The sequence below is a fragment of the Mesorhizobium sp. U510 genome, from assembly GCF_059180695.1.
This window is the reverse complement of record NZ_CP180532.1, coordinates 4,407,459-4,462,553: the sequence shown is the minus strand read 5'-3', so window position 1 is coordinate 4,462,553 and position 55,095 is coordinate 4,407,459. Positions and strand designations below refer to the sequence as shown.

The window sequence follows — 55,095 nt, the reverse complement described above, 5'->3', positions numbered from 1 at the left end:
GCCATCTGGATTTTCCAGATTTCGCCGAGGAGCGGGCGGCCATTGTCGCCCGCGCCAAAGCGGCCGGAATTGGCCGCATGGTGACGATCTCGACCCGGGTGAAGCGGTTTCAGCAAATACTTGAAATCGCGGAAACTTTCGACGAAGTCTACTGCTCTGTCGGTACCCATCCGCACAATGCGGCGGAGGAGTTGGACGTGACGTCGGCGGAGCTGATCCGCCTGTCGGCACACCCAAAAGTGGTGGCAATCGGCGAAGCGGGGTTGGATTATTTCTACGACAAGGCGCCGCGCGATGCGCAGGCGCAGGGCTTTCGCAATCACATTGCCGCCGCTCGCCAGACCGGCCTGCCTCTCGTCATCCATTCGCGCGATGCCGATGACGACATGGCAGCCATTCTCGAGGACGAAACAGGAAAGGGCGCCTTCCCCTTCATCCTGCATTGTTTCTCCTCCGGACGCCGGCTGGCCGAGGTGGGCGTCTCGCTCGGCGGCTATGTGTCGTTCTCGGGCATCCTGACCTTCAAGAACTCAGCCGAACTGCGCGCTATCGCCGCCGATGTGCCGCATGACCGGCTGCTCGTCGAAACCGACGCACCCTATCTGGCGCCGATCCCGTTTCGCGGCAAGCGCAATGAGCCGGCCTATGTCGCGCACACCGCCAAGGTGCTGGCGGAGACGATTGGTGTCAGCGAAGCTGAAATCGCGGATCTGACGACGAACAATTTCTTCCGCCTGTTCGGCAAGATGCCGCGACCTGCCGAACTGAGCGCCTGAACGATGACCGACCGGCTGCGCCTCACCATTCTCGGCTGCGGCTCGTCGCCAGGTACGCCGCGCATCACCGGCGACTGGGGCAATTGCGACCCGAGCAATCCGAGGAACCGGCGCATGCGCACGGCAGCGCTGGTCGAACGGATTGCGGCCGACGGCGGCCGTACCACCGTAGTCATCGACACCGGGCCGGATTTCCGCGAACAGATGTTGCTTGCGTCGGTCAAACGCATCGACGCGGTCGTCTACACGCACCCACATGCCGACCATATCCACGGCATCGACGATCTGCGCGGCTATGTGCTCGAGCAGCGTCACCTGATCGACATCCATGCCGATCAGCCGACGATGCTGCGCTTGCGGCAGGCGTTCGGCTATTGCTTCGAGACGCCGCCGGGCAGTTCCTATCCGCCGATCGTGCGGGCACATATTATCGACCACACAAAGCCTGTGATGATCGAAGGTGAGGGGGGTGCCCTCGCCCTCGAACCGCTGCCGCAAATTCATGGAGACATCATCTCGCTCGGCTTCCGCATCGGCGGCCTGGCCTATTGCCCTGATATCAGCGACTTTCCCGACGCCACGGCCGAGCGGCTGCGCGGCCTGGAAATGCTGGTCATCGACGCGCTGCAATACAATCCCCATCCCAGCCATCTGTCGCTAGGCCAAGCGCTCGGCTGGATCGAGAGGCTCACACCGAGGAATGCCGTGCTGACCCACATGCACGTGCCGCTCGACTATGCTACGGTCAAGGGCGAAGTGCCGGCCAACGTCACCCCGGCCTATGACGGCATGGTGATCGAAATTCCCGATGAATCAGCGTGATACGAACGGGCTCTCATGAAGGTGTTCTGCTCTTTGGGGCGAATATCAGCAGCGTTCCAATCCGTTCATAGCCCATGCGGGGATAAAGCAGTCACGACGGAAACAGCAAAACCCGGCCGCGCATGTTGCTGCACGGTCGTATCAGCTTCCTCGGCGGCGACGTAACGTCGGCTGTTAGCTCAAGGCAACACGCCTCGATCGAGCCAAACCTATGAAAATCAGCGGCAATTCCCAGATGCTGGCCAACGCATAAGTTCCATAATCTATCTTATGCAACTTTTGTATGCGCACGCTTCGTCCACGCGCGGCCCCGGATAGCCTGCGAGATTCAGCCGAATGGAGTCTGTTGCGGCCGAGACGAAACGAGGAAATGGCGGCTGCCCTACAGCGCGAGCTTTCTTCGTCGCCCTCGAGCCTGTCGTGCACCGACGACAAAGCCCTTTTGCGCGCACAGACGCACAGCGCCCGCAAGCGCTGCATCCGCTTCCTCCGGGAGGCCGGCGATGTGGAGAACCTCTCCAAGACCGTCGAGGACGAACGACTGGAGGAACAGAAAGTCCGTCGGCTCCGCGATTGCGACAGCCTCCCGGGCCATACGGAGAGCTCCCTCCACATCGCCCTCACGGACCGAGATCTTTGACCGAACGCATCGCAGCAGGCCTTGCGAGTACGTGTCGTCACTGCCGGCGATCCCCTCGCCCAACCGAACGAACGCCTCGGCCTCCTCGTACCGGCCTTGGACATAGATGGCCTGGGCGAGGATGCCGGCAATCGTAGGCAACCATGCGAACTCGCCCGTGCGTTGAAGGGTCCTTACGCCCCAGCGAAGCTCCCGCTCGGCGGCTGCCGCGTCGCCCGCCCAGAGCTCGGCCAGGGCGCTCATCTCAGTAAGAGGTCCCGCGCTCCACACGGTCAGTGCGACTTCCTCGACCATTGACCTCGCCTGCGCTATCAACTGCCGCGCCTCATCGAATCGGCCGCGCATCGCCTCGAGATTCCCCCAGCTGAAGAGCGCCGCCGACATCGCCTTGCGATCACCCTGCGCCCTGGCGAGCACGTCCTTACACCGGCCGATCGCCGCCTTGACCGGCATACGGCCCGCCCACACGACAAGCGGCACCCATGAGAGCGACTCGAGCCATTCTCTGTCGTTGCCGGCTGCAAACGCATGCGCCGCCGCGCTCTCCCACGCCTCTTCAGAGGCGCCGAAATTGCATTTCGTCAGATGAAACAGGCCAAGCAAGGACCAACCCTTGGCCAAGCCGTGCTCGTCGTTCTCCTGCTCGAACATCGACATGGCCTGCCGTGCCTCTCGGTACGCCTCGTCCGCCCACCCCTCGGGCTCTGACAGAAAGCGCACCCACAGATCGAGAATGAGCGCATGCGCTTGCAGTCGACGATCGGCGGAGGCGGTCGCAGCCTCACGCATCTGGGCGATGGCGCCACGCGTGCGCTCGAGGTCGCCGGTCTCCAGCAGTGCAAATGCGAGCTCCGGCAAGAGTGCGAGTCGCCCAGGATCGTCGCGAGGGCCGAGCGAGATGGCGCGCGACAGCATGTTGACCGCAGCGGGCATGTCGCCCCGCGCAAAGGCGCGCTGCCCGGCAGAAGCCAGCGGCACGCTCGCACGTCGTGCCAGAGACTCGACGCGCTCGTTCGATAGACCGAGCTCCGCGAGAGATCTGTAGGCCCGCTCGAGGTGGTAGCCGACGATCTCTTCGTACTCTCGGGCCCGCTCGCGCATCCTTGCCTCTAGCCACGAAGCGAAACGCTCATGCATGTGGGCTCGTACGCCCTTCGGAATGCCATTGTAGGCCGCGTCCCCGACAAGACTGTGAGTGAAGCGAAAGGCATCTTCCTCCTCCAGATCCGAGCGATCCGGGTGGATCAGCTGCTTTCTCGCCAGAGACTGAAGCTGGCCGCCGACGCGAGGCCGCTGCTCTTCTGGCGACATCTCCTCGACGGCCCCCCACCAGAAGATGCGCCCGATCACGGATGCTCGTTCGATCACAGAGCGCTCCTCGGCGCCGAGCCGGTCCAGGCGCGCGTTGATAAGGGCGTTGATCGTCGGTGGAATCGTCAGCCTCGATAGGTGGTCAGCCGCCGTCCACGTTCCGTCGACGGCAATAAGCAAGCCGTCGTCGATCAGCATCCGCAGCGTCTCCTCCACGAAGAGAGGGTTTCCCTCAGCGGCATCGGCGATCCGCGCGCGGGCATCGTTCGCGAGCTCCGCTCCTCCGAGCAAGTTCCGGATCAAGCTGTCTGTATGAGCATCACTCAGCGAGCGCAGGGTGATGAGAGACGCGTTCGCCTTTGAGGTCATCCAGCCGGCGCGGACCTCGAGCAGTTCAGGGCGAGCGAGGCAGAGGAAGAACGCCGGTACGCCGCCCAACGAATCGGCGAGATATTCGAGGAGATCGAGGAACGTCGGCTCGGCCCAGTGAATGTCGTCAAACACAACGACCAATGGCCGATGCGTCGCCAGCTTGCCGAACAGCTTGCGCACCGCCCAGAACGTCTCTTGAACACCAGGCGTCGCGCGGGTGAGGCCCATGAGTGCCGACAGGCGTTCGACGACCAGCGCGGCATCGGGGCCTTCCAGCAGCTTGCCGATCTTTGCGCGAGCATCGTCGGGCGAGTGACTATCCGTGATGCCAGCCGCGGCCTTTAGCACCTCGATGATGGGCCAAAAGGTAATCCCCTCGCCGTATGGCAGGCATCGCCCCCCCACGACCATCGTTGTCCTTTCGAGTCGGGGAAGAAATTCACGCGTCAGCCGGGACTTGCCGATTCCCGCCGGGCCCATCACCGTTACGACTTCGCATAATCGAGATTTGACCGTCCTTTCGAACATCTCGCCGATTGCGGCGACTTCTTTGTCGCGACCGATAAGAGGGGATTCGAGACCACGGGCAGCGAGGGCCGCGGGTGCGACATCCACGAGGTTCCAGGCGGCCACGGGCTCTGACTTCCCCTTCACGCGAAGCGGCTCGATCGGCGATGTCATCGCGACATCGCGGACCAGCCGATACGTCGCGTCTCCGATCAGGACCTGCCCTGGCCCGGCAGCTTGTTCGAGCCGAGCAGCAATGTTGACCGCGTCTCCGACCGCGAAAGTTTCGCCCTGGCTGGGATCCCCGGCGATCACCTCACCCGTGGTCATACCTATGCGGATCACGATCCTGATTCCCCAACGCGCCTCGAACTCATCGTTCAGCCGGTGAAGCGCACGAAGCATTGCAACTGCGGCTCGAACCGCACGCACCGCGTCGTCCTCATGCAGAAGTGGGATGCCGAACACCGCCATGATCGCATCCCCGATGAACTTCTCGGTTGTCCCTCCGTGACCACGAATTACCGCGCCCATCTCCCGAAAGTACTGGGTCATGAGATTGCGAAGCGACTCGGGATCGAGCTCGTCTCCCAACGCCGTCGAGTCGACAATATCAGCGAAGAGGACCGTGACCACCTTGCGCGTATCGGCGGCACCGGAAGCTCGTTGGGTTAGCGGCGATTCACAGGACGCACAGAACTGCAATTCGGCTGCATTGGCAGATCCGCATGTCGAACAGATCAAGCTCCCAAGAGCATATCTCATTAGCCTATGGACTGTACGGCCAGGCCTTACGGAGGGCAAGTCCGCTCTCTTGACAGACCCGTCTTAGTCTAGGATATTTTAGGATGGTCTAAGATAACTGGAGGGTGGGGCGATGGCAGCAGAATTGCCACCACACGTCAAAAAGTATCTCGACGACATGGAGGTCTCGGCGGATGCCCTTCCACAGGACGCCTGGGAGACGTTTGCCAGCCTTTCGGGGGGCGAGATACTCCTCCTAAGGAAGCTGCGGAAGGACCTGGAGAAAGCAGATGTCGACGTCGTCATCAAGGTTCATTAGCCGCGCTTCTTAACCACCGGGATGCTTCTTAACCACCGGGATGCCGGCATGAGCGGGATCGAGATTGGGGCCGCTACTACGCCGAGCATTCGCCTCCGGCGGAAGATCGATCTTGCGGTTCAACCGTACGCACAGTCATGCCGCACCCTTGTGACGCACCCGAGGCTTGCTGACTTTTGGCCACAGTTCCTGCTCACTCAGCACCAAATCATCCGCGCAACGGTGCCCTTGACCGAAGCAGCAGCGGAGCGGGCGGACAAAATGGCGGCTGCTGACCCTGCCGCATCCGGCCTGGCCAGATATCTGGAGGAGCACGTCAAGGAGGAGTTGGGGCATGATGACTTGCTGCTCGATGACCTTGAACTGCTGGGTGTGAAGCGGGCGACGGCGCTGAGCCGCATACCATCTCCCACGGTCGCGAGCCTGGTGGGAGCGCAGTACTACTGGATCCATCACCATCACCCTATCGCGTTCCTTGGTTTCGTCGCGTTGATGGAGGGACACCCGCCGACACCCAAGCTGATCCAGACGCTGATCTCCGCGACGGGGTTTCCGCATGCGGCTTTCCAGACACTCACCGAGCACGGTGAGCTTGATCCCGGACACCGCGATCGGCTCTACCGCACGATCGACGCCCTGCCCCTGACGGCCGAGCACGAAACCCTCATGGGTATCTCCGCCATGCATAGCGCCACGCTTCTCCCACCCACGATCGAGGAGATCCTCGAACAGGGGTAGCGAGGCGGCAATTTGGAAATCAAAATGGCCTCCGGCAACGCGAACGATGGAAATGATCTGCCGCGGCTTGCACGGATTGACCCACGCCTATTCGATCTTCTTTTCAGCGGCTGCAAGGTCGAACGCTACGCGGCAGGCCAGCATCTCTTCGTTCAGGAAGATCCATCCGATCGCATTTACGGGGTGATGAGCGGGACGGTGGAGATATCGATCTATTCGCAGGGCGGCCAGAGGCTGGTGGCCAATATCGAGCTTGCGCACAGCCTGGTCGGAGAGGTTGGCGCGCTCGACGGGCGCCCGCGCACCGCAACCGCCATCTGTCTGACCGCTTGCGATCTAGCCTCGCTCAGCCGGACGCAACTCTTCGATCGCATTGAAAAAAACCCATCTCTGGCACGGGCCATGATTGAGCTGTTGTGCACACGGCTGCGTTGGATCAGCAGCGAACTTGGGGATCACGCTTTCTTCGGCATCGAGGCGAGGCTGGCAAAGCGACTGGTCTTCTTGGCTGGCGTAATGGCGGATGGGTCAGGCTGGATACCGATTTCCCAGTCTGAATTGGCGGAATTCCTGGGCGCCACGCGAGAGTCCGTCAACAAGACGCTTAACAGTTGGCGCAACCGCTCGATCATCGCAATCAAGCGTGGTGGCCTGCGAATAACCAACGTCGGCGCCCTTCGTCATCTGGCCGAGTCACAGAACGACAACTGATGTTCGCCACTTCGCAAGGGCGGAATGAGAGCCGCCAAATCGGATCCTGACAGTCCGTAGGAATGTCACTCCCCGCTCGAGGCGGGAGAGCGGTAGCTCTAGCCACCGCTCTCCACTTGTATCTCAGTTGCGGCAATTGGGGCTGACAGGGTCATACTGGTGCGGGCTAACCCCCATGCAATTGGAGTTCGAAACGCCACCAGCCAACCCGATCGATCCTGTCTGGAACCCATACACCGCTTCTCCTGAAGCCAATGGATGTTGGCCCTTGACCTGTCCCGGGCCCTCGAAGTCACCATTGTCGGCACGAAGGCTGTGCACGAATGTCGAGTCGATCGCGAACGCGGGCGCGGCAAGCATGAGCAATGCTGATGCAACTGTAATGATCTTATACATTTTGATCTCCTTTGTTTGGTTCCACCACAAATTACGACTAGAACGAAAAGTTACCTATCTGCGAAGACCGTCCTGCTCGTTTGATCTTATATTTCTGCTGCAAGATCTTTTCGCAAGGGCGGGTAACTTTCTGTTCTGACATATCCTGTACGCCGCGCACGAATTTGTATGTGAAGGAGTTCACAAGAGGCTGCCAGTATGACGTAGGTCGTTTTTCGGGGCAGTAGTCTGCCCGCCTGTCGAGAAGCGTCTGGAACAGATCCAGCGCGAGATCGACGGCACGACAATCGACTAAATCGCAAAAAACTCAGGGGATGATCGAAGGCGCCGTGCTAGGCGACCTGCTTTGCGGCAGTCGGTGTTACGCGGTAACTTCCCCGGTCCGTGCCATCAAGGACCACCAAGAAAATGTCGCCATCATTCCTCGCCCTTCCCGATCGCCTCGCGGATGGCCGTACGCCTCGTGCGGTGATCTTCGGCGCCGGGCACGGCAGCACCTATCCCGGCAAGGACAGCAGTGGCCATGCGTTGGCGGCCGACGCCATCCGTGCGGCCAGCCAGGATGACGCCCCGCTTGTCGGGCACTGGGATTTCGATCTTGGCGGCCCGTTGTTCGACGGCAAGCCGGTCTGCTGCATCGATGCCGGCGACATCTCGACAATCCTGCACGACAATGCCGAAAACAGGGCCCGGATCGAGGCGAGGACGCGCGAGGTCCTGGCCTTGCCGGCCGTTCCGATCCTGCTCGGCGGTGACGATTTCGTCGTCATTCCGTTCCTTGCCGGCTTTGCCGATCACGGACCGATCTGGATCCTGCAGATCGATGCCCATATCGACTGGCGCGACGAGGTGCATGGAGAACGCCACGGCTATTCCAGCCCGATGCGAAGGGCAAGCGAGATGCCGCATGTCGCGGGCATGGTGCAGGTTGGCCTGCGCAGCGTCGGCAGTGCGCGCCTTGCTGAAGTCGAAGCGGCGCAGCACTACGGCAGCCGTTTCGTGACCGCGCGCGAGGTTCATGCACAAGGCGTGGAGGCGGCGCTCAGGCATATTCCGGAAGGCGCACGGGTGGTCGTCACCTTCGACTGCGACAGCCTTGATCCCGGCATCATGCCGGGCGTGGCGGCGCGTACGCCCGGCGGCCTCACCTACACGCAGGCGATCGACCTGATCGCGGGCCTTGGCAAGAGGACCAGGATCGCGGGATTCGACCTTGTCGAGCTCTATCCGCCGGCCGACATTGACGGCCTGTCGGCCCAGACCGCCGCGCGCCTTCTGGTCAACGTGATCGGCACCATCGCCCGGCAGGTTTGAAACCCATCGCAAAACTTTCCCGTCAGGTGGCGCCAACCGCTGAAATGCGCCGATGCACGCCGTCCAGGCTTTCCGCCAGCGCATCGAAGACGTTGCGGGCCGTGAGTTCCTTCAGGACCTGCTCGTTGATGCCGCCACGGGTCGCATAGTCCTGCGCCAGATGCGTGAAGTCCGCCTCAGGCGCCGTCTCCGGAGCGTGCCCGAGCGCCGTGAAGAGCGCGGCGATATAGTCACGCCCCTTGGTGTCCGGCACATCATGCGCTTTCAGCCAGCGATGGATCGTATCGAGGTACTTGAAATAGGTGGCATAGGTCGCGGTCACGACGCTCAACGCGTCGAACTCGCTGGAACTCTCGACCTCGATCACCTTCCCCAGTCCGCCGAACAACGCGGTCACGTCCGGATCAGGCGGATAAATGATCGTCGCCCCCAGCCGCCGGGCGATCATCGGCATGGGCAGCGCTTTGGTCACGCGGCTCGCCGGTGCGGTCAGGCCGGCTATCTCCTCGTGCGACAACGTGGCGATCAGGGTGATGAGGTGATGGTCGCGCCGAAATTTCAATTCAGGCAGCACCTGATGGGCATCTTGCGGCCGGACAGCCAGCATGACGCTATCGCAGTCGTCGAGCACCTCCTGATTGTCGGCGGCAACGCGTGTATTCGGATAGCGGGAAGCGAGCTTCGCCGCGATCTCTTCGTTGCGCGGCGACAACACCACCGACACCGGATCGCCATCGAGGGATTTGAGCCCGATGACAATGGCTGAAGTCAGCGCACCTGTGCCGATGAAGCCGAGTTTCATTGGGTGCTCCCAGGCGTTGATTCTGCGGTTGGCCGTCGGTCGGTCACCGCCGGCCCGGCTCCAGGCCGATCTGGTAGCTCAGCGAACGCTTCGCCCCCGGTTCGATCAGCATCACGCCGGGCTTGTCAGTGAATTCGCCATCGAAATCGGTCGGGCTCGCTATGCCATGCCAGGGTTCGATGCACAGGAAGGGCGCGCCGCCGGGCTTGGACCAGATGCCGAGATCCTCGACTCCCTGCCATGACATTTCGATCGCCGGACCGCGCTCGGCCGCATAGCGCACGCTGGTGCTCGCTGGCCGGTCCAGGATGACGGCGTCGTCATCGAACAGCCGTTCGGACAGCGCAAGCGTCCTGCCATCGATGGGCGTCGGCCGCGGTTCCGAGAGCAGCAGGCCGTCTTTCAGGCGACGAACCGGCGCCGGCTCGTCGTCGGAAAAGGTCAGCCGATAGGCCTCCTTGGGCAATTCCGGCAGCAACGGCCAGTTGAATGCAGGATGCGCGCCGATCGAAGCCGGTAACGGCTCGTCACCGGTGTTGGTGATCTTGAAGGCCACACTAAGCTGCTGGCGATCCAGCGTGTAGGTCACTGCAAGGCGAAAGGCGAAGGGGTAGTGCGCGCGGGTGTCAGCGTCGTCGGTAAGCACCAGCGTGCAGGAGTGGGGTCCCCTCTCCTCCCAGGTGAACGGTTTGTCGCGGGCGAAGCCGTGCTGCGTCATCGGATAGGCCTGGCCGCGATGGCGCAGCCGATCGCCCGTCAGCCGGCCGACTATGGGGAACAGCACCGGCGAATGGCGCCGCCACTCCGGCCCGGCTTGCCACAGAAACTCAAATCCCCGCCCATCCTGCAGCGAAAGCAGTTCGGCGCCTTGCTCTGCAATAACGGCCGAGATGCCGTCGCCATGAAGCGTTTGGCTGTCCTGTGCCACATGTCCTCGCGCGTCGGTGTTGAAGGCCGCTGCGGCGGCAGACTAACAAAAGCTCCTGGGGACTCAAGGCATAGACGGGTCTTGCAGGAACGAATTGTGGCCGGAGGATTTCTCCTCCGGCCACCTCTCCGCATCAAGGGCGAGAACCCCGCCCTTGCCCACAGCGGACAGTCGTTACTCCCGCTCGCCCGTGAAGTTCAGCAGCAATTGGAAGATGTTGATGAAGTTCAGGTAGAGCGAGAAAGCACCGAAAACAGCCAGCTTCTGGCGCGATTCCGCGTCGAAATTCTCGGCATATTGTTCCTTGATCGTCTGCGTGTCCCAGGCGGTTAGCCCGATGAAGACGGCGATACCGATCACCGAAATGGCGAACTGCAGCGCGGTCGAGCCGAGGAAGATGTTGACGATGCTGGCGATCACCACGCCGATCAGGCCCATGATCAGGAAAGACGAGAACTGGGTCAGGTCGCGCCTGGTCGTATAGCCGTAGAGACTGGTGGCGCCGAACATGGTGGCGGCGATGAAGAAGGTGCGCGCGATGCTGGTGCCGGTGAAGACCAGGAACACGGAGGCGAGCGACAGGCCCATCACCGCGCAGAAGGCCCAGAACATTGCCTGAGCGCTGGCCGCCGACATGGTCTGCATCTTGAACGAAAACAGCATGACGAAGGCGAGCGGCGCCAGCATCACCACCCATTTCAGCGGGCTGGAGAAGATCGGCACGTAGAGCGCCGGCGTCGACGACACCAGGAAGGCGACCAGGCCGGTGACCACCAGGCCGAGGCCCATATAGTTGTAGACGCGCAGCATGTGCTGACGCAGGCCCTCGTCAAAGACGGCTCCGGCCTGGGCGCCGGTGCCGACGCGATATCCCAGATTGGGCGTGTTCATTTGCAGTCTCCTTTGTGGATCGGTCAGTAAAGCGTGGGTCGATCAGTAAAGCGTTTTGGCGAGCGTCTCGGCGGCGCGGTCGAGGTCATGAACCCCGCTTCTCGCGACCACCGCATAGGCGACCTCGCCGATCTGGAAATAGGCCGAGGAAATGTCGCCCGACGGCGCGACGGTCGGCTTGACCACGTCGAAGGTTCCCGGCCGGATCGCAAACAGCGACACCAGGCCCATATCCTTGGTGTCGACAGCCACCTCGACGCTCGGGCCGAAGCGCGACGGATAGATCTGCACGTCGCGCACCTTCCAGTCCTTTGGCAGCGACGGCATGACGATCGCGGTCGCAGCACGGATCTCGCCGGCACTGTAATTGGGCGCTTCCGGCTGCGAGGGCATGGTCTCGCGCACCAGCGTCGTCCTGTGTGCCCGCACGGCCTCGTCGACATAGGCGGGCGGCTGCGGCGACGCGACGACCTTGGTCACCGACATCGGCCCGATGATGCCGTTTGCCAGCCAGCCGGCGGCAACGAAGGCAGCAACCGCAGCGGCGCGCTGCAGCACGCCGAAGATGCGGCCACGGACAAGCCCCCTCTCCAGCCGCCGCGCCGCGTCAGCGGTCGCCGGCCGGGCCATGCCCTTGGAGCCGGCAAGCGCCACGCGCAGCTCATCGCGGGTCCGCAGATCCGACATGACGCGCGCGGCGGCCTCCGGGCGAGTCGACAGGAAGGCTTCGACCTCGATGCGGCGGGTGACATCCAGCTGGTCGTCGACATAAGCGTCGAGGTCGGCGTCGGTCACCGGGTCGACAAGAGCGCTCATGGCTCACCTCCCACGATCTTGAGATGATTTTTTCCGCGCACCGGGGCGGCGTCTTCCATCTGGCGAAGGGCGGCGCGCGCCCTGCCGATGCGCGACATCAGCGTGCCCAGCGGCACGCCGGTGGCACTGGCCGCCTGCTGGTAGGAAAGCCCTTCGATGGCGACCAGATGCAGCGCCGAGCGCTGCTCTTCCGGCAGGTTGAAAAAGGCGTCCCGCACCTGCGCCAGGCGCACCGAATGTTCCTGCGGCGCCGGCGTGGCGGCATCGGCGAGGTATCCAGCCTGTTCGATGCGCACGGCTTCCGAGCGGCGCGAACGCATGCGGTCGATGAACGCGTTGTGGACGATGGACAGCAGCCAGGCCCGCAGGTTTCCGCCGGAGCGGAAGGTGCCGCGCCGCTCATAGGCGCGCACCAGCGCGTCATGCACGAGATCCTCGGCATCCGCGCTGTCGCGCGTCAGCGACTGCGCATAGCGCCGCAGCGATCCGAGCTGTCCTATGATGTCAAAGCGTGGCATCGACCGTTTCATGCCCTGTTTACGGAGCATGTGGGGATTTTAATCCCAGCCGCGCCTTTTTTCTTATGCCCGGTGGTTTCGCCGGGGGATCGCGTTTGCGATCCCCTCGCCCTGCCTGGCTCTCAAGGGCGAAGCGTTGTTGCGGATTTGGGCGCGGCTACACCGCAGGCGCGCAACACCCATCTGCGGCCGTCGCTGCGAAAATCGGTGATGCTCAGCGGCTCGATATCGATCTTCCAACAGGCCGCAAGCGGAGCACCCAGGACATGCACGATCGCGGTGCGGATGACGCTGGCATGGGTCAGCGCGATTGTGTGGCCAGGCTTGGCCATCAACCGGTCCATCAACTCGGAAGCCCGGCGGGCAACGTCAGCCAGCGACTCGCCACCACGCGGCGCTGTGTTGGGGGCTGATAGCCAGGCAGCGATGCCCTCGGGCTGCTCCGCGTGCAGGTCCTCAAAACGCATACCGGCCCAGCTTCCATAGCCCTGATCCGCCAGGAGCGGTTCGACCGATGCGTCCAGCGATAGCGCCTCGGCGGTCTGGCGGGCGCGAAGCGCGGGCGCTGTCCACACGCGGTCGGCGCGGCGCAGCGTCCCGCGCATCGCCTTCGCCAGCGCCAGCGAGCGCGGCTCCAGCGGCTCATCGAGCGGAAACGACCCCTGCCGGGTCGCGGCCGTGGCGCCGTTGCAGATCATCGTCAGCCGTACGAGCATGAGGCAGTCATTCCTTGAGCCGCTTTCGAAGCGACGCATACGCTGCAATTAGAATAGCTGCTATCGTTTCGAAAGGCCGCGCCCCTGGGTGCCGCCCTCCGTTTTGCGCAATTAAACCGCTGGCGAAGTGCGCTCTATTTGCGTATCACTCCGCCGCGCCAACGGAACCATAGCGATGTTCGAAGAACTGCAGCCAGCTCCCGCCGACAAGATCCTGGCCCTGATCGGCCTCTATCGCGCCGATCCGCGACCCAACAAAGTCGACCTCGGGGTCGGCGTCTACAAGGATCGCGACGGCAAGACGCCGGTGATGCGCGCCGTTCGTGAGGCTGAAAAGCGGCTGCTGAACAGCCAGGACACCAAGACCTATCTCGGGCTCGCCGGCGACACCGGGTTCAACGCGGTGATGGCCAAGCTCGCCTTCGGGCCGGGCGCGGACATGACGCGCATCCGGGCGGCACAGGCGCCTGGCGGCTCCGGTGCGCTTCGCCTGGTGGCGGAGCTGCTCAAGCGGACCCGTTCGGACGCCACGATCTGGCTGTCGGACCCGACCTGGCCGAACCATATGCCGGTGATGCGCGCCGCCGGCCTGCAGATCCGCGAATACCCCTATTTCGATGCGACCTCTGGTGCTGTTCGTTTCGACGACATGCTGGCGGCGTTGCTGACGGCCAAGAACGGCGACGTGGTGCTGCTGCATGGCTGCTGCCACAACCCGACTGGCGCCAACCTCGACGCGGCGCAGTGGCAGGCCGTCACCGATCTGGTCGTCGAACGCGGCCTGCTGCCATTCGTCGACATCGCCTACCAGGGCTTTGGCGACGGCCTCGAGGCCGACGCTCTTGGCCTGCGCCTGTTGGCGGCGAAAGTACCGGAGATGGTCGTTGCCTCGAGCTGCTCGAAGAATTTCGCCGTCTACCGCGACCGTGTCGGCGCGGCCATGATCCTGGCCAGGGACAGCGCGCAGGCCGACGTGGCGATGAGCCAGATGCTGTCGGCGGCACGTGCAATGTATTCGATGCCGCCGGACCATGGTGCCGCGGCGGTGCGCATCGTGCTGGAAGACGCAAGCCTGCGCGCCGACTGGGAAGCCGAACTGGAAGAGATGCGCCTACGCATGCTCAGGCTTCGCGTGGCTTTCGCCGAGGCGCTGCGCCGGCAGTCCAACTCCGACCGCTTCGACTTCGTCGCCAGCCATCGCGGCATGTTCTCGCGGCTTGGTCTCACGGAAGCGCAGGTCGAGCGGTTGCGTGCCGAGTACGGCGTCTACATGGTCGGCGATAGCCGCATCAATGTCGCCGGTTTGCCAGAGGACGGCATGGACGACCTCGCCAAGGCGATCATCTCCGTGCTCGACTGAGGCGGCTCAGCTGTGGACAAGGCCCCCTCGCAGGCTGACAGCGTTGGCCGCGCGTCGGGTCGCAGGATAGCATCCGCCGCATGACGCCATCCAAAGACATTTCGCGCCTGATCGAGATCATGGCGGCGCTGCGTGCGCCGAAGACCGGCTGCCCCTGGGACATCGAGCAGGATTTCTCGACCATCGCGCCCTATACGATCGAGGAAGCCTACGAGGTGGCGGACGCCATCGCGCGCGGTGACCTCGGTGATCTGCGCGATGAACTCGGCGACCTCCTGCTGCAGGTCGTCTACCACGCGCAAATGGCCGAGGAAGCGGGTGAATTCGCCTTCCCGGATGTCGTCCAGGCCATCACCACCAAGATGATCCGGCGCCACCCGCATGTCTTCGGCGACGAGGAAGCCCGCGGCGCCGGCATGGCCAAGGGCATGTGGGAGAAGATCAAGGCGCAGGAGAAGGCGGAGAAGCGGCAAGCGCGTGTCGCGCGCGGCCTCGACCCCGAAGACAATGGCAAGGGATTTCTGGACAGTGTTCCGGTCGCCCTGCCCGCTTTGACACGGGCGCTGAAACTTCAGGAGAAGGCTGCCCGCGTCGGCTTCGACTGGAGCGAGGCAGCCCCCATCCTCGACAAGATCGAGGAGGAGATCGGCGAATTGCGCGAGGCTCTGGCGAAGGGCGAGACGGCCTCGATCAAGGACGAGTTCGGCGACATGCTGTTCGCCGTCGTCAATCTCGGCCGTCATCTCAAGCTCGATTCGGAAGCCGCGTTGAGCGGCACCAACGAAAAATTCCGGTCACGCTTCCACTATGTCGAGCAGGCCCTGGAGAAGTCCGGCAACACGCTGGAGAAGGCCACCCTGGACGAGATGGAAGCGCTCTGGCAGGAAGCGAAGAGCGCGACGTAGGGCCCTATAGGCCGGCAATCAGGACGGAAAAGCGTTATACACTTTTCCTGCAATTTCTCCGTCCTAGCCGTTGTTTTTACGGCGCAATCGGCTTTCAATCTCTTCGCGGGCGCTTTGCGTGGCCTTGAGCGAGATGGTGGCGCTGCCGTCTTCATTGTCGGTGCGCGAAACGATATCGCCATTGCGATACAGCCAATCGACAAGGCCGAACTGCGCCGGCTCGATCGTCACCGTAAGGTCTTCGAGCTCGCCAGCCATGCGCGTTTCGATAACCGCCTTCAGCGCATCGATGCCCTCGCCGGTCACCGCCGATATGGCGATCGGCGGACCCTTGCTACCGTCGGAGGCATCGGCGAGCAGCCGGCTCCTGTTGCCTTCGTCCAACAGGTCGACCTTGTTCCAGACTTCGATCACACGCTTGGTGTCACTGGCGTCGACACCGAGGTCGGCCAGGATGCGCTCGACATCCTCGGCCTGTGCAGCCGTGTCGGGATCGGAAATGTCGCGCAGATGGATGACGAGATCGGCTTCGACCACCTCTTCCAGCGTCGCGCGAAAAGCCGCGATCAAATGCGTCGGCAGGTCGGAGATGAAACCGACCGTGTCCGACAGGATGATCGGCGTGCCATGCGGCAGGCGCACGCGACGCAGCGTCGGGTCGAGCGTGGCGAACAGCATGTCCTGCGCCAACACGTCCGCGCCGGTCAGCCGGTTGAACAGGGTCGACTTGCCGGCATTGGTGTAGCCGACGATCGCCACCACCGGGAACGGCACCTTCTTGCGCTTGGCGCGGTGCAGGTCGCGGGTGCGACGCACCGTTTCCAGCTCGTGCTTCAGCTTGATGATCTTTTCCTGCAACTGCCGCCGGTCGGATTCGATCTGGGTTTCGCCGGGGCCGCCGAGGAAGCCGGCGCCACCGCGCTGGCGTTCAAGGTGGGTCCAGCTGCGAACCAGGCGGCCCTTCTGGTAGTTGAGATGGGCAAGCTCGACCTGCAGCGTGCCTTCCTTGGTGCGGGCGCGCTCGCCAAAGATTTCTAGGATCAGCCCGGTTCGGTCCAGAACCTTGGCATGCAGTTCCTTCTCGAGATTGCGTTGCTGCACCGGGGTCAGCGGATGGTCGACGATGACCAGCTCGGCGTCGTTTTCCTTGACGATCTCGGCGAACTCTTCAACCTTGCCGCTGCCGAGCAAGGTCGCTGGACGCGGATCGTTGACCGTCACGACAGCCGTATGGACAGGGTCGAGATTGATGGCGCGCGCAAGGCCGACCGCCTCGTCATGGCGAGCGTCGGCCGAGCGCGTCAACCGAGGGCGGTTGGTGTCGTCGTCGCCGCGCGGCTGGCGGGTAAGCACGGGCACAATGACGACAGCCCGGGTCGGCCCCTTGGCTTCCGTCCCGGGATGATGCGCTGGTTTTCCGCGAACCGTGCCGTCCGCGTCCTTCTCACGTGCCAATCAGGCGCCCTGGCTTTCCTCGCCATCGAACATCTGAACCGGCTGGCTCGGCATGATCGTGGAAATGGCGTGCTTGTAGACGAGCTGAGAGTGACCGTCGCGGCGCAGCAGCACACAGAAATTGTCGAACGAAGTAACCACACCGGTCAGCTTCACGCCGTTGATGAGGAAGATGGTGAGCGGGTTCTTGCTCTTGCGAACTGAATTCAGGAACAGGTCCTGAAGGTTTTGCGATCGTTCCGCCATTGTTCTTGTCTTTCGCCGATCCCCTTCGGTTTGCAAGCCAATGCGCCAAATTGTCGGGCACATGTCAAGCGCGCAAACACCGTCTTGTCGTCAGTAACGACAAGCAGAACGAGATATATTGATGTTCATTCCACCTGTGCGGTTATCAGGCTGGACTTTTTTCCGCAATGTCAAAAAAGGCCTGCCGTAACGAAAGTGTCACTGAGCCGGGGTGCCCATTGGCCACAGGATCGCCGTCAATGGCCACGACCGGCATGGCAATCGTCGTAGCCGAACTGATGAACGCCTCGCGCGCCGCCTTGGCCTCGGCGACGGAAAAACCGCGCTCTTCGATCTTCAGGCCGAGCTTTGCCGCAACTTCGAACATGGTCGTGCGGGTGATGCCGCGCAGGATGCCGTGATCCGCTGGCCTCGTAACCAGGACGCCGTCCTTGGTGACGATCCAGGCGTTCGACGAGCCGCCTTCCTTGACGTTGCCGTCGGTGTCGACGAACCATGCCTCCTGAGCACCGGCCTCCTTGGCTTTTTGCTTGGCCAATACATTGGGCAGCAGTCCGACGGTCTTGATATCGACCCGGTCCCAGCGGTTTTCTGGCACGGTGATGACCGCGATACCGGTCTCTGCTCGCTTTGCTCCAGCCGCCGGATCGGCCTTTCTGGCAGTGACCACCAAAGACGGCTTGGTGTCCGCCGACGGGAAAACAAACTCGCGGCTGGCGACACCGCGCGTTACCTGCACATAGACCAGCCCATTGACGACATGGTTGCGGTTGACCACTTCGCGCAGGATCAGCGGCAGCACGTTACGCGCCACCGGCCACGCGATCGACAATTCGGTCAGCGAGCGGTTGAGCCGGGCAAGATGGCGCGGCATGTCGACGATGAAGCCGCGTGCCACCTCGCAGACCTCATAGACGCCATCGGCGAACTGATAGCCGCGATCCTCGATATGCACGGAAGCGTCCGCGTGGGCGACGTAGCGCCCGTTGACATAGGCAATGCGCGGCATTGGCGACCCCTGGAAAATTCTCGGGCTTTCTTATGCGATTCCGCCGCCGCCGTAACCGGCAAATGCTTGGACCACGCGCGGTTCAGCACAGCTCCCGCGCGTCAGACGCCCAGCGACTTCAGTTTGCGGTGCAGAGCCGAGCGCTCCATCCCGATGAACTCGGCGGTCTTGGAGATGTTGCCGCCAAAGCGGTTGATCTGGGCGATCAGATAGTCCTTCTCGAACTGTTCACGCGCTTCGCGCAGCGGCAGCGCCATGATGTGCTGGTCGGACTGATTCGGCGTTCGCGGCATGACATCGCCAATCTCGGATGGCAGAAGGTCCGCGGTGATCGGCGCATCGACGTCGTCGCCGCGCGCCAGGATCATCAGGCGTTCGACATTGTTGCGCAGCTGGCGCACGTTGCCCGGCCAATTGTGCGCCTGCAGCACGGCAAGCGCATCGTCGCCGATACGGCGCGGCTTGATGCCGGCCTGGCGGGCGATCTGCTTCATGAAATTGTCGACGAGATAGGGAATATCCTCGCGCCGCTCGGCCAGCCCCGGCACCATCACCGGAACCACCGCCAGGCGATGGTAGAGATCCTCGCGGAAACGCCCGTCGGCAATCATGGCTTCCAGGTTCTGCGAGGTCGAGGAGATGATGCGGACATCGACCTTGACCCGCTTGGTGCCCCCTACACGCTCGAACTGCTGCTCGACCAGCACGCGCAGGATCTTGTTCTGCGTCTCGCGCGGCATGTCGGCCACTTCGTCGATGTAGAGGATGCCGCGATGGGCCTCCTCCAGCGCGCCGACCTTGCGCTCGACACCGTTCGATTCGGTGCCGAACAGTTCGATCTCCATGCGCTCGGGCGTGATGTTGGCAGCGCTCAGCGTCACGAACGGCGCGCCCTTGCGGGCCGACAGCGTATGAATGGCGCGCGCCGCCAGTTCCTTGCCTGATCCGGACGGGCCGATGATCATGACACGGCTGTTGGTCGGTGCGACGCGCTCGATGGTCTGGCGCAGCTGGCTCATGGCCGACGACATGCCGATCAGGTCGAAGGTCTCGCCGCTGCGCTGCTTGAGGTCGGAAACCTCGCGTCGCAACTTCGAGGTTTCCAGCGCACGCTCGGCGATGAGTATCAGCCTGTCGGCCTTGAACGGCTTCTCGATGAAGTCATAGGCGCCACGGCGGATGGCCGAGACCGCCGTTTCGATGTTGCCGTGGCCGGAGATCATCACCACGGGCAAAGTGGGATGCATGGTCTTGATCTCGTCGAGTAGCGCCAGGCCGTCCAAGCGAGAGCCCTGCAGCCAGATGTCGAGGAAAATCAACCTCGGCGCCCGGTCGGCAATGGCCGCCAACGCGCTGTCGGCGTCAAATGCCGTACGGGTTTCGTGACCTTCGTCGCTCAGTATGCCTGCGACGAGCTCGCGGATGTCTTCCTCGTCATCGACGATGAGAATATCAGACGCCATTATCGACCTTTTCAGTTTCTCTCTCGTGTTCCGACTTGCCTTCGCGCAACGGCGTGACGGCCGCGGGCGGCAGTATGATGCTGATCATCGCCCCGCGGCCGCCATGGAAATCCGCAGGCGCATCATGAAGTTCCAGCCTGCCGCCATGGTCCTCCACGATCTTCTTGACGATAGCGAGACCAAGGCCGGTGCCCTTCTCGCGCGTGGTCATATAGGGCTCGAGCAACCGTTGGCGATTCTCCCGCGGCAGGCCTTTGCCATTGTCGATGACGTCGATTCGAATCGCGCCATTCTGACGACCGGCTTGAATCCGGATTATGCCGTGCGAACCGTCCTTTTGTTCCAGTCCGTCGATCGCCTCGGCGGCGTTCTTGATCACATTGCCGAAAGCTTGCGCCAAAAGGCGGCTGTCGAACGTGCCCTTGAGCGGTTCGTTACCGAAAATCCGCTCGAAGGTGATGTCGGCGCGGCTGACCTCGACCAGGAAGGACGCCTCACGCAGCGATTCGCGCAGATCGATGGCCTTCATCTCGGGCTTGGGCATGCGCGCGAAGGCAGAGAATTCGTCGACCATGCGGCCGATGTCCTCGACCTGCCGGATGATGGTGTCGGTGCATTGGTCGAAAACCTCACGGTCCTCGGTGATGACCTTGCCATAGCGGCGCTTGATGCGCTCGGCCGAAAGCTGGATCGGCGTCAGCGGGTTCTTGATCTCGTGGGCGATGCGGCGCGCCACATCGGCCCAGGCGGAAGAACGCTGCGCCTGGACCAGATCGGTGATGTCGTCGACGGTCACGACGTAGGATTTCTCCTCCGAGCCGTCATCGCCCGCCTCGACGGTGATCTGCACGTTGAATGTGCGCTCCGTGCCGGCGCGGAAAAACGTCACCTGCTCTCGGTAGACGGGCTTGCCCGACTGGCGGCCGATCTCGAAGACACGGCCAACATGCGGCAGAATGGCGGAAAGGTTCTGCCCGAGTGCAGCACTGGCGGAGATGGCCAGCATCGATTCGGCCGAACGGTTGACGATGGTGACGATGCCGTAGGGATCGACGCCGATGACACCGGCGGTAACACCGGCAAGCACGGCTTCGGAAAAGCGCCGCCGTTCGTCGATCAGGTCCTTTGCCGACAGGATCTCGTTGCGTTGCGATTTCAGCTCCAGCAGCATCTTGTTGAAGGTGTCACCCAGCGAGGCGACGTCGCCGTCGGAAGGCCTGACCGGAACCGCGACGTCTAGATTGCCTGTCGCCACCTCGTCGGCAGCGCCAATGAGCTGGCGAATCGGCCGCACGAGACGGTCGGCGACCGCGATGCCGGTCCAGATCGCCGACAGGATGATGATCAGGGTCAGCGACAGATAGGGCAGTGCGAAGGCCACTTGCGAGGTGCGCCTGTTGTCTTCGAGATTGCGATACTCGTCGGTGTTGGATCTGACGATCTGCCTCGCCTTGATCACCTCGGGATCGACAAGGCGGATGGTGTAGAGGTAGAGGCCCTCGATCTCGCGCAGCTTGACGATGGCGCCCATGATGTTGCGGGTGCGCGGCTCTATCAGCACCGGTTTGCCATCGGTGGCGCTGCTGACTGCGCCTTCCGGCGGTTCCGGCATGGCGAAATCGGCATCGGTCTGCGCGCTCATGACGAACGAACCGTCGGGCTTGATCAGCGCCGCATGGGCCAGCGACCGGCCCACCGCCTCCTTGTTCAAGAGGTCGAGAAAGCCTGTGCGATCAAGGCCGTAGAGTGTTCGCGACGCGTCGAGATCATAGGCCATCGACAGCGTCGTGCCCTGCAAGTTGCGGGCATTTTCCTGGACATAGGCATCGGCGATCGACAGCGAGGAATTGACGATCGTCTTGGTGCGGATCTCGAACCAGCGATCAAGGCCGATATCGAGCGTGATCGAGGCGATGATGGCCACCATGATGGCGGGAATGGCGGCAACCAGCGCGAACATGGCGACGATACGCACATGCAGGCGCGAAGCCGCCTTGCCGTGCCGGCGCGCCATGACGATGCGATGCACTTCGCGCCCGACCAGCGCCATCAGGAACAGCACGAAAGCGGCGTTGAGCGCGATCAGCGCCCAGGTCGTCCTGGCGTCAGGCGCGATCGGCGTCGCGCCGACCAGGATGGTGAACGAAATGGCCGCCATGACCAGCGCGCCGACAACCGCCACCACGCCGGGCAATGCCAGCAAGCGGCGACCGTCGCGCGCGCCGGGTTCGCTGAATAGCGGTTGGTTGAGTACAGGTGCCTGCGGAGCCATGTCGCCGTCTGGGAGCCAATGATTGCGTCCGATCTATGCAATGCATTGTGGCGATTATGCAACAAGTGTGACAATGGCGGAAATCTTTCGCCGCTCAGTCCCCTGAAAAGAGTGCGTCAGATCAGCGTTCAGCCGGCCGCGACGATTTGTAGACGTTGACGCCCAGTTCGCGAATCTTCTTGCGCAGCGTGTTGCGGTTGAGCCCCAGCAGCTCCGCGGCCTTGATCTGGTTGCCGCGGGTTGCCGTCATCGAGGCCAGGACCAGCGGATATTCGACTTCGGACAGGATGCGCTGGTAAAGCCCGGCGGGCGGCAATTCGCCGGCAAACGAGGCGAAATAGCGCTGCAGGAAATGCTCGACCGCCTGGCCGATGGAGAGGTCGTCCGGAATGAGGTTGCCGCCGCCGGGCACCACGGGGCGCTCTCCGGTCTTCAGCTCCGCCTCGATGATTTCGGCGGAGATCTCATCCTGTGAATAGAGCGCGGCCAGCCGGCGAACCAGGTTTTCCAGTTCGCGCACATTGCCCGGCCACGGGTAGCGTTTCATCAGTTCGATGCCGCCGGCCGAAATACGCTTGGTCTGCAGCCCTTCCATCTCGCCGAGCTTGAAGAAGTGGCGCACGAGATCGGGCACGTCCTCGGAGCGCTCACGCAGCGCCGGCAGCCTCAGCGGAACGACGTTAAGACGATAGAACAGATCCTCGCGGAACAGTCCCTGGTTGATCAAGGTGCGCAGATCCTTATTGGTGGCGGCGACGATGCGCACATCCGTTTTGATCGGCGTGCGGCCGCCGACCGTCGTGTATTCGCCCTGCTGCAGGACGCGCAGCAGGCGCGTCTGCGCCTCCATCGGCATGTCGCCGATCTCATCGAGGAACAGCGTGCCGCCCTCTGCCTGCTCGAAGCGGCCGGTGGAGCGGTTCTGGGCACCGGTGAAGGCCCCCTTCTCGTGACCGAACAGCTCCGATTCGATCAGGTCGCGCGGAATCGCCGCCATATTGATGGCAACGAACGGTCCGCCGCGACGGCGGCCATATTCATGCAGCGCGCGCGCCACCAGTTCCTTGCCGGTGCCGGATTCGCCCGAGATCATCACCGTCAGGTCGGTCTGCATCATGCGCGCCAGCATGCGGTAGATGTCCTGCATGGCCGCCGAGCGGCCGACCAGCGGCATCGTTTCGGGCTGTTCATCGGGCCGCGCATCGATCTTCGGCCGGCGGGGCTCCGACAGCGCCCGGTTGACGATGTTGAGCAGTTCGGTCAGGTCGAACGGTTTCGGCAGATATTCATAGGCGCCGGTCTCGGATGCACGGATTGCGGTCATGAACGTGTTCTGGGCGCTCATGACGATGACGGGCAGCTCCGGCCGCGCCTTCTTGATGCGCGGCAGCATGTCGAAAGCGTTCTCGTCCGGCATCACCACGTCGGTGATGACAAGGTCGCCCTCGCCCGCCGCCACCCAGCGCCACAAGGTCGAGGCGTTGGACGTGACGCGCACCTCGTGGCCGACGCGCGAGAGAGCCTGGTTGAGCACGGTGCGGATCGCCGCATCGTCATCGGCGACGAGAATATTGCCGCGAACGGTCATTTGCGGTCTCCTTCACCGTCTTCTTCAGCGCCGAACGGCGTTTCCTTCCAGGCCGGCATCAGGATGCGAAAGGTGGTCCCGCGCGGGGTCGATTCGCATTCGATGATGCCGCCATGCTCGCCGACGATCTTGGCGACCAGCGCCAACCCCAGCCCCGAGCCGTTCGGCTTGGTGGTGATGAAGGGATCGAACAGGATCGGCAGGATATCCTCCGAGACACCGGAGCCATTGTCGCGCACGCAGAACTCGAGCGGCAGCGACACGCGGTCCTGCGTGCCTGGAACCGAAACGCGGATGCCCGGCCGGAATGCGGTCGACAGCACGATCTCGCCATGCGGGTCGCTGCCAATTGCCTCGGCGGCGTTCTTGACCAGGTTCAGGAACACCTGGATCAGCTGGTCGCGATTGGCGAATACCGGAGGCAATGATGGATCATAGTCCTCCAATATCCTGATTTTCTTCGCAAAACCGTTCTTTGCGATCGCCTTCACATGGTCAAGTACGACATGGATGTTGACGGGGTAGCGATCGATCGGCCGCTCGTCGGAAAACACCTCCATGCGATCGACCAGCGAGACGATGCGGTCCGTCTCGTCGGTGATCAGCCGGGTCAGTGCGCGGTCTTCGTCGGAGGCGGACAGTTCGAGCAGTTGGGCTGCGCCGCGGATGCCGGAGAGCGGGTTCTTGATCTCGTGGGCGAGCATCGCGGCAAGGCCTGTCACAGAGCGTGCGGCACCGCGATGCGTCATCTGCCGGTCGATCTTGTCGGCCATCGACCGTTCCTGGAACATGACCACGACGGAGCCCGGGAATTCCGACACTGGTGCGACATAGAGATCGACGACCTTCTCGATGCCGAGGCGTGGCGACGACACATCGACCCGATACTCGTTGACCGGAGCCCGGCGCTCGCGCACCTGATCGACCAGGGTCAGCAGCGGGCTGCCGAAGGGGACGAGCTTGGACAGCGTGTTGCGCGCCAGCATGGTCGCGCTGGAGCGAAAGAAGTCCTCGGCATCGGCATTGGCGAAGGTGATGAACCCGTCCTCGCTGATCATGATCACCGGGCGGCGGATGGTGTTGAGGACGATCTGGGCGGCATCCGCCATTTCAGTTCCCTGGCCAGCGGTGGCGTTCATGCGGCGCTCCGCAGGCTCAAGGGTTGCGGATCGCGCGAAAACACATTGCGCAGCAAGGCAATGACGCGGGCCGGATCGAACGTCGTCAGGATGGCCTTTCGGTGGTCGTCGGCGACGCCAACAGCATGGCGATCGAGATACCAGCCCAGATGTTTGCGCGCCTGGCGCAAACCGCTCTCGACGCCATAAAGCGCCAGCATGTCCTCGTAGTGGCCAACGATATAGTCGGCCAGAGCCGCGGCAGTCTGCGGCACGTTGGCCGCCGTTTGGCCCGCCGCCGCTGCCGCGATGCCACCGGCGATCCAGGGCGCGCCGTAATGCGCGCGCCCGACCATCACCGCATCAGCGCACGATTGGTCGAGAATGGCGGCAGCCTCGGCCGGGGAACAGACATCGCCATTGGCAACGACCGGAATGGACACAACTTCCTTGACGCGAGCGATGGCGCGCCAGTCGGCCTTGCCCTGGTAGAACTGGCAGCGCGTGCGGCCATGCACCGTCACCATCTTGACGCCCGCCTGCTCGGCCCGGCGCGCGAGGATTGGCGCATTGAGCGCGCCTTCGTCCCAGCCGAGCCGCATCTTGACCGTCACCGGCACCTTGACCGCGCCGACCACGGCCTCGATCAGCGACAGCGCATGGTCGAGATCCAGCATCAATGCCGAGCCGGCATAACCACCGGTGACCTTCTTGGCCGGACAGCCCATGTTGATGTCGATGATGTCAGCGCCCTCGCCCGCGGCGATCCGCGCGCCTTCGGCCATGTATGCCGCTTCGCGGCCGGCTAGCTGCACCATATGGACGGGCAGGCCCGAATGACGTATGCGCAGATCGAAGCCGGCTCTTCCCCTGGCGAGTTCGCCGCTTGCCACCATTTCGGATACAACCAGGCCCGCGCCATGCGCATGGGCGCGCCGCCGGAAAGGCTCGTCGGTGATGCCCGACATCGGCGCGAGGAATACGCGATTGCGGATTTCCACGCCGCCGACGTTCAAAGGCGCGGCCAATCTGGTTGAGTTAACCATGCACAAAAACCAAGCACGTCCATTCGTTGCACATTCTCTAGCCATATCAGCCGCAATGTGCAACGCGGAATGACGTCACATTGAGGCGCAATTGGGAAAATTCCGGACCCTTAGGGATTTGCCGTGACCAAGGCGCCGCGCGTCCTTCATGGCGTGTGAAGGAGGCTTTGGAGTTCATATTTGACGCACGATCTTTTCGGAAAACCAATTACACTTTTGGGGATCGTGCGCTAAGCCAATCGCCATGACTGACGGAAGTGAAAACTCGAGCGCGACAGGTGAGGTTGCGGTGGTGATCGTCGCCGCCGGCCGCGGCGCTCGTGCCGGGCAGGCCAACGGACCCAAGCAGTACCAGAATATTGGCGGCCGCGCTGTCATTGCGCACACGCTGGAGATGTTTCTGGCCCATCCGCGAACCGGCCGGATCGTCGTCGCCATCCACGCCGACGACCACGAATTGTTCCGGCAAGCGGCGGGCAGCCAGGCTCAGCGCGTCACTGCCATCATTGGCGGACCGACAAGGCAGGAGTCCGTTCGGCTCGGGCTGCTTGCGCTGAAGGACCACGCGCCGGGCCAGGTTCTGATTCACGACGCCGTCCGCCCGTTCGTCGATGCGGAGTTGATTGATCGCACCATCGCCGCCATCGGCGAGAACGAGGGGGCGTTGCCCGCCCTGCCCGTCGCGGACACGCTGAAGCGCGAGTCGGCCGCCGGCGTGGTCGCGGAAACCGTTTCCCGCAGCGGGCTGCACGCGGCGCAAACGCCGCAAGGTTTTCCCTACGGGCCGATCCTTGCCGCACACGACAAGGCCTATCAACTAGGCAGGCTGGACTTCACCGATGACGCGGCCATCGCCGAATGGGCGCAGATTCCAGTCAAGCTCGTTCCGGGCTCGCCGGACAATGTCAAACTCACCTGGGCACGGGACATCGCCATGGCGCACCAGCGGCTTTCCAGCGAACGCACACATTTCCCCGACATCCGCACCGGCAACGGCTACGACGTCCACGCCTTTGAGCCCGGCGATCACGTTACACTGTGCGGCGTCGCGATTCCGCATGACAAGAAACTATCCGGACATTCCGATGCCGATGTCGGGCTGCACGCCTTGACCGACGCGCTGCTGGCGACCTGCGGCGCCGGCGACATCGGCACGCATTTTCCGCCGTCCGAGCCGCAGTGGAAAGGTGCAGCGTCGCGGATCTTCGTCGAACACGCGGCGAAAGTGGTGCGCGAGCGCGGCGGACGCATCGCCAATGCCGACATCACGCTGATCTGCGAGGCGCCGCGCGTCGGCCCACATCGCGAGGCGATGACGGCGGCCCTGTCGCAAATGCTGGGGATTTCCGCCGACCGCATCTCGATCAAGGCGACAACCAACGAAAAACTCGGCTTTGTCGGTCGCGAAGAAGGCATTGCGGCGATCGCCACTGCCAGCGTGGTGTTTCCCGGCGAGGTGCCGGAATGAGCAACGCCGAACTCGCAAACTCCCTGCTGCTGGCCTGCCAGCAACGTGGCATCATGCTGGCGACGGCGGAAAGCTGCACCGGCGGCATGATCATCGCCGCGCTCACCGACATTGCAGGCTCCTCGGCGGTGGTCGACCGCGGCTTCATCAGCTATTCCAACGAAGCCAAGATGGACATGCTCGGCGTTTCCGCCGAAACGCTCGACGCGCATGGAGCTGTTTCGCGCGAAACGGTCCTGGAGATGGCGGCCGGCGCGCTGGCGCATTCGCGCGCGAGCCTTTCTCTTGCCGTTACCGGCATTGCCGGCCCAAGCGGAGGTTCGGCCGACAAGCCGGTCGGTCTCGTCTGGTTCGGCCTTGCCCTGGCCGGCCAGCCGGTTGTCGCCGAGCGCCAGCTGTTTGGCCAGAAGGGCCGCGAATTCATCCGCCACGAGACGGTGAGACATGCGCTGCAACTCGGCCTGCGCGCGCTTGGATAAGGCATGGACTCACTACGATAGCGTCATGCCGGCGCAACCCCATAGATGACGTCGGCACGCTTTTCGAAAGCCTCGGCGAACATGCGGAAGGCGCGGTCGAACATCGTGCCCATCAGCGCGCCCAGAATGCGGCTCTTGAATTCATAGTCGATGAAGAAGCGGACGGCGCAGCCGGCGCCATCGGGCTCGAAACGCCAGACATTGCTCAGATATTTGAACGGGCCATCGATATATTTCACGTCGATGGCGTTCTCGTCGGGCTTCAAAAGCACCTGCGTCGTGAAGGTCTCGCGGATCGCCTTGTAGCCGATGCTCATGTCGGCCAGGAGAACGGTACGTCCGTCACGCTCCTTGCGCGAGCGCACCGTCAGCGCTTCGCAAAGCGGCAGGAATTGCGGATAGGCCTCGACATCGGCTACCAGCGCAAACATCTGTTGCGGCGTATGGGCGACGCGGCGGGTGGCTTCGAATTTCGGCATTCAACCAGCGCTAGACCGACTTCTGAAGCTGTGCTTCCCGCGCCGCGCGCAGCCGGGCGAAATCGTCGCCGGCATGGTGCGATGAGCGCGTCAGCGGGCTCGATGCCACCAGCAGGAAACCCTTGGTCCGGCCGATCGTCTCGAAGGACTGGAACTCTTCGGGCGTGACGAAGCGGATCACCGGATGGTGCTTCTTCGACGGCTGCAGATACTGGCCGATGGTCATGAAGTCGACATTGGCCGTGCGCAGATCGTCCATCAGCTGCAGGATTTCATTTCGCTCCTCGCCCAGGCCGACCATGATGCCGGACTTGGTAAAGATCGACGGGTCGAGTTCCTTGACCCGCTGCAACAGCCGGATCGAGTGGAAATAGCGAGCGCCCGGCCGAACCTTCAGATAGTTTGACGGCACGGTTTCGAGATTGTGGTTGAAGACGTCGGGCTTGGCCGCCACCACGATCTCCAGGGCGCCGTCCTTGCGCAGGAAATCCGGCGTCAGGATTTCGATCGTGGTCGACGGCGTTGCCGCGCGGATTGCGCGAATGACATCGGCAAAGTGCTGCGCACCGCCATCGGCAAGATCGTCGCGGTCGACGGAGGTGATGACGACGTGGCTCAGCCCCATCTGCTTGACGGCATGCGCGACGCGCGCCGGCTCATCGGGATCTAGCGCGGTCGGGATGCCGGTGGCGACATTGCAGAAAGCGCAGGCGCGCGTGCAGATCTCGCCCATGATCATGAAGGTGGCGTGCTTCTTTTCCCAACACTCGCCGATGTTGGGGCAACCAGCCTCTTCGCAGACCGTCACCAGCTTGTGCGATTTCACGATCTCGCGCGTCTCGGCATAGCCCTTGGAGACCGGCGCCTTGACGCGAATCCAGTCGGGCTTGCGCAACACCTCCTGGTCGGGCTTGTGCGCCTTCTCGGGGTGCCGCAGCCGTGGTGCGTTGGCGATCGTGTCGAGGACAGTAACCATCTGAACCCTGGCTTTTCTCGCGACCGCCCGTCGGCGATCGTCACTTTATCGTCATCTAGGACTTTTCAGCACAAAGAAAAAGGCTGCAGCGGCGCATGCCGCTACAACCGTTTTCGCATAGCCGGGAACGGTACCGACTAGCGGCGCACCAGGCGACCGACCCAGATCAGCAGGCAGGCACCGATGAAGCCGGTGATCAGATAGGCGGTCCAGCCGACGCCGAACGGGCCGAAATTGAGGGCCTGCAGGATGGCGTTCAACACGACCGCGCCAACGATACCCATGATAATGTTCATGAAAATGCCGGTGTTGCTCTTCATGACCATTTCGGCGAACCAGCCTGCCAGGCCGCCGATGATGATGGCTGCGATCCAGCCCACGCCGTTCAAGTGCATATGCCTTCTCCTTGCGCGCGTAAAAATGCATGCGGAAACGAACTGCCTTGCCGCCGAGTTCCGGCGGCTTTCGCGGCTGAGTCTCCTGCTGCGAATCTATCATGCGTTCAAGGCGCGGCCATAGGCGTCGAGCACGCTCTCCTTCATCATCTCCGACAGCGTCGGATGTGGGAAGATGGTGTGCATCAGCTCTTCCTCGGTCGTCTCCAAGTTCATCGCCACGACAAAGCCCTGGATCAGTTCGGTCACCTCGGCGCCGACCATGTGGGCGCCGAGCAGCTGACCGGTCTTCTTGTCGAAGATGGTCTTGATGAAGCCCTGGTCCTCGCCAAGCGCGATCGCCTTGCCGTTGGCGGCGAACTGGAAGCGGCCGACGCGGATATCCTTGCCTTCGGCCTTGGCCTTGGCTTCCGTCAGGCCGACGGAGGCGACCTGCGGATTGCAGTAGGTGCAGCCAGGAATCTTGAGCTTGTCGATGGCATGCACGCCGGGGAAATTGGCGATCTTCTCGACGCACACGACGCCCTCATGCTCGGCCTTGTGGGCAAGCATGGGCGGGCCGGCGACATCGCCGATGGCGTAGATGCCCGGCACATTGGTCTTGCCGTAACCGTCGACGACGACGCAGCCGCGATCCGTCTTCACGCCGAGCGCTTCAAGGCCGAGATTCTCGATATTGCCCTGGACACCAACGGCCGAGATCATGCGGTCGGCGGTAATCTTATCGACCTTGCCGTCCTTCATCTCGATATGCGCGGTGACCGAGTTGGCGCCCTTCTCGACCTTGGTCACCTTGGCTTCGAGAATGATCTTCATGCCTTGCTTCTCGAACTGTTTTTGCGCGAATTTCGAGACCTCGGCGTCCTCGACCGGCATCACCGCCGGCAACAGTTCGACCACCGTCACCTCGGCGCCCATAGTGCGATAGAACGAGGCGAATTCGATGCCGATGGCGCCCGAGCCCATCACCAGCAGCGATTTCGGCATCTCCTTCGGCACCATGGCCTCGAAATAGGTCCAGATGAGCTTGCCGTCCGGCTCGATGCCGGGCAGCGCGCGCGGGCGGGCGCCGGTCGCCAGGATGATGTGCTTGGCTGTGTAGGTGCCCTCGCCCTTGACGCCCTTCGGCACAGGCGGCTGTGGCTCCATCGGCTTCTTGGCCGTCTTGGAGACGATGACCTCACCCGGCTTCGACAGCTTGGCTTCGCCCCAGATGACGTCGACCTTGTTCTTCTTCATCAGGAAGGCAACGCCGCCATTGAGCCGCAGCGAGACTTTGCGCGAGCGGTCGACGACGGCCGACGTGTCGACGCTAACCTTGCCGTCGAGCTTCAGGCCATAGTCCTTCAGATGATCGGAATAGTGCATGATCTCGGCCGAACGCAGCAGTGCCTTGGTCGGTATGCAGCCCCAGTTGAGGCAGATGCCGCCGAGATGTTCGCGCTCGACGATGGCCGTCTTGAAGCCGAGCTGGGCGGAACGTACCGCCGTGACATAGCCGCCGGGGCCGGAGCCGATGATGATGACGTCGTAGTTCTCAGCCACGGATTTTCTCCTTCAGTCACAATTCCAGCATGACGCGCACGACCGATGTCAGCGCCTTGCCGATGTTTCGCGTGTTTTCGGCATCGAGATGGACGCCGTCGAGCGGTGTGGTTTGCGCCACCGTGCCGGCGTCGAAGAAGCCGCAGCCGACTTCGTCGGCGAGCGCCGCATATTGTGGGGCGAGCTGCTTCGACGCCTCATCGCCGCCGGCAAACATTTCCCTGAAGTCGGCATTTTCGGTGCGGCTTACAACGGGCGGCGAGACAAGGAGTATCTGTGGCGCCGGCCAGTCGAACGGATAGTCATGACCACGCACGATGTCGATCAACCGTTGGATGCCTTGCTTGGCCGCGACCGGATTGCCGTGAATCCAAGGCTTCATGTCGTTGGCACCGAGCATGATGACGATCAGATCGATCGGTGCATGCGTCGTCAGCACCGTCGGCAACAGCCGCGCACCGTTGCGATCGGCACCTGCCAGATGATCGTCGAAGGCCGTGGTGCGGCCATTCAGGCCATCGGCGATGACCTGGACGCCACCGCCTAGACACGCCTGCAGAACGCTTGGCCAGCGGTCCTGCAGCGCATGGCGCCCGCCTTCGGCGTTGTAACCCCAGGTCAGCGAGTCGCCGTAGCAAAGCACCGTCTTCATGCGTTCACCTGCGCATTCATCAATCCGCGTCCCACCCGCCAGCGTACGAACAGCCAGTGAACCAGCACCGTGGTCAGGTTTGGCAAGACCAGGCCGGCGACGATTGGGAGGTCACTTCCCCACTGGCGCTTGTCGACCGGCTGCGAGAACGTCCAGCCGATCAGGCCGAGCCCGACAAGCACGAACAGGACAATGGTGCAAAGGGCCAGCCAGTCGATGATCGCGGGTGCATTCGAAAAGAACTGCGCGACGAAAAACACGATCGCCACGACGATGGTGACAAGCGCGGACGCCATGAACACCAGAATGTATTCTTCCTGCGCATCGGTTGCGTTGGCCAGTCCGAGCGCGACCAAACCGCCGGCAAACCAGGAAATGAAAAAGGCGAAAAGGCTGGTGAAGAATTTCCGCACGAGCCTTTTCCTTTCCTAGACCAGCATGCCCATCGGGTTCTCGATCAGCCGCTTTAAGGCGACCAGAAGTTCGGCGCCGAGCGCTCCGTCCACGGCGCGATGGTCGGTCGACAAGGTCACCGACATCACGGTGGCGATTTTGATCTCGCCATTCTTGACCACAGCCCGCTCCTCACCCGCGCCGACCGCCAGGATCGTCGCATGCGGCGGGTTGATGACGGCGGCGAAGTCCTTGATGCCGAACATGCCAAGGTTGGATACGGCCGTGGTGCCGCCCTGATACTCCTCCGGCTTCAGCTTGCGGCTGCGCGCGCGGCTGGCCAGGTCCTTCATCTCGTTGGAGATGGTCGACAGCGTCTTTTCGTCCGCATGCCGAATGATCGGCGTGATCAGGCCACCGGGGATCGAGACGGCAACGCCGACATCGGCATGCTTGTGCTTGACCATGGCGCTTTCGGTCCACGAGGCATTGGCATCCGGCACAGCCATCAAGGCCATCGCCATCGCCTTGATGACCATGTCGTTGACCGACAGCTTGTAGGCGGGAGCCTCGCCCTTGTCGGTTTTCTTCATCGGGGCGGCGGCATTGATCTGCGTGCGCAGCGCCAGCAATGCGTCGAGTTCGCAGTCGAGCGTCAGATAGAAATGCGGGATGGTGGACTTGGCCTCGACCAGCCGCCGCGCAATCGTCTTGCGCATATTGTCGTGCGGGACGAGCTCGTAGGAGCCTTGCTCGAACAACTTCAGCACTTGGTCGTCCGACATCGGCTTCACAGCCGGAGCAGCGGCCGCAGGCGCGCCGGCAGGAGCCTTGGCGGCGGGAGCTGCCTTGGCGCCGCCGCCAGCAATCGCGGCATCGACATCGGCCTTCACCACGCGGCCATGCGGGCCGGTACCGGTCACAGCCGACACATCTACACCGGCCTCCTTGGCGATACGGCGCGCGAGCGGCGATGCAAAGGTGCGCTCGCCAGTCGCATGGCCATTGGCGACCGGAGCCGGCTCTGCCTTCGAAGCGGCTGCGGCAGCAGGTTCAGCCTTTGGTGCCTCAGCCTTGGGAGCGTCCGCTTTCGGCGCTTCGGCTTTCGCCGGTGCTGCACCGCCACCACTTTTTGCGGCGGCGCCCGCATCCTCGCCCTCGGCCGCAAGCACGGCGATCAGCGCATTGACCTTGACGCCTTCGGTGCCGGCGGGAACGACGAGCTTGGCCACCGTGCCCTCGTCGACGGCCTCGACCTCCATCGTCGCCTTGTCGGTCTCGATCTCGGCGATGACATCGCCCGGCGAAACCTTATCGCCCTCCTTGACCAGCCACTTCGACAGATTGCCCTCTTCCATCGTGGGCGAGAGCGCCGGCATGGTGATGTTGATTGGCATTTTGTCCTCCCGGCCGGTTCAGCGATACGTGACGGCTTTGACCGCCTCGATGACCTCGCCGACATTCGGCAAAGCCAGCTTTTCGAGGTTGGCCGCATAAGGCATCGGCACATCCTTGCCGGCAATGGTGATGACCGGCGCGTCGAGGAAATCGAAGGCGCGCTGCGACACCTGGTTGGCGATATGGTCGCCGACCGAGCTTTGCGGGAAGCCTTCCTCGACCACGATCAGCCGGTTGGTCTTCTTGACCGAAGCGATGATGGTGTCGAGGTCGAGCGGACGGACGGTTCGCAGATCGATGATCTCGGCATCGATGCCCATGCCGCGCAATTCGGCTTCCGCCTTGACCGCATAGGTCATGCCGATGCCGAAGGAGACGATGGTGACGTCCTTGCCTTGCTTGTGGATGCGGGCCTTGCCGATCGGCAGCACGAAATCATCAAGCTTCGGCACATCGAAGGACTGGCCGTAGAGGATTTCGTTCTCGAGAAAGATGACCGGATTCGGGTCGCGGATCGCGGCCTTGAGCAGGCCCTTGGCGTCCGCAGCAGTATACGGCATCACGACCTTCAGGCCAGGAATGTGACTGTACCACGCGGCGTAGCACTGCGAGTGCTGAGCGGCAACGCGGGCGGCAGCCCCGTTCGGTCCGCGGAACACGATCGGCGCGCCCATCTGGCCGCCGGACATGTAAAGCGTCTTGGCGGCCGAATTGATGATCTGGTCGATCGCCTGCATGGCGAAGTTGAAGGTCATGAACTCGACGATCGGCTTCAGCCCGGCCATCGCCGCACCGACGCCGACGCCGGCAAACCCATGCTCGGTGATCGGCGTGTCGACGACGCGACGCGGCCCGAACTCCTGCAGCAACCCTTGGGTGATCTTGTAGGCGCCCTGATATTCGGCAACCTCCTCGCCCATGACGAAGACATCGCCGTCGCGGCGCATTTCCTCGGCCATGGCATCGCGCAGCGCCTCGCGTACCGTGGTCGAGACCATTTCGGTGCCCGCGGGGATATCCGGGTCTGCGGCAACCTCGGTCTTCGGCGCCGCCGCTACTGGTGCGGAGGCCTCGCCCTTGGCCGCAACTGGCGCCGGTGCAGCCGTTTCAGCCTTGGCGGGCTCTTCGCCGATGCCTTCGCCGGCCTTGTCGGTGTCTTCGCCTTCAACCGCGAGCACGGCAATCACCGCGTTGACCTTGACGCCTTCGGTGCCGGCGGGCACCACGATCTTGGCAAGCGTGCCTTCATCGACGGCTTCGACTTCCATCGTCGCCTTGTCGGTCTCGATCTCGGCGATGACGTCGCCGGCTACGACCTTGTCACCCTCGTTCTTCAACCACTTGGAAAGATTGCCCTCTTCCATGGTCGGCGAGAGAGCGGGCATGAGAATTTCGATCGGCATGTCCTGGCTCTCCCCTTACAATACGATATCGGTCCAGAGCTCGGACGGATCCGGCTCCGCATCGTTCTGGGCAAATTCGGCGGCGTCGGCGACGATGTCGCGAACCTCCTTGTCGATGGTCTTGAGTTCGTCCTCCGTCGCCCACTTCTTCTCGATCAACCGCGCCTTGACCTGTTCGATCGGGTCATGCTCGGAGCGCATCTTCTGCACTTCTTCCTTCGAGCGGTATTTCGCCGGGTCGGACATCGAGTGGCCGCGATAGCGGTAGGTCTGCATTTCGAGAATGATCGGCCCGTTGCCGGCGCGGCACCATTCGGTCGCCTGATCGCCGGCGGATTTGACCGCACGCACATCCATGCCGTCGACCTGGATGCCGGGAATCTTGAACGAGGCGCCGCGATGCGAAAAATTGGTTTCGGCCGACGAGCGCGACACCGAGGTGCCCATCGCGTAGCGGTTGTTTTCAATGATGTAGATCACCGGCAGCTTCCACAGCGAGGCCATGTTGAAGCTTTCATAGACCTGGCCCTGGTTGGCGGCGCCGTCGCCGAAATAGGTCAGCGAAACGTTGTTGTTGTCGCGGTAGCGGTTGGCGAACGCCAGGCCCGTGCCAAGCGACACCTGCGCGCCGACAATGCCGTGGCCGCCGTAAAAATGCTTTTCCTTGGAGAACATGTGCATGGAGCCGCCCTTGCCCCGCGACAGGCCGCCACGTCGTCCGGTCAGCTCGGCCATGACACCGCGCGGCGAAAGCTCCATGGCCAGCATGTGGCCGTGGTCGCGATAGGCTGTGATCATCTGGTCGCCATCGATCAGCGCCATCTTCATGCCGGTGACGACAGCTTCCTGGCCGATATAGAGATGGCAGAAGCCACCGATGAAGCCCATGCCGTAAAGCTGGCCGGCCTTTTCCTCGAAGCGGCGGATGAGCAGCATGTGCCGATAGGCGGCAAGCTCTTCTTCCTTGGTGAATTCAGCGGGCTTGGGCGCGGAAAGCCCTGATTTACCTTCGGATTTCGATTTGGCAGGCGCTTTTCTGGCTGCGGTGGCCATGCATCACTCCCTGTTGGCGTCTCTTTGCGGACATTAGGGCAGGATGAACTCCGCCCTGGGGAGATCAGCTCTCCCCACCGATTTATGCAAGGCTAACACGCGTCAGAGCGTTGCGCCATGACGAATTTGCATAGCTGGCATGCGCCTAAGCGATTAAAATCATTGAAAATATTGTCGATTAACTGAAATTCAGTTATTTCGACGAGGCCGGCAACATGATGGTGATTTCATCGGCCTGGGACAGATTGAGCGCCCTGCGCGCCTGCTCGTCAAGCATGTCCTTCTCCAGCGTGCCGTCATGCATGAGCCGAACGCGCCGTTCGAGTTCCATCCGGCGCGCCTTGATCGCATCGAGCTGAGCCTGCAGCGCAACCGTCTGGGCTTCCAACTGATATTTCGAATTGATGCCGAACTCGCCGTGATAGGCATGGAAGCCGAAATAGGCCAGGAACACCACGCAAAGCGAAGGGATGATCAGCCGACCGGTGTTTCTCTGCTTGTGCTGACGCGTCCACATGCCCGATTCCCCATGGTCGCAAACTCAAACGACCCGCAACCTTTTTCGCCTGATTGTGCTTAACGGACGGTTACGGAGACCGACCCGCGACAAGCCAAATGAGAAAGGGCGGGAATGATCCCGCCCTTCGTGCAGTATCCGAGCTCAATGTTTCGGATCAGCCCTTGATCACCGACTTGCCGGCGTAACGCGCCTGCTTGCCAAGCTCTTCCTCGATGCGGATCAGCTGGTTGTATTTGGCCATGCGGTCGGAGCGCGACAGCGAACCGGTCTTGATCTGCCCGCAATTGGTGGCGACGGCGAGATCGGCGATGGTCGAATCCTCGGTTTCGCCCGAGCGGTGCGACATGACAGCGGTGTAGCCGGCCTTGTGCGCGGTCTCGACGGCATCGAGCGTTTCAGTCAGCGAGCCGATCTGGTTGACCTTGACCAGGATCGAATTGGCAACGCCCATGCGGATGCCGTCGCGCAGGCGCGCTGTGTTGGTGACGAAAAGGTCGTCGCCGACCAGCTGCGTCTTCTTGCCGATCAGGTCGGTCAGGTATTTCCAGCCTTCCCAATCGTCCTCGGCCAAGCCGTCCTCGATCGAGATGATCGGATAGTCGGCGGCGAGCTTGGCGAGGTACTTGGCCTGGGCCTTGGGATCGCGCGTCTTCTTCTCGCCTTCATAGACGTAGTTGCCGTCCTTGAAGAACTCGGTGGCGGCGCAGTCGAGGCCGAGCGCGATTTCCTCGCCCGGCTTGAAGCCGGCCTTCTCGATCGATTCCATGATGAAATCGAGCGCCACAGGCGCGCTCTTCAGGTTCGGGGCAAAGCCGCCTTCGTCGCCGACATTGGTGTTGTGGCCGGCATCCTTCAGCTTCTTGCGCAACGTATGGAAGATTTCCGAGCCCCAGCGCACGCCTTCGCGCAAAGTCGGCGCGCCGACCGGAAGGATCATGAATTCCTGGAAGTCGATCGGGTTGTCGGCATGGGCGCCGCCATTGATGATGTTCATCATCGGTACGGGCAGGATGTGCGCCTTGGTGCCGCCGACATAGCGATAGAGCGGCAGGCCGGAGGCGTCAGCAGCGGCCTTGGCGACCGCCAGCGAAACGCCGAGAATGGCATTGGCGCCGAGCCGGCTCTTGTTGGGCGTGCCGTCAAGCTCGATCATGGTCTGGTCGATATGGATCTGGTTCTCAGCTTCCATGCCGCCGATCGCCTCGAACAGCTCACCATTGACCGCCTCCACGGCCTTGAGCACGCCCTTGCCGAGATAGCGTGCGCCGCCGTCGCGAAGCTCGACGGCTTCATGGGCGCCGGTCGAGGCGCCCGACGGCACCGCGGCGCGGCCCATCGAACCGTCTTCGAGTACGACATCGACCTCGACGGTCGGGTTTCCACGGCTGTCCAGGATTTCACGTCCGACAATGTCGATGATGGCGGTCATTGCGATGTCCCCGATTGATCTGACGAAAGGTCGCGCCCGTCTTAGCCAAAGCGACGCAAAAGGCAATCCGGCCATGGCCGAATAGTGCCGCCTCCCCAATTCACGAAGCGCAAATTTCTGTCATCATAAGTCATGCGCCCGGACATGCATTTCGGGTTATGGCTGTTGTCGCGCGGGGCGAAACATGAGGAGTTTCGCCATGTCCGAGTTGAGCGGTATCGTGAGTTTGTTCCTGATCGCGGCGGCGTTCCTGACGTCGTGCGACACACAGCAATCGCCACCGAAGGCTTTCGAGCCCTTGCCGGCTTTGCACCTCAGCAAATAGCGTTGCCTTTGAATAAAAAGGGCCTCGTCGAAACGAGGCCCTTTTTTATTGCGGTTGCCTCAATGCCAGTAGGGCGTGACCTTGTAGTACTCATAGGATGCATCGCGCGCCGCCTCGCCGTCCGCGCCGGCCAGTTCGTTGATCGAATAGGCGGGTGCGGCCTTCAGCTGCTCCTTGGAGAAGGGCACGACATAGCCGCCCTTGTCCTCATCATAGTCGAGACTGGCCCAGGGAACGGCGTGGTACTTCTCGCCGATGCCGAGAAAGCCGCCAAAGCCGATCACCGCGAACATGATGCCGTTCGACGTTTTGTCGAGCATGATGTCCTCGATGCTGCCGATGCTCTTGCCTTCGTTGTTGTAAACGGACGTGCCGATGACGCGCGAAGCGGCAATCGCTTCGGTGTGGCCTGTCTGGGTTGTCATGGTCTGCTCCTCATTGTCGTTGAACTCTGCTTTGACAATGAGGGGCGCGGTTGAAAGTTCCCGAGTTTTTCGGCGGCGACCAATCACTCCGCGAGGATGAAAGTCACCTTCATGTTGACGCGATAGGCAGCGATCTTGCCGTCCTCGACGACGATCTTCTGATCCTGGATCCAGGCGCCTTCCACGTTCTTGAGGGTTTTCGCCGCGCGGGGGATTCCCTTCTCGATGGCGTCCTGAAAGCTCTTCTTCGACGACGAGGTGATTTCGGTGACGCGGGCGACGGACATTGGCTTCCTCCTGCCAAAACGCTCATTTGCCGGCCAAGCGTACAACCGGTCCCTCGCAACCACAAGCACAGGCAGGAAGCGCCGGCTCAGCGGCCCTTCGCGATCCGGTCGAAAGCCATCAGCCTTTCCAGGAGCGCCGGCATATCCTTCAGCGGCAGCATGTTGGGCCCATCGGAAGACGTCGAATTGTCGGGATCCTGGTGGGTCTCGATGAAGACACCGGCGACGCCAACGGCGACGGCCGCACGAGCCAGCGTCTCGACAAAGCGGCGCTCGCCACCAGACGAGCCGCCCTGCCCGCCCGGCTGCTGGACCGAATGCGTGGCGTCGAAGATCACCGGCGCGCCGATCTCGGCCATGACAGGCAGAGCGCGCATATCAGACACCAGCGTGTTGTAGCCGAAGGACGCGCCGCGCTCGGTGGTCAGAACGTTGGCGTTGCCCGAACCGGTGATCTTCGCGACCACGTTCTTCATGTCCCAGGGCGCGAGGAACTGCCCCTTCTTCACGTTGATGACCTTGCCGGTTTTCGCGGCGGCGACCAGCATGTCGGTCTGGCGCGACAGGAAGGCCGGGATCTGCAGCACATCGACATGCGGCGCGACAATCGCGCACTGTTCCTCGGTGTGGACATCGGTCAGCACGGGAAGCGAAAATTGCTTGCGCAATTCATCGAAGACCGGAAGTGCGGCATCCATGCCAGCGCCGCGCGTTGCCGACAGCGAGGTGCGGTTGGCCTTGTCGTAGCTGGTCTTGTAGACGAGGCCGATGCCGAGCTTGGCCGTCAGCTCCTTCAGCGCACCGGCCATGTCGAAGGCATGCTGGCGCGATTCGAACTGGCACGGGCCGGCGATCAGCGCCAAGGCCGCCTTGTTGTCGAAGACGACATTACCGACCGTTACCGACGAATTGGGCGCCATCGAATTGGGCACTTGGGGCTTGTTCATTGTATCTCCCGGAAGATGAAAGCCGCGCCCTGTCCGGATGCCGGCCGCACGACAATATCAGCGCCTGCTATATCGTGCTGTATAGCATTGGCTGCAAGCAGGCTCGACGCGGCATCGATGCTGCGGACCGCAAAGACGATCGCGGCGAAGCGGAGCTTTGTGGATGAACCCGCCGGGATGCCAAAGCGAGCGGTGAAAGATTTGGGGTCAAGCACACTCAAGGTTGCATTCGGCAGGAGAAACGCGCCGTCCTTAGCGTCGGCAGGATCGTTCACCGCCACGGAAACCAGCCTGCTCTGTTCGGTAGGCTGGTCACTGACCGCCACCACCTCGAGGATTCCGCTGGCTCTGTTGGCATGAGCCTGCAAGGCCGCACGGTCCACCTTTGGCGCATTGATCCGCTGGCAGGCGAACAGGAACGCGTCGGGTGCTCCACGGGTCGCGGCAAAGGCGAGCTTGAACGATGCGGTATCGCTCTTGCCCGACGTATCAGTGAAAGCGCGCGAAAAGCTCAGTGTGTCTCCCGCCGACAGACCGGCGTCGACAAAGCGTGCATGGTCGGTATCGGCATTGTCGGTCCCCAGGACCACAGCCGAAAACCCCTCATCGCCGCGGCTGTCGCGATAGAGGCGGTCGCGCGCGACGAAGACGTTGCCGGCGGCCGTCGCGTCGATCGCTGCCTGTTCATTGCCGATCGCGAGCGGCTCCAGATAGGTGCCGTCAGCGAGGAAAACGCAGCAGTTTTCCGTTCCAAAGGGATGGATACCGGTCGGCGCGACGACGAAGCCCAGCGCAGCGAGCCGGGCTCGCGCCACCTCGAGGCTCCCGGTCGGCAGAACGAGATGGTCAAGCGGATGCGTGCCGGTGGTTGGTCTGTCGGTCATCGGGCGCGGTGTGCATCATTCCAAAGAGCGGTTCAAGGCCATTTCCCCTCGGCGGCCGCCGGGACTTGTCGATATCCAGAACCGCGCCCGGGATCAGCTGCCGGCCACGACATCGGCGGAATAGCGCAGTTCGCGCAAAGGTTTGACCTTGGCTGTGGTCTGCGCATAGAGCGGATGCGCCTTGTAGGCGGCCAGCGCCGCGTCATCGGGAAATTCGGCGTAGACGACGACATCAACTTCGTCCGACAGCGGGTCGACCTTGGTGTTCAAAGTGACCTCGAAGAGACTGGAATGAGGAATGTTGCCGAGTTCCAGCAGCCCGCTGCGCACTGCCTCCACATCCTCCTTGCGCCGTGCGCTGAAGAAAACGATATGCCGGATCAATCCCGCCTCCTCGATCTGAATGCCGGGGTCTTTTGTGACGGCGGTTTCCTCGCGTCAACCGTTCATGGCGCCACGCGTCTTTGCGACGCGCCTCAACGGTGCGGGACCTGATCAAGCAGCAACGGGCACGTCGCACGACGCGCCAGGTTGCTCTCTTCGGGCGGGATATTCAGGCCTTGCCGGTGACGTAACGCACGACGTGGTTGAGCTCCCTGACCGAAATGTCGAGATACCGGCCTTGATTGTAGAGACCGTCCCAGATCAGGAAGAACGCGATTGCCGCAATGACGATTACATAACGCATGGCTAAAGCTATCGCACATGCGCTGCGGCGGCCATAGACGTTTTTGATTGTGGACAGCAGCATTACGCAAGGCCCAGATGCCACGTGGCACAGCCCAGCCAGTGGCCTGCCTCTTGAAGTTCCCCCTCATCACGTGGAAGATTGTGGCAGGCATTCACTGGGAAGCACTGGGAGCTCCCGGGACCAGGCAAGACGTTCGAACCTGGCGAATGATCCAAGAGAACCGTGACCCGGCAATTTGCGCCGGCACCACGGAAATCCAGGGGCATGAAATGGCAGACGGGGACCATCATAGCGTAGCGCCGGGCGAAGCGGTCAGGCTCGACGAGTTCAATTTCGCCGAGATCGTCAAGGGCCTGCCGGCCAAGGCGCGCATGGTGCTGTCGGCGGCGATGAACCTGCCGCGCGGTTCGCTCAAGGTCAGGATGCCGGATGGCCGAGCCGTTCTGGTTGGCGGCAAGGGACCCGGCCCGGACGCCGAGCTGGTGCTCAAGAACTGGCGCCTGCCAGGCCGCGCCTTTTCCGGCGGCACGATCGGCGTTGCCGAATCCTACATGGACGGCGATTGGGAAAGCCCTGACGTCACCAGTTTCCTGGAATTGTTCGTGGTCAATTCGGCGATCGGCGAACGCGTCGCCGGCGGCGCCAGCTGGCTCATCAACACCGTCCAGCGCATCCGCCACTGGTTCAACGAGAACACACGCACCGGTTCGAAGCGCAACATCTCCGCGCATTACGATCTCGGTAACGCCTTCTACAAGGAATGGCTCGACCCGAGCATGACCTATTCCTCGGCGCTCTACACGCATGGCGCCAACGACCTGGAGAGCGCCCAGGCCGCCAAATATCGGGCGCTGGCCAGGGACACGGGTATCGGCCGAAAGGATCATGTGCTGGAGATCGGCTGCGGCTGGGGCGGTTTTGCCGAATTCGCGGCGCGCGAAATCGGCTGCCGCGTGACCGGGCTGACGATCAGCCGCGAACAGCACGATTTCGCCAAGGCACGCATCGCCAAGGCGGGACTTGCCGACAAGGTCGACATCAAGCTGCAGGATTACCGCGACGAAACGGGAACTTACGACCGCATCGCCTCGATCGAGATGTTCGAAGCGGTCGGCGAGAAATACTGGCCTGTGTTCTTCTCGAAGATGAAGTCCTGCCTGAGGCCCGGCGGCACTGCGGGCCTGCAGATCATCACCATCAACGAGGCCGCCTACGACACCTATCGCGCCAGGCCGGATTTCATCCAGCGGTATGTGTTCCCGGGCGGCATGCTGCCGACACCGTCGATCCTGAAGTCGCTCGGCAAGGATCATGGCCTTGCGCATCTGCGTGAGCGCGTGTTTCCCGATGACTATGCGCGCACGCTCGCCGAATGGCGCAACCGTTTCTGGGGATCCTGGGAGAAGATCGTGCCGCTCGGCTTCGACGATCGCTTCAAGAAGCTCTGGGAGTTCTACCTGCACTATTGCGAAGCCGGTTTCCGCGCCAGCTACATCGATGTGCGGCAAGTGGTCTACAAGGCCTAGGCCGTGAACTCATAAATGCTGGATCAGTGAGACGCTGGAAAGCAGTCACCCGTCGGCCTACAATCTGACTATGCCGTTCGCTCGCAAATTAATTCTTCACGTTCCGGTATCAGATGAGACCTTGCTCGGTGGCTTTGTTGAGCAATGTCTGAATGACGGTGTATCGCTCGTGGCCGTGGTCGGACCAGGCTGCGCGAAGGTTGAAGACATTATCGACGAGATCGTCGTCGGTGACGGAAGCGACGAGACACGCTTTCTATGCACGACCTCTCACCCCGATGAGCCATTCGACGATGTGTTGAACATGGCTAGGACGTGGGAGTTCGAGCGCGGCGATCCCGTCCAAGAGGTCCGGCTGTAAGAGTCGTTGACCGCCCGCAATTTAGGCTTCCATACCGCGCCGTTTTCTGATTCAGGCCCCACATGAGCCGATATGACCTGACTGACTTCGAATGGCGCGCGATCGAGCCGCTGTTGCCCAACAAGCCGCGAGGAGTGCCGCGCGTCGATGATCGGCGCGTGCTGAACGGCATCTTCTGGGTGCTGCGATCGGGTGCGCCATGGCGCGATCTGCCGGAGCGATACGGCCCGCGCACCACCTGCTACAATCGCTTCGTCCGATGGCGGAAAGCAGGTGTGTGGGATCGCCTCATGGATGCCATCACCAAAGCCCATGACGGCACGGTGCAGATGATCGACACCTCCATTGTTCGCGTCCATCAGCAGGGCGCGACGGCAAAAAGGGGGATCGAGATCATTGTCTCGGTCGTTCCCGAGGCAGACTGACAACCAAAATCCATGCTCTTGTCGACGCCCAAGGCAGGCCGATCAAGCTGACGCTCACGGCAGGCCAGATGAGTGACATCGCCTCCGCAGCGGACTTGATCAAGGAATTGCCGGAGGGTGCCATGCTACTCGCCGACAAGGGCTATGATGCCAACGCCTTGCGCAATGCTGTTACCGAGCGAAAGGCATGGGCCAACATTCCGCCCAAAGCCAACCGCAAGGACGCGATCTGCTTCAGCCCCTTCCTCTACAAGGCGCGCAACCTCGTCGAACGCTTCTTCAACAAGGCCAAGCAATTCCGTCGTATCGCAACCCGATACGACAAGCTGGCTGAGAACTATCTTGCCGCCCTCAAACTCGTCGCAATCCGCGTCTGGCTACGCGGTAATGAGTCTACGTCCTAGGTCGCCACGAACTGCCGATGTCGGGCCTGATCTCGACATCGCCCTGTGACCGCCGTCAAAAAGTCCGATCCTCAAGCAGGATGTCGCCCGGGACAGGCGAATCGAAAAATCATGCGCAAACGGACAATCTTCTTCACGTGCGTCACCGTCGCCTTGGGAGGTATCTGGCTCAACAACAGCTCATTGCTGTCGAGCCGTCCTGCCGGCTTTCCGGCAGTACTTGCCCATCGCGGTCTTGCCCAGGATTTCGACCGCACGGATCTTGGGTCCGACACATGCACGGCCAGTCGCATGCTGCCGCCGCGCCATGCCCACCTCGAGAACACGATCGCCTCGATGGAAGCTGCCTTCGCGCTTGGCGCGGACGCGCTCGAACTCGATGTCCACCCGACGACGGACGGCAAGTTCGCTGTCTTCCACGACTGGACGCTGGATTGCCGGACCGAAGGCAAGGGCGAGACCCGCGGCCATTCCATGACCGAGTTGAAGACGCTCGACATCGGCTACGGCTACACGGCCGATGGCGGCAAGACCTACCCGTTTCGCGGCAAGGGGATCGGTATGATGCCGTCGCTAGACGAGGTCCTGTCGCACTTCCCGGCTCGCCGCTTCAACATCAACGTCAAGAGCAACGATCCCCATGAAGGCGAGGCGCTCGCTGACTGGCTCGCCAAGCTGACGCCCGCGGAGCGCGGCTACCTTTCGGTCTATGGCGGCGACAAGCCGATTGCCGCGGTCAAGGCGGCGCTGCCGGACATGCATACGCTGAGCCGGGCGTCGCTCACGCAATGCATCGCACGATACGCCGCGCTGGGGTGGAGCGGATATGTTCCGGATGCCTGCCGCCAGGGCATATTGCTGATCCCCATCAACGTCGCCAAATGGATGTGGGGTTGGCCCGACCGTTTTCTCGACCGCATGCAGGACGTCGACACGCGCGTCTACCTACTCGGCCCCTATTCGGGCGGCGGTTTTTCGCAAGGGCTGGACGATCCCCAACTCATCAACCAATTGCCGGATGGCTATTCCGGCGGCATTTCCACGGATGCGCTGGATCGCGTCATGCCTGTGATCAAGCAGCGTTTTGCATCCTAGGCCAGCCGGCCCGCTGTTGTGCCCCTTCACCCCCTTCGATCGCAACCTCTTGATGCGAACGTGATGAAACCGGGACCACGCGGCTATCGTTTCGACGCATCCGACGCCCGCGCCCAACCCAACGCCGAGCGCCTCTGATTATAGGAGGCTTCCTTGAAGCGAACTGTCACCGCCATTGCCATCCTGCTTGCCGCCCTATCCGCTGCCGAAGCAAGGCGCATAGTTCCACCAACAGTCATGAATGATCCGCTGGGTCGCAGCCTCAGCCCAGCCTTGACGCCTGGTGCGAGCGATCTCATCGACAACACGCCAACCTCGACCATCCGCGAGGTGCACACTCCGGCCGGTATGTCGCCCCTGACCGTGCCCAGCGACCCGACTGGCACGTCCCTCGAGCCGACGCAGCCAATCAGCCCGCAAGCTCCCGCGACGGCCTTGCCGCTGGCGCCGGCTCCTGCAAACTGACGCCGTGCGATGCGGATCAGAGAAGGATGCGATATCTAGCGAACCCCGCTTCGCCCTCGCCCGCCGGTTCGATCTTCAGCGACTTCACATCGGCAATGAAATCCTTTGCCTTGACGCCTGTCTCGAACACGACGCTGGTTCCCGGCAGCGGTGCGAACGACCAGTTGCCGTCGACCGACGGGTTGATCGTGCCCTGGCTCACAATGTAGCGAACGATGACGTCGCGGTTGGTGTCCGGCGCCTCGTAGATGATCTTCGAGGCATTGATATCGGGGAAATTGCCGCCGCCGCCGGCCCGGTAGTTGTTGGTCGCGACGACGAATTTCTGATTGGGATCAATTGGTTTTCCGTCGAACATCAAGTCGGCGATGCGGTTGGCGCCGGCGTTCGCCACTCCGCCTTTGGCATCATATTTCGGCGGCTGCGACAGGTCGATCTTGTAGGAGACGCCATCGATGACGTCGAAATTGTAGGACGGGAAATCGGTGTTTATGAGCGCCTGGTCAGCCTTCCCCACCTCGATCTTGTTGAAAATGCCGGCCGACATCTCCAACCATTCCTTCACCTGCGCCCCCGTGATCTCAACGGCCCGCACGGTGTTGGGGTAGAGATAGAGGTCGGCGACGTTCTTGATGGCAATGTCGCCGGCCGGCACGTCGGTGTAGTAGTCGGCGCCGTTGCGCCCGCCCGCCTTGAAGGGAGCAGCGGCCGACAGCAGCGGCACGTCCTTCCACTGCGTGTTCTTGAGAATGTCCTTCAGGTACCAGGTCTGCGCCTGGCTGACGACCTGCACCGACGGATCGTCGGCGACCAGCGCGAAATACGAATAGAGCGGCGCGGAGGTCTTGCCGACCGGGCGGCGCACATAGGCCAGGGTCGCCTGATGGTCCTGCTCGAGCGCCGCGATGACGCGCTTGTCGTCGGGGACAGTCGGCTTGTTCTTGTTGTCGACGCGCTCGAAGATCGGCCGCGCCTCGGTGGTCGCCGAGACGACCTTCCATTTCGATCCGTCACGCTCCAGCATGAGGTCGATCAGACCCATATGCGAGCCCCAGAAGCCGCCCATCACGGCGGGCTTGCCCTGCAGCGTGCCTTTCTGCGTGTCGACGCCTTCGAGCGACTGGAAGTCCTTCTTGCCGGGGAACACCAGATGCTGGTGGCCGGTGAAGACGGCATCGATGCCATCGACACCGGCAACGAAGAACGAGGCGTTCTCCATCATGTCGCCCTGCTTCACGTCGATGCCGGAATGCGAGAGCGCGATGACGATGTCGGCACCCTCCTCCTTCATCTGCGGCACCCAGGCCTTGGCCGCCTCGACGATGTCTCGCGTCTTGACGTTGCCTTCGAGATTCTTGAGGTCCCAGACCATGATCTGCGGCGGCACGAAGCCGATAATGCCGATCCGGATTGGCTGCTCGGCGCCCGAGCCGTCCTTGATCTTCTTGTCGAGGATCACATAGGGCTTGAGATAGAGCTTGTCGTCACGCGGGTTGGCGGCAAGCTCCGTGCCGCGGACCAGATTGGCGCAGACGAAAGGGAAATTGGCGCCGGCCAGCACCTTGTCCAGGAAAGACAAGCCATAGTTGAATTCGTGGTTGCCGAGTGTCGAGCACTCGTAGCCCAGCAGGTTCATGCCTTTCATGATCGGATGCAGATCGCCGTCCTTCAGGCCTTTTTCGTAGGCGATGTAGTCGCCCATCGGATTGCCCTGCAGCAGGTCGCCATTGTCGATCAGCATCGAATTGACGGCTTCCTTGCGCACCGCGTCGATCAGCGACGCCGTGCGCGACAGGCCCATCGTGTCGTTGGCTTTGTCGGCGTAGTAATCATAAGGCAGCACGTTCACATGGATGTCGGTGGTTTCCATGATCCGAAGATGCGCCTGGTTGGCCTGCGCCCGGGCAGAGAAGGGATGAAGCACGATCAGCGCCCCTGTGGCTGCGGCGCCGGCGAGGAAACCGCGGCGGGAGACGGGATGGAGAAGTTGCGACATGTTCTCTCCTCATTGACAACGTGACACGCCCTGCCCGGCAGCGAACTTCGCGCCGAATTCGGCTCAAGTCCACTCAACAAGTCGCGCGCATCCGCACATCAATCCATCAGCGAGAGATGACGGGCGGATGAATGGGACAGTGGAGAAAAGTCAGGCCTTGTCGTCATCGCCCTGGGTGATCAGCCGGGCGCTGCGCTGGCCCGTGACGTAGATCCATAGCCAGCTCAGGGAAACCGCAAGCCGGTTGCGGAAACCGATCAGGAAATAGATGTGCGCGATGCCCCACAGCCACCAGGCGAGCCAGCCCGTGAGCTTGATCCAGCCGAAATCGATCGCGGCTGCGCGTTTGCCGATCGTCGCCAGATCGCCGGCATGTTTGTAGTGGAATGGTTGCACGGTGTTGTCACCGGCGAGCCTGGCCTTGATCGTCGCGGCGACGTGGCGACCCTCCTGCTTGGCGGAAGGCGCCACGCCGGGTACCGGCCGACCATCGGGCCGCAGCACAAGGGCGGCGTCGCCGATGACGAAAATCTCCCGGCTGCCGGGCACGCTGAGGTCATGCTCGACGAGCACCCTGCCCGCGCGGTCCGCCTTCGCACCCAGCCATTCGGCGGCGGGCGAAGCGGCAACGCCGGCTGCCCACAGGATCGTTCGGGCTGCCAGTTGCTTGTCGCCAAACACGACACCTTCGGCGTCGCAGCGCGTGACGGCCCGGCCGAGCTCGACCGTCACGCCGAGCCGCTCGAGCGCCTTGCTGGCGTATTCGGAGAGTTCTGGCGCGAAATTGGCCAGGATGCGGTCACCGGCCTCGATCAGCACCACGCGCGTTTGCCGCGTGTCGATGTTGCGGAACTCGCCGCGCAGCGTGTCGTGCGCCAGCTCGACGATGGTGCCGGCCAGTTCGACGCCAGTCGGCCCGCCGCCGACGATCGCAATGGTCAGCAGCGCCTGGCGTCTGGCGGGATCGGTTTCCCGCTCGGCCTGCTCAAAGGCCAGGAGAATGCGCCGCCGAATGGCGGTGGCGTCCTCCAGTGTCTTCAGGCCAGGCGCGAAAGGCTCCCATTCGTCGTGGCCAAAATAGGCGTGACGGGCGCCGGTGGCGAGCACCAGCGTGTCATAGGCGACGGCGCTGCCGTCATCGAGCAACACGCGTTTGCCGGTACGGTCGACGCCGGCGACGTTGGCCAGAAGCGTCGTCACGTCCTTGCGTTTGCGCAGAAGATGGCGAATCGGCCAGGCAACCTCGGAGGTCGCCAGCGCGGTCGTCGCCACCTGATAAAGCAGCGGCTGGAAAAGATGGTGGTTGCGCTTGTCGATCATGGTGATGCGCACGGGCTGTCCAGCCAGCGCGTGGGTGAGTTCGAGGCCGCCGAACCCCGCGCCGACGACGACAACATGGTGGCTGGCCTGGTTCATCTCATTCACCCTGATGGCAAGATACCTGTCCCGGATGTAGGTATTTTTGTGCAATGCAACAACAGAAGGATAGTGCCCGGGACTCGCCGTCCCATGTCGTGAATGCACAAGTTCTATCGTGTCGCGAGGTATAGCGTCACCGAACACGCTATGAGGTGACGCATGGCCAACGATCATGACGACCAGGGTCCGGGACAGTATGCCTCGCCTCCCTGCTTCATGCACGAGTTCGATCCGGAATTCCGGGCGCCGCTGTCCGACTGGACCGATGTGCGGCGCTGGCGCAAGGCCGAACGCGAGCGACTGATCGCGGGCCGCCTTGCTGTTTCGGCCGACGCGCGAGCAGCAATGTCTCGGCGCATCGCCAAAGGGCTCGACACGATCATCGGCGAGATCCGCGGCCGCATGGTCAGCCTTTACTGGCCGTTTCGCGGCGAACCGGATCTGCGATCATGGATGGCGTCCGTCAACGAGCGCGGCGGCCGCACAGCGTTGCCCATCGTCGTCGAGAAAGGACACCCCCTGATCTTCCGTGCCTACAAACCGGGCGACCGATTGGAAAAGGGCGTCTGGAACATTCCGATCCCGGCCGAGGGCGATCCGGTGCTGCCGAACATCGTCATCGCGCCGATCGTCGGCATTGATCCGGCAAATTATCGCCTGGGTTATGGCGGCGGCTTCTTCGACCGCACACTGGCCGCCATGCCCGTCAAGCCGCTGGTCATCGGCGTCGGCTACGAACTGCAGCGCATCGCCACCATCTATCCGCAGCCGCATGACATTCCGATGGATCGGATCGTCACTGAAGCCTGAAGCCCGTCTAGAGCAAGGTCAGGCCGGCAAGCTCAAGCCATCTCAGGCTTCATGCCCATGGCGGTGCGGTCGACGATTTCGCGCAAGGCGAAGGACGAGTTGATCTTGGTCACGTGCGGCATGGCCGACAGCCATTCCTTGTGGATGCGCTCATAGTCGACCAGATCTTTCGCCGCGATGCGCAGGATGTAGTCGTACTCGCCCGACATCAGGTGGCAGGACAAGACATTGGGGCAGCGCTTGATGGCTGCTTCGAAATCCGACAGCGTCTTCTCGAACTGGCCCGACAGCGATATATGCACGATCGCCGTCATCTGATGACCGAGCGCGGCATTGGACAGCCGGGCGTGGTAGCCGCGAATGGTTCCGGATTTTTCCAAATTATCGAGCCGGCGCGAACAGGCCGACTGCGACAGGCCAACCTTCTCGGCGAGCGCCGCATTGGGTATCCTGCCGTCCTTCTGCAAAGTCTCAAGAATGGCGATATCGATCCTGTCGAGCGGCATTTTTCGTGAATCCTGCGAATATCCTGCTAATTCACGCAAGGATTATCGAAACCGACCTGCCCGCGCAAGCGCATTCGCAAACACTTGCGAGCCGATTCATGGTTCACTCCAACAATACAGGGAGTGAGCCCAAAAGGGCCCGGATCAGGAGAAGAAAATGCGCGTCGGCTGCCCCAAGGAAATCAAGAACCACGAATATCGTGTCGGCCTCACGCCAGGCTCGGTCCGCGAATATGTGGCGCACGGCCACGAAGTGCTGGTCGAGGCCGGCGCCGGCGCCGGCATCGGTGCCGATGACAACGCCTATCGCGCCGCCGGCGCCACCATCGCCAAGACCGCCGCCGACGTATTCGCCAAGTCGGACATGATCGTCAAGGTCAAGGAGCCGCAGCCCAATGAGTGGGTTCAGCTGCGCGAAGGCCAGATCCTCTACACCTACCTGCATCTGGCTCCGGATCCGGAGCAGACCAAGGGCCTGCTCGCTTCGGGCGTCACGGCGATCGCCTACGAAACCGTGACCGACGATCGTGGCGGCCTGCCGCTGCTCGCGCCGATGTCGGAAGTCGCGGGTCGCCTGTCGATCCAGGCCGGCGCCACGGCGCTGCAGAAGGCCAATGGCGGCCGCGGCGTGCTGCTCGGCGGCGTGCCTGGCGTGCTGCCCGGCAAGGTCACCGTGCTCGGCGGCGGCGTCGTCGGTCTGCACGCGGCCCGCATGGCCGCCGGCCTTGGCGCCGATGTCACTATCATCGACCGCTCGATCCCGCGCCTGCGCCAGCTCGACGACCTCTTCGCCGGCCGTGTGCACACCCGCTACTCCACCGTCGAGGCGCTCGAGGAAGAATGCTTCTCGGCCGACATCGTCGTCGGTGCCGTGCTGATTCCCGGTGCCGCGGCGCCGAAGCTCGTCACCCGCGAAATGCTGTCGGGCATGAAGAAGGGCTCGGTGCTGGTCGACGTCGCCATCGACCAGGGCGGCTGCTTCGAGACCTCGCATGCGACGACCCACGCCGAGCCGACCTACGAGGTCGATGGCGTCATCCACTATTGCGTCGCCAACATGCCAGGTGCGGTGCCGGTCACCTCGGCCCACGCCCTCAACAATGCGACGCTGCACTACGGCCTGCAGCTCGCCGACAAGGGCCTGAAGGCGCTGGTCGACGACCATCACCTGCGCAACGGCCTCAATGTCCACAAGGGCAAGATCACCAACCGGGCGGTCGCCGAAGCGCTCGGCTACGAGTTGGTCGAGCCGAAGGCTGTTCTGGCCGCCTGATACACCCAGAAAAAGTCAACTTGCTATTGTTGCCCGCCGGTCCACGCCGGCGGGCTTTTTATTGGCCGATCCAGGGCAGCGGCCTGGTTACTGGGCAGAACAGTACCAACCGCAGGTTTTGGTTTGCCTAAAACTGTTGCATATTTGTCATTCCTGGTCTGACCGACTCCCTGCTAGAGACGCGGTGGGTTTATTGATTAGGGGTTGGGCTATGTTTCTTCGCGTTTCTGCGAAATCTGTCCTTTTGGGTACCGTTTCTGCAGTGGCTTTGATGTCGGTCGCGCATGCGGCTGATGTGGTGCAGCCGGTCGAGGCGTCCGGTTTCAACTGGAGCGGTGCTTATGTCGGCATCGGTGGCGGATTTGGCGCCAGTGTGCACAAGTTCAGCGTGGCGCCGATTGTCGACTTCAACGGTATCGGCGGCAATGGCGTCTTCGGCGAACTGACCGCTGGCTACGACTATATGGTCAATGAACGTTTCCTGCTCGGCGGCTTTATCGATGCCAATATCGGCAATATCGGCCCGTCGATCAGCATTCCGGACGCCGATATCGACCTGACCAATGCCTACGGCTTCGACGTTGCCCTTCGCGCTGGCTACCTCCTCAATCCAAGCACGCTCGGCTATGTGCTCGGCGGCTATAGCTGGCAGCATTTCAAGCTGGACGGGTCTGGAGATGCCGATGGGCTCGAATTCACCGAGAATCGTGGTGGCTATGTTCTCGGCGTGGGTATGGAAACCGTGCTGAGCGGTAACTGGACGCTGAAGACCGAGTATCGCTACGCGAACTATGGTGACAAGTCGGTTATTGATTTTGGCGGAGGTGCTCTGAACGTCGAGCCGTCCACCCACACCTTCCATATCGCCGCCAACTATCGCTTCGGCGCTCAGAGCGGTGGCAGCGCCTCATTTGCGGCCCCGACCTACAACTGGACCGGCTTCTATGTTGGTGGTGCGCTTGGCGCCGGCACGGCGGTTCACGACCTTGGCGTCGACCTTGGCGGCGGCGGCGCTCTCGATCTCAATGGCATTGGCAGCGAAGGCGTGCTCGGCGAAGCCAGCATTGGTTATGACTACGATTTCGGCAGCTGGGTTGCCGGTGTACAGCTCGATGGCAGCTATTCTGGAATTCGCTCCAAACTCGACATCCCTGGCGGCTCGATCAAGCTCGACAACGATTATGGCTTCGATGCTTTGGCCCGCGTTGGCGCCAAGGTCAACGAATCGACCCTTGCCTATGTCATCGGCGGCTACAGCTACCAGCATTTCGATCTGCACGCTTCGGACCCGGTCGGCGATATCATCGATTGGAGCAAGAGCGGCTTCACGGTGGGTGGCGGCCTCGAAACAGCTGTCTCGAACAATGTGACGGTCGGCCTCGAATATCGCTATTCGCAATTCGCCAAGAAGGACTTCTCGTCGGAATTTGGCGCACCGGATGGTACACTCACCGACAAAGCTTCGTTCCAGACCGTGCGCATCGGCGCGAAGTACAAGTTCAACTAAAAGCCCTCCAGGCTAAAGTTGCGGCCCGCCGGCCTAGCCGGCGGGCTCTTTTTTGCGTTGAAGGCTTGCGCAGAACCCAAGGCAACAAAAAAGCGGAGCCAAAGCCCCGCTTCCTCGATATCGAGATCGCCGCCGGTTCATCCGCGGTCGGCCAATCTATCGACACTCGCGTTCTATCCGACCTATGCGACGGGAGTACGACAGGCTTCCTGGGCGCAATCCTTTGCGTTTCAGGCTCGCTCAATCCGGCACTGGTAGCAGTTGTTACGCGCCGAGCGGACATGCACGTAGGCGATGTCATCGCGCTCGAACAAGGTCTCGGCCCGTGCCGCAATTGCGTCGGTAGGAATGACCCCGCCACTGCCGTAGACGATTCGATCATCCCTGCCATAGCCGCGCACGATGTAGTCCGGGCTTTCGAGGACCTCGGGAAGCAATTCGGTCTCGGCCGCACGCTCGCACTCTTCCGCATGCAGAAAGATCGGCCCGGTTTCGGCATAGGGCTGAAGCTCCGGAAAGGGGCGGTAGGCAAGAATGAGATAGGCATCGCCGGCGGCGATGTTCTTCAGGCAATGGCGGCAAGGCATGCCGTCGCCGTCGGAAATCCTCAGCTCTGGCGTCTGGCCGTAAGCATCGGGACCGCCGCGTTGCAGCGTCCTGACTTGTTCGCTGGGTAGCGCTTTGAACTGAATGGCCATGGTGAAAACCTCCGGTTTGCTGACCGGAAATTATGTGGTCGGGCCAATGCTTCCCACCCGATTCTTGCCAAGGCATAGAGGGACCGATCCGATGTCGGTCCCTCCCATAGATCAAAAGCATCATCGATAGCGCCAGCCAATTAAAATACGCCAGCTCATTAAAGTTGACCGAACCCTGGTTCACCGAATGAAATCGTCGAAGCGTCGCAATGTCACCCTGCGATTCCGCCAGTTTTCGTTCTGCGTCGGCACGAGCAGGAACTCCTCGCCGTAGCCAACGGTTTCCAGGGCATAGCCGGGCACGCCGAATTCGCGCACCAGCGTGCGTTTCAACGAAGCGGCCCGTTGTTCGGACAGGATCTGGTTCGACTGGAAGGAACCGACGGCATCGGTATGCCCTTCGATCAGCACGCGGGCGCCGGGATCGCGGCGCAGGATGCGCTGCAGCGCGTCGGCGATATTCTCGATCTTGTCGTATTGCGAACTGGAAATAGCGGCCGAGCCAAAAGCGAAATTGATCGACTGGATGTCGATCGAGCGCGCCATGCGGCGCAAATCCGGCCGGCGCTTGAATTCGCGGATGGTGACACGCTCGTTCGGCCGCAACTTCACCCGGGGCGTCGCCTCGAGCTTGCGCTCGATCGTCGCGGCCGAAGGCGTCGTCGCCTGGGCGGCGGCAAGGCTCGGCATGGCGATCGCTGCGATCAGCGCGACGACAAGTGTACGGCGTGTCAGCATGTCTATCCTCCTTCGGCCTCAGCCGCATTGATGATGCGGGCAAGATGCCAAAGGCAGGCTGAAGCGCCGATGAACGGCCGGTTCAGGTTCCGGCCGATTTCGGATTCCAGCTGAAATCAGGGCCGCATGACGCTGGCCGAGCGCTCGGCGAAAGGCAGCGGATGCACGACCTCCTTCTTCTGCGCGACCGGCTTGAAGCCGAGCTTCTGGTAGAGCGGCAGAGCCGCCGGATGGTCCAGCGTGCAGGTCTGCACCGTCACTCGTTTTGGCCCATACGACCAGGCGGCTGAAATCGCCGAACCCAGGAACCAGCGGCCAATGCCTTGCCCGGTGGCATGTT

General features: G+C 62.4%; 58 protein-coding genes (2 of these 58 running past the window's edge). 19 read left to right on the top strand and 39 right to left on the bottom strand.

All coding sequences use genetic code 11. From position 1 onward, the window contains the following. Positions 1–776, top strand: the 3' portion of a protein-coding gene (locus ACLGL5_RS23430) for a TatD family hydrolase (protein ID WP_019858055.1). The gene continues 19 nt to the left of window position 1, outside the view; the window shows 776 of its 795 coding nt (coding positions 20–795); its start codon lies beyond the left edge, outside the window; its stop codon occupies positions 774–776. Between the two features lie 3 nt (positions 777–779). Further along, complete coding sequence (locus ACLGL5_RS23425) at positions 780–1,598, top strand: MBL fold metallo-hydrolase (RefSeq protein ID WP_069092136.1); 819 nt, start codon at positions 780–782, stop codon at positions 1,596–1,598. A gap of 382 nt (positions 1,599–1,980) precedes the next feature. Here the strand turns inward: ACLGL5_RS23425 and ACLGL5_RS23420 are convergent, their stop codons facing one another. After that, positions 1,981–5,064, bottom strand: coding sequence for an ATP-binding protein (locus ACLGL5_RS23420; RefSeq protein WP_210184883.1), 3,084 nt, complete (start codon positions 5,062–5,064; stop codon positions 1,981–1,983). A gap of 241 nt (positions 5,065–5,305) precedes the next feature. On the opposite strand from ACLGL5_RS23420, the gene ACLGL5_RS23415 reads away from it, so the two are divergent. From ACLGL5_RS23415 to ACLGL5_RS23405, 3 genes are read left to right on the top strand one after another with little or no spacing between them, the layout of a single operon-like run. Continuing rightward, entirely contained in the window at positions 5,306–5,491 is a 186-nt protein-coding gene (locus ACLGL5_RS23415; protein ID WP_069092134.1) for a hypothetical protein, read from the top strand. 48 nt (positions 5,492–5,539) lie between these two features. After that, positions 5,540–6,229, top strand: coding sequence for an iron-containing redox enzyme family protein (locus ACLGL5_RS23410; protein ID WP_245307141.1), 690 nt, complete (start codon positions 5,540–5,542; stop codon positions 6,227–6,229). A 24-nt stretch (positions 6,230–6,253) separates the two neighbouring features. Beyond that, positions 6,254–6,940 carry a Crp/Fnr family transcriptional regulator gene (locus ACLGL5_RS23405; protein WP_019858048.1) on the top strand — a complete coding sequence of 229 codons (687 nt, stop codon included), beginning with the start codon at positions 6,254–6,256 and terminating at the stop codon, positions 6,938–6,940. 123 nt (positions 6,941–7,063) lie between these two features. Here ACLGL5_RS23405 and ACLGL5_RS23400 read toward each other — a convergent pair whose 3' ends face one another. Next, a complete protein-coding gene (locus ACLGL5_RS23400) occupies positions 7,064–7,336 on the bottom strand; it encodes a hypothetical protein (RefSeq protein WP_019858047.1) in 273 nt (90 codons plus the stop codon). A gap of 408 nt (positions 7,337–7,744) precedes the next feature. Here ACLGL5_RS23400 and ACLGL5_RS23395 point away from each other — a divergent pair, with 408 nt between their 5' ends. After that, on the top strand, positions 7,745–8,650 hold the full coding sequence (locus ACLGL5_RS23395; protein ID WP_494372770.1) for an agmatinase: 906 nt from the start codon (positions 7,745–7,747) through the stop codon (positions 8,648–8,650). A gap of 22 nt (positions 8,651–8,672) precedes the next feature. Here the strand turns inward: ACLGL5_RS23395 and ACLGL5_RS23390 are convergent, their stop codons facing one another. The 6 genes from ACLGL5_RS23390 to ACLGL5_RS23365 all read right to left on the bottom strand — a co-directional run bounded on the left by ACLGL5_RS23390 (position 8,673) and on the right by ACLGL5_RS23365 (position 13,321). After that, complete coding sequence (locus ACLGL5_RS23390) at positions 8,673–9,452, bottom strand: pyrroline-5-carboxylate reductase (RefSeq protein WP_069092132.1); 780 nt, start codon at positions 9,450–9,452, stop codon at positions 8,673–8,675. A 43-nt stretch (positions 9,453–9,495) separates the two neighbouring features. Beyond that, positions 9,496–10,380, bottom strand: coding sequence for an aldose 1-epimerase family protein (locus tag ACLGL5_RS23385; protein ID WP_069092131.1), 885 nt, complete (start codon positions 10,378–10,380; stop codon positions 9,496–9,498). 174 nt (positions 10,381–10,554) lie between these two features. After that, the gene (locus ACLGL5_RS23380; protein ID WP_038646719.1) at positions 10,555–11,271 is read right to left on the bottom strand and encodes a Bax inhibitor-1/YccA family protein; all 717 of its coding nucleotides are present in this window, start codon (positions 11,269–11,271) and stop codon (positions 10,555–10,557) included. A 42-nt stretch (positions 11,272–11,313) separates the two neighbouring features. Then, the gene (locus ACLGL5_RS23375; protein WP_019858042.1) at positions 11,314–12,087 is read right to left on the bottom strand and encodes an anti-sigma factor family protein; all 774 of its coding nucleotides are present in this window, start codon (positions 12,085–12,087) and stop codon (positions 11,314–11,316) included. Continuing rightward, complete coding sequence (locus ACLGL5_RS23370) at positions 12,084–12,617, bottom strand: sigma-70 family RNA polymerase sigma factor (protein WP_038646716.1); 534 nt, start codon at positions 12,615–12,617, stop codon at positions 12,084–12,086. The genes ACLGL5_RS23375 and ACLGL5_RS23370 overlap by 4 nt, the downstream gene beginning before the upstream one ends. A 110-nt stretch (positions 12,618–12,727) precedes the next feature. Further along, on the bottom strand, positions 12,728–13,321 hold the full coding sequence (locus ACLGL5_RS23365) for a histidine phosphatase family protein (protein ID WP_069093412.1): 594 nt from the start codon (positions 13,319–13,321) through the stop codon (positions 12,728–12,730). 175 nt (positions 13,322–13,496) lie between these two features. On the opposite strand from ACLGL5_RS23365, the gene ACLGL5_RS23360 reads away from it, so the two are divergent. After that, positions 13,497–14,681 (top strand): amino acid aminotransferase, encoded by a 1,185-nt coding sequence (locus ACLGL5_RS23360; protein WP_019858039.1) that lies wholly within the window; start codon positions 13,497–13,499, stop codon positions 14,679–14,681. 80 nt (positions 14,682–14,761) lie between these two features. Beyond that, positions 14,762–15,586, top strand: a complete 825-nt coding sequence (mazG, locus tag ACLGL5_RS23355) for a nucleoside triphosphate pyrophosphohydrolase (RefSeq protein WP_019858038.1) — start codon at positions 14,762–14,764, stop codon at positions 15,584–15,586. A 63-nt stretch (positions 15,587–15,649) separates the two neighbouring features. Here the strand turns inward: mazG and hflX are convergent, their stop codons facing one another. The 8 genes from hflX to dusB all read right to left on the bottom strand — a co-directional run bounded on the left by hflX (position 15,650) and on the right by dusB (position 25,783). Further along, on the bottom strand, positions 15,650–17,041 hold the full coding sequence (gene hflX / locus ACLGL5_RS23350) for a GTPase HflX (protein ID WP_019858037.1): 1,392 nt from the start codon (positions 17,039–17,041) through the stop codon (positions 15,650–15,652). Continuing rightward, entirely contained in the window at positions 17,042–17,287 is a 246-nt protein-coding gene (hfq, locus tag ACLGL5_RS23345; RefSeq protein ID WP_006202172.1) for an RNA chaperone Hfq, read from the bottom strand. It abuts the gene before it with no gap. A 145-nt stretch (positions 17,288–17,432) separates the two neighbouring features. After that, a complete protein-coding gene (locus tag ACLGL5_RS23340) occupies positions 17,433–18,296 on the bottom strand; it encodes a D-amino-acid transaminase (protein WP_019858036.1) in 864 nt (287 codons plus the stop codon). A 101-nt stretch (positions 18,297–18,397) separates the two neighbouring features. Further along, on the bottom strand, positions 18,398–19,759 hold the full coding sequence (gene ntrX, locus ACLGL5_RS23335) for a nitrogen assimilation response regulator NtrX (protein ID WP_010909346.1): 1,362 nt from the start codon (positions 19,757–19,759) through the stop codon (positions 18,398–18,400). Further along, positions 19,749–22,031: a sensor histidine kinase NtrY-like gene (locus tag ACLGL5_RS23330; protein ID WP_019858035.1), complete on the bottom strand. Its 2,283-nt coding sequence runs from the start codon at positions 22,029–22,031 to the stop codon at positions 19,749–19,751. Before ACLGL5_RS23330 ends, ntrX begins: the two co-directional genes overlap by 11 nt. Positions 22,032–22,152: 121 nt before the next feature. Further along, on the bottom strand, positions 22,153–23,619 hold the full coding sequence (gene ntrC / locus ACLGL5_RS23325) for a nitrogen regulation protein NR(I) (RefSeq protein WP_069092130.1): 1,467 nt from the start codon (positions 23,617–23,619) through the stop codon (positions 22,153–22,155). After that, entirely contained in the window at positions 23,616–24,758 is a 1,143-nt protein-coding gene (locus ACLGL5_RS23320) for a two-component system sensor histidine kinase NtrB (protein WP_019858033.1), read from the bottom strand. Before ACLGL5_RS23320 ends, ntrC begins: the two co-directional genes overlap by 4 nt. Continuing rightward, on the bottom strand, positions 24,755–25,783 hold the full coding sequence (dusB, locus tag ACLGL5_RS23315; protein ID WP_069092129.1) for a tRNA dihydrouridine synthase DusB: 1,029 nt from the start codon (positions 25,781–25,783) through the stop codon (positions 24,755–24,757). The genes ACLGL5_RS23320 and dusB overlap by 4 nt, the downstream gene beginning before the upstream one ends. A 244-nt stretch (positions 25,784–26,027) precedes the next feature. Between dusB and ACLGL5_RS23310 the strand changes: the two genes are divergently transcribed. Together ACLGL5_RS23310 and ACLGL5_RS23305 are read left to right on the top strand one after the other, a co-directional pair. Next, positions 26,028–27,251 (top strand): bifunctional 2-C-methyl-D-erythritol 4-phosphate cytidylyltransferase/2-C-methyl-D-erythritol 2,4-cyclodiphosphate synthase, encoded by a 1,224-nt coding sequence (locus ACLGL5_RS23310; protein WP_069092128.1) that lies wholly within the window; start codon positions 26,028–26,030, stop codon positions 27,249–27,251. Beyond that, on the top strand, positions 27,248–27,730 hold the full coding sequence (locus ACLGL5_RS23305; RefSeq protein ID WP_069092127.1) for a CinA family protein: 483 nt from the start codon (positions 27,248–27,250) through the stop codon (positions 27,728–27,730). The genes ACLGL5_RS23310 and ACLGL5_RS23305 overlap by 4 nt, the downstream gene beginning before the upstream one ends. A 23-nt stretch (positions 27,731–27,753) precedes the next feature. Here the strand turns inward: ACLGL5_RS23305 and ACLGL5_RS23300 are convergent, their stop codons facing one another. The 11 genes from ACLGL5_RS23300 to eno form a co-directional block, all read right to left on the bottom strand. After that, entirely contained in the window at positions 27,754–28,209 is a 456-nt protein-coding gene (locus ACLGL5_RS23300) for a type II toxin-antitoxin system RatA family toxin (RefSeq protein WP_019858030.1), read from the bottom strand. 10 nt (positions 28,210–28,219) lie between these two features. Then, positions 28,220–29,185 (bottom strand): lipoyl synthase, encoded by a 966-nt coding sequence (gene lipA, locus ACLGL5_RS23295; RefSeq protein WP_064982419.1) that lies wholly within the window; start codon positions 29,183–29,185, stop codon positions 28,220–28,222. A 137-nt stretch (positions 29,186–29,322) separates the two neighbouring features. Next, the gene (locus tag ACLGL5_RS23290; protein WP_019858028.1) at positions 29,323–29,580 is read right to left on the bottom strand and encodes a GlsB/YeaQ/YmgE family stress response membrane protein; all 258 of its coding nucleotides are present in this window, start codon (positions 29,578–29,580) and stop codon (positions 29,323–29,325) included. 99 nt (positions 29,581–29,679) lie between these two features. Continuing rightward, complete coding sequence (gene lpdA / locus ACLGL5_RS23285) at positions 29,680–31,125, bottom strand: dihydrolipoyl dehydrogenase (RefSeq protein WP_019858027.1); 1,446 nt, start codon at positions 31,123–31,125, stop codon at positions 29,680–29,682. Between the two features lie 16 nt (positions 31,126–31,141). Next, positions 31,142–31,777 (bottom strand): SGNH/GDSL hydrolase family protein, encoded by a 636-nt coding sequence (locus ACLGL5_RS23280; RefSeq protein WP_038646708.1) that lies wholly within the window; start codon positions 31,775–31,777, stop codon positions 31,142–31,144. Beyond that, positions 31,774–32,190: a hypothetical protein gene (locus ACLGL5_RS23275; RefSeq protein ID WP_069092126.1), complete on the bottom strand. Its 417-nt coding sequence runs from the start codon at positions 32,188–32,190 to the stop codon at positions 31,774–31,776. The genes ACLGL5_RS23280 and ACLGL5_RS23275 overlap by 4 nt, the downstream gene beginning before the upstream one ends. A 15-nt stretch (positions 32,191–32,205) precedes the next feature. Further along, complete coding sequence (locus tag ACLGL5_RS23270) at positions 32,206–33,567, bottom strand: pyruvate dehydrogenase complex dihydrolipoamide acetyltransferase (protein ID WP_069092125.1); 1,362 nt, start codon at positions 33,565–33,567, stop codon at positions 32,206–32,208. Between the two features lie 18 nt (positions 33,568–33,585). After that, positions 33,586–34,971, bottom strand: coding sequence for a pyruvate dehydrogenase complex E1 component subunit beta (locus tag ACLGL5_RS23265; protein ID WP_019858023.1), 1,386 nt, complete (start codon positions 34,969–34,971; stop codon positions 33,586–33,588). Positions 34,972–34,986: 15 nt separating this feature from the next. After that, positions 34,987–36,024: a pyruvate dehydrogenase (acetyl-transferring) E1 component subunit alpha gene (pdhA, locus tag ACLGL5_RS23260; RefSeq protein WP_064982424.1), complete on the bottom strand. Its 1,038-nt coding sequence runs from the start codon at positions 36,022–36,024 to the stop codon at positions 34,987–34,989. A gap of 193 nt (positions 36,025–36,217) precedes the next feature. Next, a complete protein-coding gene (locus ACLGL5_RS23255; RefSeq protein ID WP_044550389.1) occupies positions 36,218–36,541 on the bottom strand; it encodes an FtsB family cell division protein in 324 nt (107 codons plus the stop codon). Between the two features lie 157 nt (positions 36,542–36,698). Next, a complete protein-coding gene (gene eno, locus ACLGL5_RS23250) occupies positions 36,699–37,973 on the bottom strand; it encodes a phosphopyruvate hydratase (protein WP_019858019.1) in 1,275 nt (424 codons plus the stop codon). A 199-nt stretch (positions 37,974–38,172) separates the two neighbouring features. Here eno and ACLGL5_RS23245 point away from each other — a divergent pair, with 199 nt between their 5' ends. Further along, positions 38,173–38,298 (top strand): hypothetical protein, encoded by a 126-nt coding sequence (locus tag ACLGL5_RS23245; protein ID WP_081295987.1) that lies wholly within the window; start codon positions 38,173–38,175, stop codon positions 38,296–38,298. A 59-nt stretch (positions 38,299–38,357) separates the two neighbouring features. Here ACLGL5_RS23245 and ACLGL5_RS23240 read toward each other — a convergent pair whose 3' ends face one another. The 6 genes from ACLGL5_RS23240 to ACLGL5_RS23215 form a co-directional block, all read right to left on the bottom strand. Next, positions 38,358–38,723 carry a PRC-barrel domain-containing protein gene (locus ACLGL5_RS23240; protein WP_019858017.1) on the bottom strand — a complete coding sequence of 122 codons (366 nt, stop codon included), beginning with the start codon at positions 38,721–38,723 and terminating at the stop codon, positions 38,358–38,360. Positions 38,724–38,806: 83 nt separating this feature from the next. Then, the gene (locus tag ACLGL5_RS23235) at positions 38,807–39,010 is read right to left on the bottom strand and encodes a dodecin family protein (RefSeq protein WP_069092124.1); all 204 of its coding nucleotides are present in this window, start codon (positions 39,008–39,010) and stop codon (positions 38,807–38,809) included. Between the two features lie 86 nt (positions 39,011–39,096). Continuing rightward, positions 39,097–39,957 (bottom strand): 3-deoxy-8-phosphooctulonate synthase, encoded by an 861-nt coding sequence (kdsA, locus tag ACLGL5_RS23230; protein WP_069092123.1) that lies wholly within the window; start codon positions 39,955–39,957, stop codon positions 39,097–39,099. Next, positions 39,954–40,841 carry a VOC family protein gene (locus tag ACLGL5_RS23225; protein ID WP_019858014.1) on the bottom strand — a complete coding sequence of 296 codons (888 nt, stop codon included), beginning with the start codon at positions 40,839–40,841 and terminating at the stop codon, positions 39,954–39,956. The genes kdsA and ACLGL5_RS23225 overlap by 4 nt, the downstream gene beginning before the upstream one ends. Before the next feature lie 93 nt (positions 40,842–40,934). Continuing rightward, positions 40,935–41,225, bottom strand: coding sequence for a Dabb family protein (locus tag ACLGL5_RS23220; RefSeq protein ID WP_019858013.1), 291 nt, complete (start codon positions 41,223–41,225; stop codon positions 40,935–40,937). A 169-nt stretch (positions 41,226–41,394) separates the two neighbouring features. Next, complete coding sequence (locus tag ACLGL5_RS23215) at positions 41,395–41,529, bottom strand: hypothetical protein (RefSeq protein WP_257784390.1); 135 nt, start codon at positions 41,527–41,529, stop codon at positions 41,395–41,397. 272 nt (positions 41,530–41,801) lie between these two features. Between ACLGL5_RS23215 and ACLGL5_RS23210 the strand changes: the two genes are divergently transcribed. From ACLGL5_RS23210 to ACLGL5_RS23190, 5 genes are all read left to right on the top strand, one after another. After that, a complete protein-coding gene (locus ACLGL5_RS23210) occupies positions 41,802–43,058 on the top strand; it encodes an SAM-dependent methyltransferase (protein WP_019858011.1) in 1,257 nt (418 codons plus the stop codon). A 22-nt stretch (positions 43,059–43,080) separates the two neighbouring features. Continuing rightward, a complete protein-coding gene (locus tag ACLGL5_RS23205) occupies positions 43,081–43,419 on the top strand; it encodes a DUF7684 family protein (protein ID WP_120145582.1) in 339 nt (112 codons plus the stop codon). A gap of 62 nt (positions 43,420–43,481) precedes the next feature. After that, positions 43,482–44,248 (top strand): IS5 family transposase gene (locus ACLGL5_RS23200; RefSeq protein WP_141700935.1). Its coding sequence is split into 2 segments (ribosomal slippage): positions 43,482–43,794 and positions 43,794–44,248, totalling 768 coding nucleotides; the frame shifts between segments, so codons are not numbered across the junction. 111 nt (positions 44,249–44,359) lie between these two features. Next, a complete protein-coding gene (locus ACLGL5_RS23195) occupies positions 44,360–45,343 on the top strand; it encodes a glycerophosphodiester phosphodiesterase family protein (RefSeq protein ID WP_069092122.1) in 984 nt (327 codons plus the stop codon). 153 nt (positions 45,344–45,496) lie between these two features. Beyond that, the gene (locus tag ACLGL5_RS23190) at positions 45,497–45,808 is read left to right on the top strand and encodes a hypothetical protein (protein ID WP_141700934.1); all 312 of its coding nucleotides are present in this window, start codon (positions 45,497–45,499) and stop codon (positions 45,806–45,808) included. A 16-nt stretch (positions 45,809–45,824) separates the two neighbouring features. Here ACLGL5_RS23190 and ACLGL5_RS23185 read toward each other — a convergent pair whose 3' ends face one another. Further along, positions 45,825–47,804: a bifunctional 2',3'-cyclic-nucleotide 2'-phosphodiesterase/3'-nucleotidase gene (locus ACLGL5_RS23185; RefSeq protein WP_064982901.1), complete on the bottom strand. Its 1,980-nt coding sequence runs from the start codon at positions 47,802–47,804 to the stop codon at positions 45,825–45,827. 150 nt (positions 47,805–47,954) lie between these two features. Further along, positions 47,955–49,220: an NAD(P)/FAD-dependent oxidoreductase gene (locus ACLGL5_RS23180; RefSeq protein WP_069093411.1), complete on the bottom strand. Its 1,266-nt coding sequence runs from the start codon at positions 49,218–49,220 to the stop codon at positions 47,955–47,957. A gap of 162 nt (positions 49,221–49,382) precedes the next feature. Here ACLGL5_RS23180 and ACLGL5_RS23175 point away from each other — a divergent pair, with 162 nt between their 5' ends. After that, a complete protein-coding gene (locus tag ACLGL5_RS23175; RefSeq protein ID WP_083246755.1) occupies positions 49,383–50,033 on the top strand; it encodes a 5-formyltetrahydrofolate cyclo-ligase in 651 nt (216 codons plus the stop codon). Positions 50,034–50,065: 32 nt separating this feature from the next. Here the strand turns inward: ACLGL5_RS23175 and ACLGL5_RS23170 are convergent, their stop codons facing one another. Next, positions 50,066–50,539: an Lrp/AsnC family transcriptional regulator gene (locus tag ACLGL5_RS23170; RefSeq protein ID WP_010909317.1), complete on the bottom strand. Its 474-nt coding sequence runs from the start codon at positions 50,537–50,539 to the stop codon at positions 50,066–50,068. Positions 50,540–50,696: 157 nt separating this feature from the next. Here ACLGL5_RS23170 and ald point away from each other — a divergent pair, with 157 nt between their 5' ends. Both ald and ACLGL5_RS23160 read left to right on the top strand, forming a co-directional pair. Continuing rightward, positions 50,697–51,812 carry an alanine dehydrogenase gene (ald, locus tag ACLGL5_RS23165; RefSeq protein WP_019858003.1) on the top strand — a complete coding sequence of 372 codons (1,116 nt, stop codon included), beginning with the start codon at positions 50,697–50,699 and terminating at the stop codon, positions 51,810–51,812. 211 nt (positions 51,813–52,023) lie between these two features. Next, positions 52,024–53,319, top strand: a complete 1,296-nt coding sequence (locus tag ACLGL5_RS23160) for an outer membrane protein (RefSeq protein WP_069092121.1) — start codon at positions 52,024–52,026, stop codon at positions 53,317–53,319. A 230-nt stretch (positions 53,320–53,549) separates the two neighbouring features. Here the strand turns inward: ACLGL5_RS23160 and ACLGL5_RS23155 are convergent, their stop codons facing one another. The 3 genes from ACLGL5_RS23155 to ACLGL5_RS23145 all read right to left on the bottom strand — a co-directional run. After that, positions 53,550–54,017 carry a DUF1203 domain-containing protein gene (locus tag ACLGL5_RS23155; RefSeq protein WP_064982896.1) on the bottom strand — a complete coding sequence of 156 codons (468 nt, stop codon included), beginning with the start codon at positions 54,015–54,017 and terminating at the stop codon, positions 53,550–53,552. 180 nt (positions 54,018–54,197) lie between these two features. Continuing rightward, on the bottom strand, positions 54,198–54,755 hold the full coding sequence (locus ACLGL5_RS23150; protein ID WP_064982894.1) for an OmpA family protein: 558 nt from the start codon (positions 54,753–54,755) through the stop codon (positions 54,198–54,200). Positions 54,756–54,871: 116 nt separating this feature from the next. Then, positions 54,872–55,095, bottom strand: partial view of a GNAT family N-acetyltransferase gene (locus tag ACLGL5_RS23145; protein ID WP_027046818.1) — the final stretch only. It continues 340 nt past the right edge of the window; 224 of the gene's 564 nt are visible here — the last part of the coding sequence; the start codon falls outside the window, past its right edge; it ends in the stop codon at positions 54,872–54,874.

Coding starts and splice junctions, on each gene's coding strand:
- ACLGL5_RS23210 (WP_019858011.1), top strand. CDS start 41,802: ATGGCAGACGGGGACCATCATAGCGTAGCGCCGGGCGAAGCGGTCAGG.
- ACLGL5_RS23150 (WP_064982894.1), bottom strand. CDS start 54,755: ATGCTGACACGCCGTACACTTGTCGTCGCGCTGATCGCAGCGATCGCC.
- ACLGL5_RS23310 (WP_069092128.1), top strand. CDS start 26,028: ATGACTGACGGAAGTGAAAACTCGAGCGCGACAGGTGAGGTTGCGGTG.
- lipA (WP_064982419.1), bottom strand. CDS start 29,185: ATGGTTACTGTCCTCGACACGATCGCCAACGCACCACGGCTGCGGCAC.
- ACLGL5_RS23215 (WP_257784390.1), bottom strand. CDS start 41,529: ATGCGTTATGTAATCGTCATTGCGGCAATCGCGTTCTTCCTGATCTGG.
- ACLGL5_RS23240 (WP_019858017.1), bottom strand. CDS start 38,723: ATGACAACCCAGACAGGCCACACCGAAGCGATTGCCGCTTCGCGCGTC.
- ACLGL5_RS23270 (WP_069092125.1), bottom strand. CDS start 33,567: ATGCCAATCAACATCACCATGCCGGCGCTCTCGCCCACGATGGAAGAG.
- hfq (WP_006202172.1), bottom strand. CDS start 17,287: ATGGCGGAACGATCGCAAAACCTTCAGGACCTGTTCCTGAATTCAGTT.
- dusB (WP_069092129.1), bottom strand. CDS start 25,783: ATGGTTAACTCAACCAGATTGGCCGCGCCTTTGAACGTCGGCGGCGTG.
- ACLGL5_RS23265 (WP_019858023.1), bottom strand. CDS start 34,971: ATGCCGATCGAAATTCTCATGCCCGCTCTCTCGCCGACCATGGAAGAG.
- ACLGL5_RS23380 (WP_038646719.1), bottom strand. CDS start 11,271: ATGAACACGCCCAATCTGGGATATCGCGTCGGCACCGGCGCCCAGGCC.
- mazG (WP_019858038.1), top strand. CDS start 14,762: ATGACGCCATCCAAAGACATTTCGCGCCTGATCGAGATCATGGCGGCG.
- ald (WP_019858003.1), top strand. CDS start 50,697: ATGCGCGTCGGCTGCCCCAAGGAAATCAAGAACCACGAATATCGTGTC.
- ACLGL5_RS23360 (WP_019858039.1), top strand. CDS start 13,497: ATGTTCGAAGAACTGCAGCCAGCTCCCGCCGACAAGATCCTGGCCCTG.
- ACLGL5_RS23400 (WP_019858047.1), bottom strand. CDS start 7,336: ATGTATAAGATCATTACAGTTGCATCAGCATTGCTCATGCTTGCCGCG.
- ACLGL5_RS23255 (WP_044550389.1), bottom strand. CDS start 36,541: ATGTGGACGCGTCAGCACAAGCAGAGAAACACCGGTCGGCTGATCATC.
- eno (WP_019858019.1), bottom strand. CDS start 37,973: ATGACCGCCATCATCGACATTGTCGGACGTGAAATCCTGGACAGCCGT.
- ACLGL5_RS23320 (WP_019858033.1), bottom strand. CDS start 24,758: ATGAACGCCACCGCTGGCCAGGGAACTGAAATGGCGGATGCCGCCCAG.
- ACLGL5_RS23410 (WP_245307141.1), top strand. CDS start 5,540: ATGAGCGGGATCGAGATTGGGGCCGCTACTACGCCGAGCATTCGCCTC.
- pdhA (WP_064982424.1), bottom strand. CDS start 36,024: ATGGCCACCGCAGCCAGAAAAGCGCCTGCCAAATCGAAATCCGAAGGT.
- ACLGL5_RS23305 (WP_069092127.1), top strand. CDS start 27,248: ATGAGCAACGCCGAACTCGCAAACTCCCTGCTGCTGGCCTGCCAGCAA.
- ACLGL5_RS23390 (WP_069092132.1), bottom strand. CDS start 9,452: ATGAAACTCGGCTTCATCGGCACAGGTGCGCTGACTTCAGCCATTGTC.
- ACLGL5_RS23180 (WP_069093411.1), bottom strand. CDS start 49,220: ATGAACCAGGCCAGCCACCATGTTGTCGTCGTCGGCGCGGGGTTCGGC.
- ntrX (WP_010909346.1), bottom strand. CDS start 19,759: ATGGCGTCTGATATTCTCATCGTCGATGACGAGGAAGACATCCGCGAG.
- ACLGL5_RS23185 (WP_064982901.1), bottom strand. CDS start 47,804: ATGTCGCAACTTCTCCATCCCGTCTCCCGCCGCGGTTTCCTCGCCGGC.
- ACLGL5_RS23365 (WP_069093412.1), bottom strand. CDS start 13,321: ATGCTCGTACGGCTGACGATGATCTGCAACGGCGCCACGGCCGCGACC.
- ACLGL5_RS23300 (WP_019858030.1), bottom strand. CDS start 28,209: ATGCCGAAATTCGAAGCCACCCGCCGCGTCGCCCATACGCCGCAACAG.
- ACLGL5_RS23235 (WP_069092124.1), bottom strand. CDS start 39,010: ATGTCCGTCGCCCGCGTCACCGAAATCACCTCGTCGTCGAAGAAGAGC.
- ACLGL5_RS23370 (WP_038646716.1), bottom strand. CDS start 12,617: ATGAAACGGTCGATGCCACGCTTTGACATCATAGGACAGCTCGGATCG.
- ACLGL5_RS23375 (WP_019858042.1), bottom strand. CDS start 12,087: ATGAGCGCTCTTGTCGACCCGGTGACCGACGCCGACCTCGACGCTTAT.
- ACLGL5_RS23395 (WP_494372770.1), top strand. CDS start 7,745: ATGTCGCCATCATTCCTCGCCCTTCCCGATCGCCTCGCGGATGGCCGT.
- ACLGL5_RS23155 (WP_064982896.1), bottom strand. CDS start 54,017: ATGGCCATTCAGTTCAAAGCGCTACCCAGCGAACAAGTCAGGACGCTG.
- ACLGL5_RS23280 (WP_038646708.1), bottom strand. CDS start 31,777: ATGAAGACGGTGCTTTGCTACGGCGACTCGCTGACCTGGGGTTACAAC.
- ntrC (WP_069092130.1), bottom strand. CDS start 23,619: ATGACCGTTCGCGGCAATATTCTCGTCGCCGATGACGATGCGGCGATC.
- ACLGL5_RS23290 (WP_019858028.1), bottom strand. CDS start 29,580: ATGCACTTGAACGGCGTGGGCTGGATCGCAGCCATCATCATCGGCGGC.
- ACLGL5_RS23160 (WP_069092121.1), top strand. CDS start 52,024: ATGTTTCTTCGCGTTTCTGCGAAATCTGTCCTTTTGGGTACCGTTTCT.
- ACLGL5_RS23330 (WP_019858035.1), bottom strand. CDS start 22,031: ATGGCTCCGCAGGCACCTGTACTCAACCAACCGCTATTCAGCGAACCC.
- ACLGL5_RS23340 (WP_019858036.1), bottom strand. CDS start 18,296: ATGCCGCGCATTGCCTATGTCAACGGGCGCTACGTCGCCCACGCGGAC.
- ACLGL5_RS23175 (WP_083246755.1), top strand. CDS start 49,383: ATGGCCAACGATCATGACGACCAGGGTCCGGGACAGTATGCCTCGCCT.
- ACLGL5_RS23245 (WP_081295987.1), top strand. CDS start 38,173: ATGTCCGAGTTGAGCGGTATCGTGAGTTTGTTCCTGATCGCGGCGGCG.
- ACLGL5_RS23415 (WP_069092134.1), top strand. CDS start 5,306: ATGGCAGCAGAATTGCCACCACACGTCAAAAAGTATCTCGACGACATG.
- ACLGL5_RS23195 (WP_069092122.1), top strand. CDS start 44,360: ATGCGCAAACGGACAATCTTCTTCACGTGCGTCACCGTCGCCTTGGGA.
- kdsA (WP_069092123.1), bottom strand. CDS start 39,957: ATGAACAAGCCCCAAGTGCCCAATTCGATGGCGCCCAATTCGTCGGTA.
- ACLGL5_RS23170 (WP_010909317.1), bottom strand. CDS start 50,539: ATGCCGCTCGACAGGATCGATATCGCCATTCTTGAGACTTTGCAGAAG.
- ACLGL5_RS23405 (WP_019858048.1), top strand. CDS start 6,254: ATGGCCTCCGGCAACGCGAACGATGGAAATGATCTGCCGCGGCTTGCA.
- ACLGL5_RS23425 (WP_069092136.1), top strand. CDS start 780: ATGACCGACCGGCTGCGCCTCACCATTCTCGGCTGCGGCTCGTCGCCA.
- ACLGL5_RS23225 (WP_019858014.1), bottom strand. CDS start 40,841: ATGACCGACAGACCAACCACCGGCACGCATCCGCTTGACCATCTCGTT.